The 52,089-nt window shown below is 72.1% G+C and carries 53 protein-coding genes and 1 tRNA gene; 29 read left to right on the forward strand and 25 right to left on the reverse strand.

Translation table 11 applies throughout. The features are described 5' to 3' along the window. Positions 1-619, reverse strand: a 619-nt coding sequence (locus ACKUB9_RS03845; RefSeq protein WP_410825757.1) for a DUF3772 domain-containing protein, incomplete at its 3' end; no start/stop codon positions are given. Positions 620-1,279: 660 nt separating this feature from the next. On the opposite strand from ACKUB9_RS03845, the gene ACKUB9_RS03850 reads away from it, so the two are divergent. Next, positions 1,280-1,828, forward strand: coding sequence for an HNH endonuclease (locus ACKUB9_RS03850; protein WP_407519466.1), 549 nt, complete (start codon positions 1,280-1,282; stop codon positions 1,826-1,828). A 3-nt stretch (positions 1,829-1,831) separates the two neighbouring features. Here the strand turns inward: ACKUB9_RS03850 and ACKUB9_RS03855 are convergent, their stop codons facing one another. From ACKUB9_RS03855 to ACKUB9_RS03890, 8 genes are all read right to left on the reverse strand, one after another. Next, positions 1,832-2,122, reverse strand: coding sequence for a hypothetical protein (locus ACKUB9_RS03855; protein ID WP_407519467.1), 291 nt, complete (start codon positions 2,120-2,122; stop codon positions 1,832-1,834). Positions 2,123-2,215: 93 nt separating this feature from the next. Further along, on the reverse strand, positions 2,216-2,983 hold the full coding sequence (locus ACKUB9_RS03860; RefSeq protein WP_407519468.1) for a glucose 1-dehydrogenase: 768 nt from the start codon (positions 2,981-2,983) through the stop codon (positions 2,216-2,218). Positions 2,984-3,045: 62 nt separating this feature from the next. Then, positions 3,046-3,948 (reverse strand): outer membrane protein, encoded by a 903-nt coding sequence (locus tag ACKUB9_RS03865; protein WP_407519469.1) that lies wholly within the window; start codon positions 3,946-3,948, stop codon positions 3,046-3,048. A 185-nt stretch (positions 3,949-4,133) separates the two neighbouring features. Beyond that, positions 4,134-4,973 carry an outer membrane protein gene (locus ACKUB9_RS03870; RefSeq protein WP_407519470.1) on the reverse strand — a complete coding sequence of 280 codons (840 nt, stop codon included), beginning with the start codon at positions 4,971-4,973 and terminating at the stop codon, positions 4,134-4,136. A gap of 215 nt (positions 4,974-5,188) precedes the next feature. Continuing rightward, positions 5,189-6,058, reverse strand: a complete 870-nt coding sequence (locus ACKUB9_RS03875) for an outer membrane protein (protein WP_407519471.1) — start codon at positions 6,056-6,058, stop codon at positions 5,189-5,191. Positions 6,059-6,232: 174 nt separating this feature from the next. Further along, positions 6,233-7,573, reverse strand: coding sequence for a phosphoglucosamine mutase (glmM, locus tag ACKUB9_RS03880; RefSeq protein WP_407519528.1), 1,341 nt, complete (start codon positions 7,571-7,573; stop codon positions 6,233-6,235). A 205-nt stretch (positions 7,574-7,778) separates the two neighbouring features. Continuing rightward, positions 7,779-8,099 carry a hypothetical protein gene (locus tag ACKUB9_RS03885; RefSeq protein WP_407519472.1) on the reverse strand — a complete coding sequence of 107 codons (321 nt, stop codon included), beginning with the start codon at positions 8,097-8,099 and terminating at the stop codon, positions 7,779-7,781. A gap of 161 nt (positions 8,100-8,260) precedes the next feature. After that, on the reverse strand, positions 8,261-8,500 hold the full coding sequence (locus tag ACKUB9_RS03890; protein WP_407519473.1) for a hypothetical protein: 240 nt from the start codon (positions 8,498-8,500) through the stop codon (positions 8,261-8,263). Positions 8,501-8,643: 143 nt separating this feature from the next. Here ACKUB9_RS03890 and ACKUB9_RS03895 point away from each other — a divergent pair, with 143 nt between their 5' ends. Both ACKUB9_RS03895 and eda read left to right on the forward strand, forming a co-directional pair. Next, on the forward strand, positions 8,644-9,579 hold the full coding sequence (locus tag ACKUB9_RS03895; protein WP_407519474.1) for a sugar kinase: 936 nt from the start codon (positions 8,644-8,646) through the stop codon (positions 9,577-9,579). After that, positions 9,576-10,226, forward strand: a complete 651-nt coding sequence (eda, locus tag ACKUB9_RS03900) for a bifunctional 4-hydroxy-2-oxoglutarate aldolase/2-dehydro-3-deoxy-phosphogluconate aldolase (RefSeq protein ID WP_407519475.1) — start codon at positions 9,576-9,578, stop codon at positions 10,224-10,226. Before ACKUB9_RS03895 ends, eda begins: the two co-directional genes overlap by 4 nt. 87 nt (positions 10,227-10,313) lie before the next feature. On the opposite strand, the gene ACKUB9_RS03905 is transcribed toward eda, so the two are convergent. Further along, on the reverse strand, positions 10,314-11,735 hold the full coding sequence (locus ACKUB9_RS03905; RefSeq protein WP_407519476.1) for an alpha,alpha-trehalose-phosphate synthase (UDP-forming): 1,422 nt from the start codon (positions 11,733-11,735) through the stop codon (positions 10,314-10,316). Between the two features lie 329 nt (positions 11,736-12,064). On the opposite strand from ACKUB9_RS03905, the gene ACKUB9_RS03910 reads away from it, so the two are divergent. The 6 genes from ACKUB9_RS03910 to ACKUB9_RS03935 all read left to right on the forward strand — a co-directional run bounded on the left by ACKUB9_RS03910 (position 12,065) and on the right by ACKUB9_RS03935 (position 16,161). Further along, complete coding sequence (locus tag ACKUB9_RS03910) at positions 12,065-12,589, forward strand: hypothetical protein (protein WP_407519477.1); 525 nt, start codon at positions 12,065-12,067, stop codon at positions 12,587-12,589. 10 nt (positions 12,590-12,599) lie between these two features. Then, positions 12,600-12,995, forward strand: coding sequence for a phage holin family protein (locus ACKUB9_RS03915; protein ID WP_407519478.1), 396 nt, complete (start codon positions 12,600-12,602; stop codon positions 12,993-12,995). Continuing rightward, positions 12,992-13,393: a DUF3618 domain-containing protein gene (locus tag ACKUB9_RS03920; protein ID WP_407519479.1), complete on the forward strand. Its 402-nt coding sequence runs from the start codon at positions 12,992-12,994 to the stop codon at positions 13,391-13,393. Before ACKUB9_RS03915 ends, ACKUB9_RS03920 begins: the two co-directional genes overlap by 4 nt. A gap of 56 nt (positions 13,394-13,449) precedes the next feature. Next, positions 13,450-14,292 carry a hypothetical protein gene (locus ACKUB9_RS03925; RefSeq protein WP_407519480.1) on the forward strand — a complete coding sequence of 281 codons (843 nt, stop codon included), beginning with the start codon at positions 13,450-13,452 and terminating at the stop codon, positions 14,290-14,292. 183 nt (positions 14,293-14,475) lie between these two features. Continuing rightward, positions 14,476-15,570 (forward strand): UV damage endonuclease UvsE, encoded by a 1,095-nt coding sequence (locus tag ACKUB9_RS03930; protein ID WP_407519481.1) that lies wholly within the window; start codon positions 14,476-14,478, stop codon positions 15,568-15,570. A gap of 42 nt (positions 15,571-15,612) precedes the next feature. Continuing rightward, positions 15,613-16,161: an RBBP9/YdeN family alpha/beta hydrolase gene (locus tag ACKUB9_RS03935; RefSeq protein ID WP_407519482.1), complete on the forward strand. Its 549-nt coding sequence runs from the start codon at positions 15,613-15,615 to the stop codon at positions 16,159-16,161. Here ACKUB9_RS03935 and ACKUB9_RS03940 read toward each other — a convergent pair whose 3' ends face one another. Both ACKUB9_RS03940 and ACKUB9_RS03945 read right to left on the reverse strand, forming a co-directional pair. Then, positions 16,162-17,676, reverse strand: coding sequence for a caspase family protein (locus ACKUB9_RS03940; protein ID WP_407519483.1), 1,515 nt, complete (start codon positions 17,674-17,676; stop codon positions 16,162-16,164). A 72-nt stretch (positions 17,677-17,748) separates the two neighbouring features. Next, positions 17,749-19,674, reverse strand: a complete 1,926-nt coding sequence (locus ACKUB9_RS03945; protein ID WP_407519484.1) for a sigma-54-dependent Fis family transcriptional regulator — start codon at positions 19,672-19,674, stop codon at positions 17,749-17,751. 266 nt (positions 19,675-19,940) lie between these two features. Between ACKUB9_RS03945 and adh the strand changes: the two genes are divergently transcribed. From adh to ACKUB9_RS03965, 4 genes are all read left to right on the forward strand, one after another. After that, positions 19,941-21,461 carry an aldehyde dehydrogenase gene (gene adh / locus ACKUB9_RS03950; RefSeq protein WP_407519485.1) on the forward strand — a complete coding sequence of 507 codons (1,521 nt, stop codon included), beginning with the start codon at positions 19,941-19,943 and terminating at the stop codon, positions 21,459-21,461. A gap of 102 nt (positions 21,462-21,563) precedes the next feature. Further along, the gene (locus ACKUB9_RS03955) at positions 21,564-21,929 is read left to right on the forward strand and encodes a DUF779 domain-containing protein (protein ID WP_407519486.1); all 366 of its coding nucleotides are present in this window, start codon (positions 21,564-21,566) and stop codon (positions 21,927-21,929) included. A gap of 71 nt (positions 21,930-22,000) precedes the next feature. Beyond that, the gene (locus tag ACKUB9_RS03960) at positions 22,001-22,264 is read left to right on the forward strand and encodes a type II toxin-antitoxin system ParD family antitoxin (protein ID WP_407519487.1); all 264 of its coding nucleotides are present in this window, start codon (positions 22,001-22,003) and stop codon (positions 22,262-22,264) included. Next, on the forward strand, positions 22,261-22,572 hold the full coding sequence (locus ACKUB9_RS03965; RefSeq protein ID WP_407519488.1) for a type II toxin-antitoxin system RelE/ParE family toxin: 312 nt from the start codon (positions 22,261-22,263) through the stop codon (positions 22,570-22,572). Before ACKUB9_RS03960 ends, ACKUB9_RS03965 begins: the two co-directional genes overlap by 4 nt. Positions 22,573-22,596: 24 nt before the next feature. On the opposite strand, the gene ACKUB9_RS03970 is transcribed toward ACKUB9_RS03965, so the two are convergent. Further along, complete coding sequence (locus ACKUB9_RS03970; protein ID WP_407519489.1) at positions 22,597-24,873, reverse strand: CDC48 family AAA ATPase; 2,277 nt, start codon at positions 24,871-24,873, stop codon at positions 22,597-22,599. Positions 24,874-25,027: 154 nt separating this feature from the next. After that, positions 25,028-25,924 (reverse strand): metallophosphoesterase family protein, encoded by an 897-nt coding sequence (locus ACKUB9_RS03975; protein ID WP_407519491.1) that lies wholly within the window; start codon positions 25,922-25,924, stop codon positions 25,028-25,030. A 600-nt stretch (positions 25,925-26,524) separates the two neighbouring features. Between ACKUB9_RS03975 and ACKUB9_RS03980 the strand changes: the two genes are divergently transcribed. Both ACKUB9_RS03980 and lpxK read left to right on the forward strand, forming a co-directional pair. Then, entirely contained in the window at positions 26,525-27,829 is a 1,305-nt protein-coding gene (locus tag ACKUB9_RS03980) for a 3-deoxy-D-manno-octulosonic acid transferase (RefSeq protein ID WP_407519492.1), read from the forward strand. Between the two features lie 2 nt (positions 27,830-27,831). Continuing rightward, positions 27,832-28,818, forward strand: coding sequence for a tetraacyldisaccharide 4'-kinase (gene lpxK / locus ACKUB9_RS03985; protein ID WP_407519493.1), 987 nt, complete (start codon positions 27,832-27,834; stop codon positions 28,816-28,818). Between the two features lie 281 nt (positions 28,819-29,099). Here lpxK and ACKUB9_RS03990 read toward each other — a convergent pair whose 3' ends face one another. Further along, a complete protein-coding gene (locus tag ACKUB9_RS03990; protein ID WP_407519494.1) occupies positions 29,100-29,318 on the reverse strand; it encodes a DUF2093 domain-containing protein in 219 nt (72 codons plus the stop codon). Positions 29,319-29,536: 218 nt separating this feature from the next. On the opposite strand from ACKUB9_RS03990, the gene ACKUB9_RS03995 reads away from it, so the two are divergent. Next, positions 29,537-30,265, forward strand: coding sequence for a class I SAM-dependent methyltransferase (locus tag ACKUB9_RS03995; RefSeq protein WP_407519495.1), 729 nt, complete (start codon positions 29,537-29,539; stop codon positions 30,263-30,265). A gap of 108 nt (positions 30,266-30,373) precedes the next feature. Here ACKUB9_RS03995 and ldtR read toward each other — a convergent pair whose 3' ends face one another. The 3 genes from ldtR to ACKUB9_RS04010 all read right to left on the reverse strand — a co-directional run bounded on the left by ldtR (position 30,374) and on the right by ACKUB9_RS04010 (position 32,585). Further along, complete coding sequence (ldtR, locus tag ACKUB9_RS04000; protein WP_407519496.1) at positions 30,374-30,889, reverse strand: transcriptional regulator LdtR; 516 nt, start codon at positions 30,887-30,889, stop codon at positions 30,374-30,376. Positions 30,890-31,057: 168 nt separating this feature from the next. Then, on the reverse strand, positions 31,058-31,525 hold the full coding sequence (locus tag ACKUB9_RS04005; protein WP_407519497.1) for a DUF6163 family protein: 468 nt from the start codon (positions 31,523-31,525) through the stop codon (positions 31,058-31,060). Between the two features lies 1 nt (position 31,526). Continuing rightward, positions 31,527-32,585 (reverse strand): enoyl-CoA hydratase/isomerase family protein, encoded by a 1,059-nt coding sequence (locus tag ACKUB9_RS04010; protein ID WP_407519498.1) that lies wholly within the window; start codon positions 32,583-32,585, stop codon positions 31,527-31,529. Positions 32,586-32,778: 193 nt separating this feature from the next. On the opposite strand from ACKUB9_RS04010, the gene hemB reads away from it, so the two are divergent. Together hemB and ACKUB9_RS04020 are read left to right on the forward strand one after the other, a co-directional pair. Next, a complete protein-coding gene (hemB, locus tag ACKUB9_RS04015) occupies positions 32,779-33,828 on the forward strand; it encodes a porphobilinogen synthase (protein WP_407519499.1) in 1,050 nt (349 codons plus the stop codon). A 91-nt stretch (positions 33,829-33,919) separates the two neighbouring features. Beyond that, a complete protein-coding gene (locus ACKUB9_RS04020) occupies positions 33,920-34,315 on the forward strand; it encodes a hypothetical protein (RefSeq protein ID WP_407519500.1) in 396 nt (131 codons plus the stop codon). Between the two features lie 197 nt (positions 34,316-34,512). Here ACKUB9_RS04020 and ACKUB9_RS04025 read toward each other — a convergent pair whose 3' ends face one another. After that, positions 34,513-34,839 (reverse strand): helix-turn-helix domain-containing protein, encoded by a 327-nt coding sequence (locus ACKUB9_RS04025; RefSeq protein ID WP_407519501.1) that lies wholly within the window; start codon positions 34,837-34,839, stop codon positions 34,513-34,515. Next, complete coding sequence (locus ACKUB9_RS04030) at positions 34,811-35,203, reverse strand: type II toxin-antitoxin system RelE/ParE family toxin (RefSeq protein WP_407519502.1); 393 nt, start codon at positions 35,201-35,203, stop codon at positions 34,811-34,813. The genes ACKUB9_RS04025 and ACKUB9_RS04030 overlap by 29 nt, the downstream gene beginning before the upstream one ends. A 493-nt stretch (positions 35,204-35,696) precedes the next feature. On the opposite strand from ACKUB9_RS04030, the gene ACKUB9_RS04035 reads away from it, so the two are divergent. The 3 genes from ACKUB9_RS04035 to ACKUB9_RS04045 all read left to right on the forward strand — a co-directional run bounded on the left by ACKUB9_RS04035 (position 35,697) and on the right by ACKUB9_RS04045 (position 38,420). Continuing rightward, positions 35,697-36,938, forward strand: a complete 1,242-nt coding sequence (locus tag ACKUB9_RS04035) for a threonine ammonia-lyase (protein ID WP_407519503.1) — start codon at positions 35,697-35,699, stop codon at positions 36,936-36,938. A gap of 71 nt (positions 36,939-37,009) precedes the next feature. After that, a complete protein-coding gene (locus tag ACKUB9_RS04040; RefSeq protein ID WP_407519504.1) occupies positions 37,010-37,546 on the forward strand; it encodes an RDD family protein in 537 nt (178 codons plus the stop codon). A gap of 127 nt (positions 37,547-37,673) precedes the next feature. Next, on the forward strand, positions 37,674-38,420 hold the full coding sequence (locus tag ACKUB9_RS04045; protein ID WP_407519505.1) for an arginyltransferase: 747 nt from the start codon (positions 37,674-37,676) through the stop codon (positions 38,418-38,420). 121 nt (positions 38,421-38,541) lie between these two features. Here the strand turns inward: ACKUB9_RS04045 and ACKUB9_RS04050 are convergent, their stop codons facing one another. Further along, entirely contained in the window at positions 38,542-38,934 is a 393-nt protein-coding gene (locus tag ACKUB9_RS04050; RefSeq protein WP_407519506.1) for a RidA family protein, read from the reverse strand. A gap of 11 nt (positions 38,935-38,945) precedes the next feature. Next, positions 38,946-40,130: an alanine racemase gene (locus tag ACKUB9_RS04055; RefSeq protein WP_407519507.1), complete on the reverse strand. Its 1,185-nt coding sequence runs from the start codon at positions 40,128-40,130 to the stop codon at positions 38,946-38,948. Positions 40,131-40,423: 293 nt separating this feature from the next. On the opposite strand from ACKUB9_RS04055, the gene purB reads away from it, so the two are divergent. Beyond that, positions 40,424-41,731 (forward strand): adenylosuccinate lyase, encoded by a 1,308-nt coding sequence (purB, locus tag ACKUB9_RS04060; protein ID WP_407519508.1) that lies wholly within the window; start codon positions 40,424-40,426, stop codon positions 41,729-41,731. 28 nt (positions 41,732-41,759) lie between these two features. Here purB and ACKUB9_RS04065 read toward each other — a convergent pair whose 3' ends face one another. Further along, on the reverse strand, positions 41,760-42,692 hold the full coding sequence (locus ACKUB9_RS04065; RefSeq protein ID WP_407519509.1) for a dihydrodipicolinate synthase family protein: 933 nt from the start codon (positions 42,690-42,692) through the stop codon (positions 41,760-41,762). Between the two features lie 154 nt (positions 42,693-42,846). Here ACKUB9_RS04065 and ACKUB9_RS04070 point away from each other — a divergent pair, with 154 nt between their 5' ends. From ACKUB9_RS04070 to ACKUB9_RS04085, 4 genes are all read left to right on the forward strand, one after another. Beyond that, positions 42,847-43,695 carry a D-amino-acid transaminase gene (locus ACKUB9_RS04070; RefSeq protein WP_407519510.1) on the forward strand — a complete coding sequence of 283 codons (849 nt, stop codon included), beginning with the start codon at positions 42,847-42,849 and terminating at the stop codon, positions 43,693-43,695. An 85-nt stretch (positions 43,696-43,780) separates the two neighbouring features. Beyond that, the gene (locus ACKUB9_RS04075; RefSeq protein ID WP_407519511.1) at positions 43,781-44,116 is read left to right on the forward strand and encodes a hypothetical protein; all 336 of its coding nucleotides are present in this window, start codon (positions 43,781-43,783) and stop codon (positions 44,114-44,116) included. A gap of 186 nt (positions 44,117-44,302) precedes the next feature. Further along, positions 44,303-45,595 carry an adenylosuccinate synthase gene (locus tag ACKUB9_RS04080; protein WP_407519512.1) on the forward strand — a complete coding sequence of 431 codons (1,293 nt, stop codon included), beginning with the start codon at positions 44,303-44,305 and terminating at the stop codon, positions 45,593-45,595. Between the two features lie 67 nt (positions 45,596-45,662). Continuing rightward, the gene (locus tag ACKUB9_RS04085; RefSeq protein WP_407519513.1) at positions 45,663-46,913 is read left to right on the forward strand and encodes a histidine kinase; all 1,251 of its coding nucleotides are present in this window, start codon (positions 45,663-45,665) and stop codon (positions 46,911-46,913) included. A gap of 89 nt (positions 46,914-47,002) precedes the next feature. Here ACKUB9_RS04085 and rpoH read toward each other — a convergent pair whose 3' ends face one another. Next, positions 47,003-47,893 carry an RNA polymerase sigma factor RpoH gene (rpoH, locus tag ACKUB9_RS04090; RefSeq protein WP_407519514.1) on the reverse strand — a complete coding sequence of 297 codons (891 nt, stop codon included), beginning with the start codon at positions 47,891-47,893 and terminating at the stop codon, positions 47,003-47,005. 247 nt (positions 47,894-48,140) lie between these two features. Next, the gene (locus ACKUB9_RS04095; protein ID WP_407519529.1) at positions 48,141-49,130 is read right to left on the reverse strand and encodes an RluA family pseudouridine synthase; all 990 of its coding nucleotides are present in this window, start codon (positions 49,128-49,130) and stop codon (positions 48,141-48,143) included. 95 nt (positions 49,131-49,225) lie between these two features. On the opposite strand from ACKUB9_RS04095, the gene ACKUB9_RS04100 reads away from it, so the two are divergent. The 3 genes from ACKUB9_RS04100 to ACKUB9_RS04110 form a co-directional block, all read left to right on the forward strand. Next, positions 49,226-49,301: transfer RNA gene (locus tag ACKUB9_RS04100), tRNA-Glu, on the forward strand. A gap of 107 nt (positions 49,302-49,408) precedes the next feature. Next, positions 49,409-51,271, forward strand: a complete 1,863-nt coding sequence (locus ACKUB9_RS04105; RefSeq protein ID WP_407519515.1) for a DUF6538 domain-containing protein — start codon at positions 49,409-49,411, stop codon at positions 51,269-51,271. A gap of 422 nt (positions 51,272-51,693) precedes the next feature. Next, the coding region (locus tag ACKUB9_RS04110) for a helix-turn-helix domain-containing protein (protein ID WP_410825760.1) at positions 51,694-52,089 on the forward strand (396 nt) is incomplete at its 3' end.

Here is a 52,089-nt window from a genome sequence, read left to right on the forward strand (position 1 = left end):
GGGTCGGGCTGACGAGCCCGTCGGTGCGCTCGAACAGCGCGCGCGTGAAGGCGGCGCGGCGGCGGTTGCTGATCTGGTCGGAGATCTGCTCGCTCTGCACGAGGAGCGAGCGGGCGAGCCGCATCGTGTCGTCGATCTCGGCGACGCCGCCCTCGCGCTGGGCGCGCTCCTGAGCCACGTCGGGCGCCTCGGCGCCTTCCTTGAGCTTGGGACCGAGCTGGTTCAGGCGCTCCTTGGCGGCCTCCAGCCGGGGCCCCAGGCTGTCGATCACCTGCCGCAGCCGCTCGGCCACCGGATCGATGCCCTCCCGCAGGAGCGCGAGGTCGTCCTTGCTCAGGGAATGGTTGGTCAGCGCCTGCTCGCGCTGGTCGAGATCGGCCTTCTCGGCGTCGAGCTGCGCGCGGATCTGCTTGATCTGCTCGGAGATCGGGGTCGGCGGGGGCTTGGGCGCCTCGGCCTTGGGGGCTTCCGGCTTGGCCGCCGCACTCCCCTGCCCTGCCGCGGCCGGCGCCTCCTTGTCCGCCTCCGGTTTGCCTGCCGGTCCCTGCGCGGACACGAGCCCTGGCGCCAGCACGGCGGCGGTCAGCAGGGCGGCGATCCATCGGCGCAACGGTGTCATCAGGCGTTCCTTCTGTCCCGGCGGGCGCGGCGGCCCGGGCGCATCGTCTCCGCGGTCTGGCCTCACGGCACGGACGAGGCCGGAGAGTTAGCGGCGAAAGGGCGGCGTGTCACACCGCTCGCGGGCGAAAACCGTGCTGAATCAGCGACTCGCGTCCCGGTTGCGCCCCGCACGAGGCACCGCGGCAGGGCCCCTGGCCGCACCGTCCCGCGGCGCCGGCGCGCCGTGCTGCGGCGCAGGCGCCGTGCTGTGGCGCCGGAATGCGGCGAAAGCGCGCCGGGCGCCGGCCGCGCGCCGACCGCCCTCTTCCCGGATCGCCTGTGGGCGCGACACACAGGCCGGACCGGCGTCCTTCACAACCCTGTCATGCTGCTACTAGAATGAGACCGCAATGGACTCGGCACTTCCGGTCTGCTGCGAGCAGGTGGCGTCGATCATCTCGGTCCAGCAGCACAGAGGCCCGGACACCTCCCGGGCACAGGCGATCCGCGGCAACCGCCCCGCTGGCGGCCGTGCCGGCCTTCCGCCGTGTCCCCTCACTCCCCCCGGACGGCTCGGGAGATAGGCGATGGTCTCCATCCCCTGTCTCCGCGAGCGGCGCGCGACCCGACCGGATGCCGGCGGGCCCCGCCACGGCCGGTCAGTAGCCAGGGCAGGATGATGCTGGACCTTCAAACCCTCGTTCTGAACGCCGATTACCGCCCGCTCTCCTACAACCCGCTCTCGCTGTGGTCGTGGAAGGACGCATTCACGGCCCTGTTCCTCGACCGCGTCACCCTGGTGGCGAGCTACGACGTGGAGGCGCGCTCGCCGAGCCGGTCGCTCAAGGTGCCGAGCGTGGTGGCGCTCAAGAGCTACGTGGCGATGGCGCGCAGCCCCGCCTTCACCCGCTACAACATCTACCTGCGCGACACGTTCAGCTGCCAGTATTGCGGCCAGCGGCTGCCGGCGAGCGGCCTCACCTTCGACCACGTGGTGCCGCGCTCGCGGGGCGGCCTGTCGAGCTGGGAGAACGTCGTGGCGGCCTGCAGCCCCTGCAACCTGCGCAAGGCCAACCGCACGCCGGAGGAGGCCGAGATGCCCCTCCTCACCGAGCCGCGCCGGCCGAGCCGCTACGAGCTGCACCGCCGCCAGCCCGAATTCGACCACCGCCAGTACCACCACACCTGGATGGACTACCTGTACTGGGACAGCGAGCTGGAGACCTGAGGCTCACTCCTCGGGGAAGAAGGGCGGCGGGATGTTGTAGATCGGCAGCCGCTCGTTGCGCGGCAGCCAGGCGTGATGGACCTCGCCGTCGGTCTCGCCGTAGGAGACCGGCTGGACGCGCGGCCGGGCGGCGACGCCGTATGCGGCCGGCCGCCTGCGCGAGACCCATGGAGCGGTCGCGCGTGGGTGAGCCGGCGCGTAGCCGTCCCCGGCGGGCCGGTGCATGCCGTCGGCGCGGGTGGGCGCGGTGAGCGCGAGGGTCATGAGACCGGCGGCGAGGGCGAGGCGGACCATGCGGGGAAACACTCCGGAACCGCCCGAGCCTCGCCCGGGCGCGGCCACCGGAGGGTTAACCCCGCCCGCCGATCCGATTCTATGGTTTCCGCCCTACTGCGCGGTGACGCCGCCATCGATGACGAACTCGGCCCCGGTGACGAAGCCCGCCTCGTCCGAGGCGAGATAGGCGGCCATCGCGGCGATCTCCTCCGCCCGCGCGTTGCGCCCGAGCGGCACCGACGCGCGCAGCCGCTCGTGCAGCGCCTCCGGGTCGCGCCCGCCCGCCGCGAGGTCGTGCAGCATGTCGGTCTCGGTGAAGCCCGGATGGATCGAGTTGCAGCGGATGCCGTAGCCCTGGCGCGCGCAGTGCAGCGCCACGGACTTGGTGAGCAGGCGCACCCCGCCCTTCGAGGCGTTGTAGGCCGCGAGGTTGTGCCCGCCGACGATGCCGGAGACCGACGAGAGGTTGATGATGGCGCCGCCGCGCCCGCCCGGCGGCTTCATGGCCCGCACCGCGTGGCGGCAGCCCAGGAAGGTGCCGTCGACGTTGACCGCCTGCACGCGGCGCCACTGCTCCAGGGTGACCGATTCGATCGTCGCCACGACCGCGATGCCGGCGCTGTTGACCACGATGTCGAGGTGGCCGTGGCGGGCGACGACCGCGTCCACCGCCTGCTGCCAGCCGGCATCGTCCGTGACGTCGAGGGGGCTGAACGCGAAGGCCGGGTGCTCGTCGGCGGCCCGCGCCCCGGTCCGCGCGTCGATATCGGCGAGGATGACCGCGGCGGCGCCCTCCTGCGCGAAGCGCCGCGCCGTCGCGAGGCCGATCCCGCGCGCGCCGCCCGTGACGAGGGCGATCCTGCCCGCCAGACGCTGCATCGCCTCTCCCCTCCCCGCTCGCCGCGCGACGATGGGGCGGTTCGGGCCGTGCCGCAAGCGCCTCAGAACTTGACCGCCGCGCCCCCGCGCACGGTGTTGATGTGCGACTTGTGGCCGTCGAAGTCGTCGAACATCACGTACTGGTACTCGCCGCGCAGCAGGATGTTGGCGGTGAGCGCGAATTCGAGGCCCGCGCCGGCCGCGAGGCCGCCGACGATGCGCTCCTTGGTCCGACCGAGGATCACCGGGTCGGCGAGCACGGCGCTCCCGGGATCGGCCTGATCGAACACCTTGTAGCCGGTGTTGCGGACGTAGGCCGGGGAGGCGCTGCCCAGGTTGCTGCGGTAGGTGGTGTGGTCGTACTCGCCGATCTGCACCCCGACCCGGTCGGCGACCTGCGCCCGGCCCACCGCGAAGCCGCCGGTGACGAACGGCATGAAGTTGCCGGCGTCGTAGCCGAAGCGGGCGCGGACCGTGGCGTAGTCCTCGATCTTGGTTGCCGCCGAACCGTTCAGCGCCGCCACCCGGTACATGCCGTCCGAGATGATGTTGCGCGCTATGACATCGGTCGTCCCCCCGGTGAGGCCGAGATAGGTGTAGTCGACCTCGCCGCCGAAGATGAACTCGTCGTACTGGATGTTCAGGCCCGCATAGGCGCCGAAGCTGCCGGTGTCGCGCCGCACGCTCTGCGGCCGCAGCAGCGTCGAGACGTTGAGCGCCGACTCGACCGCGGTCGCCCGCGTGTAGTTCGCGACCATCGGCTGGAAGACGTTGCCGAAACCGAGGCTCGCGCTCGACCAGCCGCCATGTGCGCCAAAATAGGCGCCGTCCCAGTTGCCGGCCGCCGCGACCGGCGCATCGTAGCTGCCGCCGCGCAGGGCCGAGAAGTCGAGATCCGCCGCCTGGACGGGAGTCACACTCCCAAGGCACAGCCCGGCCAGGATACCAAAGGTCGCGATACGCATGTGGGCCGTCCCAGGAGGAAACATCGGCGATGAGGGGAACTGTCGAGTCTCATCATCGCGCGGTAACCTTAAGATACTCTTGCGGCATCGACGGATCGTCGCGCCCAATACGGAAAGGCCCGGAGCGCTGGAGCGCTCCGGGCCTTGCAGGACGAACCGGGTGGAGGGGCGGCGCGGGCCGCGTCTCAGTAGGTCGGCGCGAGGGCCGGGCCGGCGGGCAGACCGCCGAGCGGGCCGCCGAAGGCCCAGCGCAGGCCGATCCGGAACTCGTTGGCGGCGATGTCCTTGATGCGGGTGTTGAACCCGTAGGCATCGAAGCCGGTGCGCGCCTTGCCGACGTCGAGGTAGCGGTAGCTCGCGTCGACGCTGACGCCGGCGCCGATCTCGTAGGAGAGGCCGGCCATCGCCGCCCAGGCGAAGGTCGTCGCGCTGTGGTTGCCGCGGGGATCGAAGCCCTGGGGGCCGATCGCGTAGATGGGCTGCGTGTCGCCGCAGAAGGCGGTGAGGCAGGTGGTGGCGGTCCACGACTGGTAGAAGCGCTTGTGCGCGAAGCCGATGCCGGCGCCGATATAGGGGGTGAGCCCCCACCACGTGCCGAGATCCGCGTAGACGTTGAACAGGCCGGTGACGACGTCGAGCTTGCCGGCCTCCTGGTTGTAGCCCTGCGTGAACAGCGTGCGCGAGCTGAAGTCGCGGAAGCGGCTGCGGCTGCGGGCGTCCACCGTGACATCGGCGCGCAGGAAGGAGTTGAAGCGGTAGCCGACGCCGCCGCCGTAGCCCTGGGTCGAGCTGAGCCGCAGGCCGACGATCGGCGCGCCGGGCGTGCCGGCCAGCGTGTCGTCCTTCGGGTTGCGGAAGTCGCTGGCCGTGAAGTCGCCGCGCAGGTACCAGCTGCCGCCGATGGCGACGGGCTCGGCGGGAGGCGGCGGCGGAGGGGGCGGGAGCAGGTCCGCGGCGAGGGCGGGCGCCGCGAACAGCCCGAGGCCCAGAAGCGCCATCGCGCTGGTTTCACGGAAGCGAGTCATGACACGTCCTCTTCCGCCACTTCGGTACGGCGGCCTGGCGGGCCTTCGGCCCCACGCATCCAGATTGGCAGCGAAAGGTTAGCGGGCGTTTAACCCTAACTCTTGACCACGTTGCGCCTGATGGGCGGGTGCGGCTTGACGAATCCGCACGCGACGAGGGCGGCGCGGAGCTCATCGGCTCCGCACCGCCCTCGCGTGGTCGTCCGGTGAGGCGATCAGTACTTGCGCACCAGCGGCGGCGGCGGGGGCTCGTAGGCGGCGACCGGCGTCACCACCGGTCCGCCGAGCATCCAGCGCATGCCGAGCTTGATGTCGTGCGACTCCAGCTCCTTGGCGCGGTAGATGGTCTTCAGCGAGGGGTTGCAGGTCGGCAGGCAGCCCACCACCCCGGTCTCGGCCTCGCCCATGTTGAGGTAGCGGTAGGCGAGTTCGAGCTTCAGGTTGGGCGTGACCGCGTAGGCGAGACCCGCATGGGCGGCCCAGGCGAAGTTGGTCTTGTCCTTGGAGCCGCCGTAGCCGAAGCCGCCCGAATAGGTGCCCAGGCCCTGGTCGGTCACGCCGCCGAACATGTGGTGCGCGAAGCCGACGCCGGCGCCGACGAACGGCGTCACCCCGTACCAGTTGCCGAGTTCGACGTAGCCGTTCGCCAGGGCGACCACGGACGAGAACTTGCCGGCCGTGAGATTGTAGCCGCCGCGCGTGCCGTAGGAATGATCCTCGGCGACGAAGCGCCATTCCGCCTTCGAGCGGTACTCGCCGGTGAGGTCGAAGCGCAGCCACGGATTGAACTGGTAGCCCACGCCGATGCCGACGAAGACTTGGTCGCCGACCTGATCCTGGATCGCGCTGTACTTGTAGGGAACCGGCGGGGTCGAGACGTCTTCGACCACCGTCTTGCGCAGGTCGAGGATGCCGACGCCGACATCGCCGCGCAGGTACCAGCCGCCGCCGACATCGACCGGCGGCGGGGGCATCGGCATGGGCGGAGGCGGCAGGAGATCGGCGGCGTGAGCGAGGCCCGGCATGCCCACGCTCGCCGCGAGCGTGAGAATGCGCGCCAGCGCGAGTGGCTTGCAGCGGCCCATGACGGATCCTTGCTTGGATGGCCGCTCACCTTGAGATGCGGCCGGACCTGGATGACGTCATGACTATCGAAGGGAGAGGTAAACCCTGGCTTAACGTTAAACTTTATCGTTACCGGCGGGCAGCCCCGGCTGATCGGCCGCACCGGATCCCGGTGCGGCCGCGTCTTGTTCCGATCAGGCGGCGGCCTTGCGCAGCGCCTCCACCACCTCGTCCACGACTTCGGTGACGAGGGTGCGGTCGTCGCCCTCCGCCATCACGCGGATCACCGGCTCGGTGCCGGAGGGGCGGATGACGAGCCGGCCGGCATTGCCCAGGCGCTGGCGCGCCCCCTCGATGGCGGTGACGACGGAATCCTGCCGCAGCGGCTCGCCCGAGGCGTAGCGCACGTTCTTGAGGATCTGCGGCAGCGGATCGAAGCAGTGGCAGACCTCGCTCACCGGGCGCTGCTGGCGCTTGACCACCGCGAGGAGCTGGAGCGCGGCGACCAGGCCGTCGCCGGTGGTGGCGTAGTCGGACATGATGATGTGGCCCGACTGCTCGCCGCCGAGGTTGTAGCCGTGCTCGCGCATGTGCTCCAGCACGTAGCGGTCGCCCACGGCGGTGCGGACCATGCCGAGACCGAGGCCCCCGAGGTAGCGCTCCAGGCCGAGGTTGGACATGATGGTGGCGACGATGCCGGCCTTGGTCAGGCGCTCGTCCTCCTTCCACGAGCGCGCCACCACGGCCATCAGCTGGTCGCCGTCGACGCGCTGGCCCTTCTCGTCCACCACCAGCACCCGGTCGGCGTCGCCGTCGAGGGCGATGCCGATGTCGGCGCGCAGTTCGCGCACCTTGCGCACCAGCGCGTCCGGCGCGGTCGAGCCCACATCCCGGTTGATGTTGAAGCCGTCCGGCTCGGTGCCGATGGCGATCACCTCGGCGCCGAGCTCCCACAGGGTCTCGGGGGCGACCCGGTAGGCGGCGCCGTTGGCGCAGTCCACCACCACCCGCAGGCCGTCGAGGGTGAGGTTGCGCGGCAGCGTGCGCTTGGCAAATTCGATGTAGCGGGCGTGCACGCTCTCGATGCGCTTGGCCCGGCCGAGATCGCCGGACCCCGCGAGGCGCTTCTGCAGGTCGGACTCGAGCAGCCGCTCGATCTCGTGCTCGACCTCGTCGCGCAGCTTGAACCCGTCCGGCCCAAAGAGCTTGATGCCGTTATCCTCGTAGGGGTTGTGCGAGGCCGAGATCATCACCCCGATATCCGCCCGCATGGATCGGGTCAGCATGGCGACGGCCGGGGTCGGCATCGGCCCGAGGAGCAGCACGTCCATGCCCACCGAGGTGAAGCCCGCGACGAGCGCGGTCTCGATCATGTAGCCCGACAGGCGCGTGTCCTTGCCGATCACCACCCGGTGGCGGTGGTCGCCGCGCTGGAAGACGAGGCCGGCGGCCTGTCCCACCTTGAGGGCGAGTTCCGGAGTGATGACGCCGTTCGCCCGGCCCCGGATGCCGTCGGTTCCGAAGTACCTGCGCACCATCCTCTCCCTCGTCGTCTCGTTGCGGACCGCCCCCGGCGGGTTCCGATCGTGGGGCGCAAGCACCATGCCCGGCCCGAATGAACAGCTTATGCGCGCGATCGCCCCGAATCGAGGCGGTTGCGTTCAGCCCCGGATCACGGCCGTCCCGGCACTGCCGGGCCGTCTCGGCGCAGCCGGATCTGTCTCGGCGCAGCCGAGACCGTCATGGCTTGGTCTCGGGCGCCCAGTTCACCTCCACCACCGTGAGCCCCTCCTGGCGGTTGAAGCGCAGGGCCGCCTCGCGCAGGGTGCGGAGCGCCGCCGCATCCCCGGCGCGCGGGCACTGGACGGGATCATGGGCGCGCTTCTCGGTGTCCAGCCGCCGGCCGAACGCCTCGCCCAGGCTCACCATCGCGTCGACGCTGGAGAAGGGCGTCGAGAGGTAGACGATTCCGGCCGGACCGCGGGCGAGGCAGTAGCGCCAGTCGGCCGCGGCCGGCGTGGCCGCGCCGAGGGCGAGGAGGGCGGCGAGACAGTATCGCATCGGGGGATCCCTGCGCGCCGCGGGCGGCGCTCGGCGGGTCCCCATTCGGCCTGCCAATGCGGCGCCAGGATGGCGCAGGCCAGGATGGCGCAGGCCAGGATGGCGCAGGCCAGGATGGCGCAGGCCAGGATGGCGCAGGCCAGGATGGCGGCGCGCCCGCCTCAGGGACGCTCGTCGGCGACGGGCTCGGCCTCCTCGATGCGCAGCGTCCAGACGAGATCCCCGGCCTCGTCCACGAGCCACGCGAGGTTGGCCTCGTCGGAAAAAAGCTCGTCGGCGCGGCCGAGCGCGATGGCCGAGGCCTGCCGCACCGTGGCGGCCTCGATCGGCACGTTGCGGAGCGGGCGGGCCACCATGCCGTGCCGATCGCGCGCCGCGACCCGAAGTCGAAACTGGGACATCTCGCTCACGCCTTCCGCCGGCCCCTGCCGGCAGCCCCTCAGGTTCATCCCATCGCGCGGGCCGGCGCAAGGGGCCGACGGGGCCGTTGACACCGCGGCCGGCGCGCTTACGGCTGGGCAGCGATCAACCGGGAGGGGCTTGCATGAGGGTCGCCTGCGTCGGCGAGTGCATGGTCGAGCTGAGCGAGCGCCCGGACGGGATGCTGAGCCGCGGCTTCGGCGGCGACACGCTCAACACCGCCCTCTACCTCGCCCGTCTCGGCGTCGCGGTCGACTACGTCACGGCGCTGGGCGACGATCCCTGGAGCGACGAGATGGCGGAGGCCTGGGCCCGCGAGGGCATCGGCCTGTCGCAGGTGCGCCGCCTGCCCGGCCGCATGCCGGGCCTCTACATCATCCGCACCGACGCGGCGGGCGAGCGCAGCTTCCACTACTGGCGCGACAGCGCGGCGGCCCGCGACCTCTTCGCCGGCCCGGGCGGGGCGGCGACGCGGGCGGCGCTGGAGGGCTACGACGTCGTCTACCTCTCCGGCATCAGCCTGTCGCTCTACGGGGAGGCGGGCCGCGCGGCGCTGGCCGAGACGCTCGGGCGCCTGCGCGCCCGCGGCGGGCGGGTCGCCTTCGACACCAACTACCGCCCGCGCGGCTGGCCGGACCGCGAGGCGGCGCGCACCGTCTTCCGGGCCGCGATGGCGCAGGCCGACCTGATCTTCGCTTCCGTGGAGGATCTCGACTGGCTCTACGGCGAGGCGGGCGAGGGGGAGGTGCTGCGCCACCGCGGCCGGGCCGAGATCGTGCTCAAGGACTCGAGCGCCCGGGCGCCCGTCGCGCGGGTGCTGGCGGGCGAGGCGGAGACGCGCGTGCCGGCCGAGCCCGTCGAACGGGTGGTCGACACCACGGCGGCCGGCGACAGCTTCGCGGCGGGCTACCTCGCGGCGCGCCTCGCGGGGCTCGATCCGGCCCCCGCGGCGGCGGCGGCCCACCGCCTCGCCGGGGCGGTGATCGGCCATCGCGGCGCCGTCATCCCGCCGGACGCGATGCCCGCCCTCCCCTTCCAGCCTCCCGGAGTCCCCGCATGACGAGCCCCGCCGACACCCGCCGCACGCGCCTCGACGCGCTGCTGGCCGCCTCCCCGGTGATCCCGGTCATCACCGTGCCGGAGCTCGCCCACGCGGTGCCGCTTGCCCGCGCGCTGGTGGCGGGCGGCATCCGCACCCTGGAGATCACCCTGCGCACCCCCGTGGCGCGCGACGCCGCGCGGGCGATCATCGCGGAGGTGCCGGAGGCGGTGGTGGGCATCGGCACGGTGCTGACGCCCGACGACCTGCAGGCCGCGCACGACCTCGGGGCGCGCTTCGCGCTCAGCCCCGGCGCGACGCCGGACCTGCTGCGGGCGGCGGCACAGAGCGACATGGTGTTCATGCCCGGCATCGCCACGCCCTCCGAGCTGATGCAGGTGCTGGCGGCGGGGTTCGGCGTCGCGAAGTTCTTCCCCGCGGTGCCGGCCGGCGGCATGGCGGCCCTCAAGGCCCTCGCCGGCCCCTTCCCGCAGGCCCGGTTCTGCCCGACCGGCGGCATCGGCGAGCAGGACGCCAAGGCGTGGCTGGCGCTGCCGAACGTGGTGGCGGTGGGCGGCTCCTGGCTCGCCCCCGAGGCCGAGATCCGCGAGGGCCGCTTCGATGCCATCACCGAGCGGGCGCGCCGCACGCTGAGTGCCATCCGCTGAGGGGGTCACGCTCGGCGGCGACGCGGGGACGGGATGGGCGGGACGGCTTCCGGCCGCTCCGCCGCGCGGGCCTCGCCTGAGCCGAGCCTACTGCGCGGCTTCCGCCGCGGTCGGGGGCTCGCGCTCGACAGTGCGGAAGGTTTCGAGATCGGAGAGATAGGTGCGCGCCCACCAGTCCACGTCCTCGCGCGCCATGCGCTCGTACATCGGCTTCCAGCGCTCCAGGCGCTCGGCCTTGGGCATGTAGAGCGCGGCGCGGATCGCCTCGGCCACCTCGAATCGGTCGTAGGGGTTGACGAGCAGCGCCTCCGGCAGCTGGCGGGCGGCGCCCGCGAACTTCGACAGGACGAGGACGCCCGGGTCGTCCTCGCTCTGCGCCGCCACGTACTCCTTGGCGACGAGGTTCATGCCGTCGCGCATCGGCGTGACGAGGCCGACCCGGGCCGCCCGATAGAGGCCCGCCAGCACCGCGCGGGGATAGGCCTTGGTGACGTACTGGATCGGCGTCCAGGACGGCTCGCCGAGGGAGCCGTTGATGTTGCCGAGCACCTCGTTCACGTCGCGGCTGAGCTGCTCGTATTCCGGCACCTCGGTGCGGGATTTCGGGGCGATCTGCAGGAAGACGACGTTGCCGCGCTGGTCGGGGTTGGAGGCGAAGAAGCGCTCCACCGCCTCCATGCGCTCGGGCACGCCTTTGGAGTAGTCGAGCCGGTCGACGCCGATCAGGAGCTTGCGGGTGCGCAGGCCAGCCACCGTGTCGCGGACCGTGCGGTTCATGCCCGCCCGGTCGGCGGCCTGCCGGAAGCCCTCGACGTCGATGCCGATCGGGAAGCTGCGGATGCGGGTGCGCCGCCCGTCCACCATCAGCGAGCCGCCGCCGAGCGGGATCGCCCGCAGCTCGTCGACGAGGTTGCGCGACAGGTTGTGGACGTCGCTCTCGCTTTGGAGGCCGATGAGGTCGTAGTCGGCGACCGCCCGCAGCAGCTCGGTCGAGGCCGGCAGCGTGTTGAACACCTCGCCCGACGGCCAGGGGATGTGGTGGAAGTAGCCGATCGGGTTCGCGACCCCGAGCCCCCGCAGTTCCGAGGCGAGCGGGATCAGGTGGTAATCGTGCACCCAGATCAGGTCGCCGGGCTCGATCAGGCTCGCCAGGGCCTGGGCGAAGATGCGGTTGACCCGCTGGTAACCGGCGTAGTCGGCGCGCGAATAGGCGGCGAGGCCGAGCCGGTAATGCATGATCGGCCACAGCGCCCGGTTGGCGAACCCGCTGTAGTACTCGCGGTGATCCTGGGGCGAGAGGTCCATCACCGCGTAGCGCACCCGGCCGCGGTCGGCGATCGTGGGCGTGCCCGAGGGCGCTTCCGTGATCTTCCCGCTCCAGCCGAACCACAACCCGCGATAGGCGTTGAAGGCCTCCTTCAGCGCGACCGCGAGGCCGCCCGCCGCGACCGCCTTGGATCCCGCTTCCGGGATGGCGACGCGGTTCGAGACGATGATCAGGCGTGACACGGCTCTCAACCACTCCCGAGAACGGGGCTGGGCTTTGCGCCCTTCGCGCCCGGCACCAGCGTAGAACGCGCGGCAAGCAAGCGCGATCCGCAGGCGCGGGTCAACCCTCGCGAAGCGCATCGGTTGCAGTTCGCGGAGCGGCGGCGCTGCCAAACTCCACAGCTTTCGCGGGGCGCCTCGGGCGGGGGCGGCAACGGCCGTGCACGCGCCGCCGGAACGCCGTGCACGCACGGCCGGAACTCTGTGTCGTGGCTGCGGTTACCCGCACAATCGCTGCCGTCCGGCCCTCCGGGCGGCCAGCGCGGATGATCATTCAAGGAGTCCTGGTGATGAGCGCGGGTTTCGAGAACGGGCGGCACCGGACCGAGGACGCTGGCGCCTCCGCGGGCCGGCCCGCAGACTGGTCGGAGCTGGGGCAGGACGTCCGCCAGATCGGCGACGTCGCGCTGGAGCGCGGCTACGGCCTCGTCGAGGCGGCGCGCGAGCAGGTCAACGGCTATGTCGGCCGGCGCAAGGACGATGCGGCGCAGTCGGTCGCGGATTTCGCCAAGGCGCTGCGCGATTCGGGCAACGGGCTGGAGCACCAGCCGAACGTGAAGGCCTTTTTCGACAGCGCGGCGGAGGGCCTCGACCAGCTCGCCGGGTCGATCCGCGAGCGCAGCTTCGAGGAATTCTACGCCGACATCGAGGCCGTGGCCCGGCGCCGGCCGGCGGCGGTGGCGGTGGCCACCTTCGTGACCGGCTTCCTGGCGGCGCGGTTCATCAAGTCCTCGGCCCATCCGTCCCATGCCGTCCCGCGGCGCGACGCGCCGCTGGGCGAGCGTCGGCCGGGCGGCACCCGCTACCCTGCCTGAGGAGGCTGCCATGGCTGATCCTTCCAACGGCAGCATCCAGGGGCTGCTCGCCGAGGCGTTGCGGGAGACCACGGACCTCGCCCGCAAGGAGATCGCGCTCTTCCGCACCGAGATGTCGAACAACCTGCGGACGCTGTTTCTCGGGCTCGGCATGATGGTGGGCGCGGCGGTGTTCGCGGTGGTGGCGCTCCTCGTGCTGGTCGATGCCCTGGTGAAGTGGGTGGCGACGCTCGTGGGTTCGGAGGCGCTGGCCGCGCTGATCGTCGGCGGCGTCTTCCTGCTCGTGGCGGTCGGCCTCGCGCTCGCCGGCCGCAGCGCGATGTCGGCCTCCACCCTGGCGCCGACGCGCACCACGCGCCAGGTGCGCCAGGACGCGCGGGTTCTGTCGGAAAGGGTTTCGGGATGACCCAGTCGATCTCCGACCTCGAACAGGACATCGAGCAGACCCGCGCGCGGCTCGACCAGACCATCGACCGCATCCAGGACCGGCTGACGCCCGCCAGCATCCTCGACGAGATGCTGGGCACGGTGCGCCAGTCGCCGATGAACGGCCTCTACGACGGCGCGCTGGCGGCCGTGCGGCGCAACCCGGTGCCGGTCATGCTGATCGCCGCGGGCGTCGGCTGGCTGCTCCACCGGGTGTCCGAGGATGCACGCCGCCGCCGGCACGTGGAGGAGACCGCGCGTAGCGCCGCCGCGGTGCCGGCGCGCAACGACGGCGCCGCCCGGATCTACGATCCCGACCGCGCCAGCGACCGCCCGAGCCCGAACGGGATCGCGCGGCCGGAAGCCGCTCAGATCTGACGGGGAGCGGGCTGCCCCGCCCCCGGGCGGCCCCTGATCATCGAGGAAGCAGCATCATGGCCGATCACACCATCAAACCCGCCACCCCAGACGCCCCCTCGGCGCATGTCCCGGGCACGGGTCCGGAGCGCAACCTGCATCAGGATCACGGCACCGCCCGCGAGACGCTCGAAGCGGCGAAGACCATCGCCTCGCAGAGCGCCAGCGACGCCAGCGAGGACGCCAAGGCCACGGCCTCCGGCTTCGCCGCCAAGGCCAGCGAGACGATCGGGCAGACCGCCGAGCAGCTGCGCCGAACTGCCGACGAGACCGCCGACCGGCTCAAGCGCACCGCCACCGACGCGATCTCGCAGGCCCACGAACGGGCGAGCGAGACCTCGCGGACCTTCCAGAACCGCGGCTCCGAGACCATCGACCGGGCGCGGGACTGGGCGAACGACGCGGTGGAGACCGGGGCGCGCCGCTACGCGGATCTGCGCGACCGCGGCGGGCATCACCTCTCGCGCGGGCAGAGCGCGGTGGAGCGCTTCGTCGGCGAGAACCCGGTGCTCGTCGGCGTGGTGGGCCTCGCCGCCGGCATGCTGATCGGCGCGCTGCTGCCGCGCACCCGCCGCGAGGATCAGGCGGTGGGCGCCTGGGCGGACGACCTGCGCGACCAAGGCATGCGCTACGCCCGCGACGCGACGGAGCGCGGGCGCCAGTTCGTCGAGACCGCGCTCGACCAGGCGCAGGACGCCGCGAGCGCGGCCGCCAACGCCGCCGCCGAGGAGCTGAAGCAGCCGCGCGAGGGCCAGGCGCCCGGGCCAGCGTCCGGCCAGGGAGGCCAGGCGCCCGGCCAGACCTCCGGACAGGCCCCCGGCCAGACCTCGCGCCCGGGCGGCACCATCCAGACGCATTGAGCCGCGCCGGCACGGCCTCCCTCGGCGGCCGCCGGTTCGGCGGCGCGCACGAGGGAGGAGCCGGTGCCGACCACCCCGGGTCAGCCCGACCGGTTTCGAGCCCGCCCCGCGTCACCGGCGGGGCGGGCTCGTTCCGTTCCGGGCGCGGCCGAACCCCGAGGCCCGTCCCGGCGTTGTCGGCCCATGCTCTCCGCCCTCCCCTCCGCAAGCCCCCGCGCCACGCCCCGCCTCGGCTTCTGCTGCAAGTTCATCCCGGACGAGGCGCCCGACGCGCACAAGACCCTGAAGGCGGCCCGGGATGCGGCGCTGGCGATGAACGTCACCAGCGTGACCATCGCCTATCTGCGCCGACTCGACCCGGGTGCAGCTCGCGAAAAACTCGCCGCGGTCGTGACCCACAACCTCACGGCCCTGCGGCGCCAGATCGAGTGGGTGGCCGGGCGTCCGCCCCTGGAGCGGCTGCTGCGCCTCGCGAGCTCGATCCTGCCCGGCTACACCCACCCGGAGGTGCGCGACTTCTACGCCGAGCCGGACCTGCGCCGCGCCATCGAGGCGGGGCTCGCCGGGGTCGGCGAGGCGGCGCGGGCGGGCGGCGTGCGGCTCAGCATGCATCCGGGGCCGTTCTGCATCCTGGCGAGCCGCAACCCGGCCGCCCTTGCCAACGGCATCGCCGAGCTCGACTACCACGCCGAGGTGATGGCGATGATGGGCTACGGCTCCGGCTGGCACCCGGACGGCGCCCACGTGAACATCCATGTCGGCGCCCGCGATCCGGGGGTGCCGGCCTTCCGCGAGACGCTGCCGCGGGTGAGCGAGGCGGCGCGCAACCTCGTCACGGTGGAGAACGACGAGAGCTCGTTCGGCCTCGACGACGTGCTGCAGCTCGGCGACCGCGTGCCGGTGGTCCTCGACCTGCACCACCACTGGATCCACAGCCGGGGCCAGTACTTGGAGCCCGACGATCCGCGCATCGCCCGGATCGTCGCGTCCTGGCGCGGCGTGCGCCCGGTGAGCCACATCAGCGTGTCGCGCGAAGACTTCCTGCCCGGCCACGACCCCGACCGGCTGCCGGACTTCGCGGCGCTCCTCGCATCGGGCCTGAAGGGACGCGACCTTGCGGCCCATTCCGACCTGATGTGGAACCGGGCGATCAACGACCTCGTCGGACGCCACCTCGCCTGGAGCGACTTCGAGATCGAGGCGAAGCACAAGAACCTCGCCTCGGTGGCCCTCGCCCGGCACATCGCCGGCCCCGCCGCGGTGCTCGCCGCCGAGTAGCCCGTATCGACGCCCTGCCCCGCCCGCGCTACGCTCCGGGCGATGCGAACCGCCGATTGCGACATCCTCCTCGTGCCGGGCTACGGCAATTCCGGGCCCGACCACTGGCAGAGCCGCTGGCAGGAGCGGCTCTCCACCGCCCGGCGCGTCGCCATGCCCGACTGGGACCACCCGGAGCCCGAGCCGTGGCGGAATGCGGTCATCGCAGCGGTGCAGGCGGCGGCGCGGCCGGTGATCCTCGTCGCCCACAGCCTGGGCGTCGTCTCGGCCGTGCAGGCCGCCCCCTACCTGCCGCCGGGCGCGGTGCACGGTGCATTTCTCGTCGCGCTGCCGGATGTCGAGCGGCCGGACCAGCCGGGCCTCCTGCGCGCCTTCGCGCCGATCCCCCACGATCGCCTGCCCTTCCCGGCCGTGCTGGTGGCGAGCCGCAGCGACTCCTACACGGCCTACGCCCGCGCCGAGGCCTTCGCGGCGGCCTGGGGCGCGGAGTTGGTCGATGCAGGCGAATCCGGCCACCTCAACAGCGAGAGCGGGCACGGCCCGTGGCCGGAAGGGCTGATGCGCTTCGCCGGCTTCCTGCGGCCGCTCTGATCAGCGCCGAAACACCTTCACGGGCGAGACCGAGCCGTCGCGGTAGATGATCTGGGCCGAGGCCGAGCGCGTGCCGGCCGGCACCTTGAGGTAGGGCAGCATGGTGCTGGGGATCGAGAACGGGTTTGCCTCGTCGCAGGGCGGCAGGGGTACGGTGCGGTCCGGGTCCGGCCGGTCGAGGCCGATGCGCAGCTCGCGGATGGCGCAGCGGTAGGAGACCAGCGCCGTGTAGTAGAGCAGCACCCCGTTGAAGTCCCGAAACGACAGCCAGCTGCCCGACACCATCTCGATGGTGCGGCGCTGGTCGCGCAGCAGCGCCTCGCGCGGGTCGAAGGCGATCGGGAACGGGCCGACCACGACGCCCGCCGCATCGACGTAGCGCAGGTGCAGGGTTCCGGGCTTGGCATCGGCGTCGAGCGGGATCGAGGGGCTCGGCATCCGCCGGCCCGTGCGCTGGTCGATGACGTCGAGGAGGCCGGTGTCCTGGAAGGCGCCCGTCTCGCCCAGGCGCCACGCGAGCGCGACGGCCGGCTCGGGCAGCGACACCGTGGCGTGCCAGCCCGCATTGCTGCGCGAAAAACTGACCAGCGGCGCGTTGACGGGAGCGTTGCCGCCGGGCGCGGCCGGCCCCGGGGCCACGGGCTCGCGCACGGGCGGCAGCGCCGCGACCTGCGGAGGCCGGGACGGGACGGCCGGCGGGGGGCCAAGGCCCAGAGCCGCCTCGGCCGCCGGCTTCACGCTGCCGTCCCCGACGAAAAAGAAGTCGTCGCCGGGCAGCGAGCCGTACACGAACGGTTCCTGGCGCCGCCCGGTGGCGGCGAGCACGTCGTCGCGCACGAGGCGGAAGACCTTGTTGATCTCCAGCCCCGGCATCGCCATGCGGCGGGTCAGCGCCTGCACGAAGGGGCTGTTCTCGCCCTCGCCGTCGAGGGCGGTCTGGCCGTGCTTGGCCGCGAAGGCGACCAGGGTGCCGCCCTCCGGCTCGATGCGGGCGAGGCCGCGCCCGACCGAGCGGGTCGGGCTGGTGCGGCGCATCGCGTCGAGGAAGGGGTTGTCCCGGCAGGCATCCAGGACGACCAGGCGCAGCTTGCGGGCCGGTTCGAGGGCCTGGAGCACGCGGTCGAGGGGCACCGCCTCGTCCGCGATGTCGCGGTCGCTGCGCAGGCGCGCATCCACCGGCACGAGGTAGTTGGCGCCGCCCACCTCGACGCCGTGGCCGGCGAAGTAGACGAGCGCCCAGTCGGCCCGCTCGGCGGCCTCCGAGAAGGCGTTGAGCGCCGCGATCAGGTCGGCCCTGCCGGCGTCGCGCACCATCGTGACGGTGCGAAAGCCGGCTCCGCGCAGGGCCTCCGCCACCCGGGCGGCATCCCGGGCCGGGTTGGCGAGGCGCGGCGCCGCCGCGTAGGTGGCGTTGCCGATCACCAGCGCGACCCGGGTCTCCGCCCGCGCCATGCCGCCTACCGCGACGAGCATCAGCGCCAATAGGGCGATCCGCGCGAGTTGCCGGCCCATCATCCCGCCTCCCCGGTCAGGCTTGCGGGCGAGGTGTACGACGCGCGGCCGGGCCGGAAAAGCCCCGTGGGGGCCTCACGAGAGGCAGCGCCGGTAGAGCGTGCTGCGGCTGATGCCGAGCCGGCGCGCGGCCTCCGAGACGTTGCCGCCGGACGCGTCGAGCGCAGCCCGCATCGCTTCGCGCGCGATGCCGTCGAGCCGGCCGGTGGGCGGCGGTGCCGCCGCAGGGGTGGCCGCCGCAGGCGCGACCGCCGGAGCGGCCGCGCGGGGGATCTTGCGCGCCACACCCTCGGGCAGCGCGTCGAGGTCCACGGTCTCGCATGGATCGGCGAGGGCGAGGAGCGCGCGCAGCGTGCCGACGAGCTGGCGGAAATTGCCGGGCCAGTCCGCGGCGGCGAGCGCCGCCTCGCAGGCCGGCGCGAGCGCGATCCCGCGCGCCGCGCCGCCGAGCTGCGCCCAGAGGGCGCGCACCACGGCCTCACGGTCCCCGCGCTCTCGCAGCGGCGGCAGCGCCACCCGGTAGGGCGCGATGCGGTAGTAGAGGTCGGCCCGGAAGGCGCCCTCCTGTACGAGACGGGCGAGGTCGCGGTGCGTGGCGCAGATCAGGGCGAAGTCCACCGGCACCAGGCGCCCGCCGCCCACCGGCTGCACCTCGCGCTCCTGCAGCACCCGCAGCAGGCGCGATTGCAGGCCGAGCGGCATGTCGCCGATCTCGTCGAGGAACAGGAGCCCGCCGTCGGCCTGCCGCAGGAGGCCGCGGGCGCCGTGCCGGGCCGCCCCCGTGAAGGCGCCGGGCTCGTAGCCGAACAGTTCGGCCTCGATCAGGCTCTCGGGCAGGGCCGCGCAGTTCACCGCCACGAAGGGCGCCCCCGCGCGGGCGCAGCGGGCGTGGGCCGCGCGCGAAAACACCTCCTTGCCGGTGCCGGTCTCGCCCTCGACCACCACTGGGATGCCCGCATCGACGAGCCGCACCGCGCGGGCGAGCAGGCGCTCGGTGGCGGCGTCGAGCACGGGGGCGTCCGGCGCGGCCGGGATTGCGGCGGGCCGCGCGGCGGCGCGGCGGGTGCCGGACGGAGAGGTCCGGCCGGCCTCCTCGTGGAGCCGCGCGTGCAGGGAGCGGCCCTCGCCGTCGCGCAGCCGGATCGCGCCGGGCTGGCGGCGGTCCACCTCAGGAAACAGCCGCGCGAAGTCCGTGCGGTCGAGGGCGTCCCAGTCGAGGCCAAGCAGGCCCAGGGCGGCGCGGTTGGCGCCGACGAGGCGCCCCCCCTCGAAGACCAGCACGCCCTCGCGCGGCGTGCCGAGCAGCGCCGGATCGGCGTGGAGCCGCAGCACCTCGCGGCCGGGGCCGACCGCCTCGAACAGCCGATGCTCGATGGCGTCGACCGCCAGCCGGATCATGCCGAGGGCGTGGGTCTGCAGCCTCGCGGCCGGGCCCGAGAGATCGAGGGCGCCGAGCGTCTCGCCGCGCAGGCCCAGGATCGGCATGGCCGCACAGCTCAGGATCCGGTGCGGCTCGAAATAATGCTCGGGCCCCCGCACCTCCACCGCGCGGCGCTCGATCAGCGCCGTGCCGATGGCGTTGGTGCCGGTCGCGGCCTCGTTCCAGGGCACGCCGGGGCGCAGCGCCACCTGGGCGGCCTTGCCGGCGAAGGCGGGATTGCCGAGGGTGTCGAGGACGAGCCCGTCCGCATCGGTGAGGATGACGAGGCTGCCGGTGGCCTGCGCGTCGGCGTGGAGCGCCTCGATCTCGGGGCGGCAGCGGCGGCGCAGGGCGTCGTTGCGCTCCCAGGCCTCGCGCAATTCCCGCTGGCTCAGGGGCTCGACCCGCGGCCTTGCGCCGAAATCCAGGCCGAGATCGGCGCAGCGCTGCCAGGAGCGCAGGATCGGCGCCGGCACCGCCTCCATGCCCTGGGCCGAGACGCCTTCCGCCGAGAGCGATTGCGCGAAGACGCGCTGGCGCGCGGCGAGCAGCGTCCGGGGCGTCGCCACGTGGCTGTGCATGCCCGGCCTCCCGTCTGTCGCATGATGCGACACCTGTCGCAGATGTCGCAGGATCAGTCGAGGGGAAACCGCCGTGCCACGGCGAAACCTTGGTCGAAGACTGCCGAGCGTCGCAATTCCTTCATCCCAGAACGACGTTTCTTCAATCCCTTACCGCATCGCACCATCGGATGACCGAGGCCTGGACCGTGTCCTGGCACGGCCGCTGCTGATGAAAGGGTGGCTCGCCGGAACCAAGCCTTGGCGAGATCTCTGGGAGGGATGCGATGAACAAGCCTGAATTCCTGCGCGGCAGCACGACCTCGCCGTTCTCGGCCCGCTACGACAACTTCATCGGCGGCCGCTGGGAGGCGCCCGTCGCCGGCCGCTACTTCGAGAACACCTCGCCGCTCACCGGCCGGGTCATCTGCGAGGTCGCCCGCTCCGACGCCCAGGACGTCGAGAAGGCGCTGGATGCCGCGCACGCCGCCAAGGAGGCCTGGGGCCGCACCGCCCCCGCCGAGCGCGCCCGCCTCCTCAACCGCATTGCCGACCGCATGGAGGAGAACCTCGACCTCCTGGCGCTGGCCGAGACCTGGGACAACGGCAAGCCGATCCGCGAGACCACGCACGCGGACATCCCGCTCGCCATCGACCATTTCCGCTACTTCGCCGGCTGCATCCGCGCCCAGGAAGGCTCCATCGCCGAGATCGACCACGACACGGTGGCCTATCACTTCCACGAGCCGCTCGGCGTCGTGGGCCAGATCATCCCGTGGAACTTCCCGATCTTGATGGCGGTCTGGAAGCTGGCGCCCGCGCTCGCGGCCGGCAACTGCGTGGTGCTGAAGCCGGCCGAGCAGACCCCGGCCTCCGTGCTGCTGCTCGCCGAGCTCGTCGGCGACCTGCTGCCGCCGGGCGTGCTCAACATCGTCAACGGCTTCGGCCTGGAGGCCGGCAAGCCGCTCGCCGCCTCGCCCCGCATCGCCAAGATCGCCTTCACGGGCGAGACCACGACGGGGCGGCTGATCATGCAGTATGCCAGCCAGAACCTGATCCCGGTCACGCTCGAACTCGGCGGCAAGTCGCCCAACATCTTCTTCCGGGACGTGATGGCCGAAGACGACGCCTTCCTCGACAAGGCGCTGGAGGGCTTCACGATGTTCGCCCTCAACCAGGGCGAGGTCTGCACCTGCCCCAGCCGCGCGCTGGTGCACGAGTCGATCTACGACCGCTTCATGGAGAAGGCGGTGGCGCGCGTGCAGGCGATCAAGCAGGGCTCGCCGCTGGAGGCCAGCACGATGATCGGCGCGCAGGCGTCGAGCGAGCAGCTGGACAAGATCCTGTCCTACATCGACATCGGCCGGCAGGAGGGCGCCGAGGTGCTGACGGGCGGCGAGCGCCACGTGCTCGACGGCGAGTTCGCGGGCGGCTTCTACGTCAAGCCGACGGTCTTCCGCGGCCACAACCGCATGCGGATCTTCCAGGAAGAGATCTTCGGGCCGGTCCTGTCGGTGACGACGTTCAGGGACGACGAGGAGGCGCTCGCGATCGCCAACGACACGCTCTACGGCCTCGGCGCCGGCGTGTGGAGCCGCGACGGGACGCGCGCCTACCGGTTCGGCCGCGCCATCCAGGCCGGGCGGGTGTGGACCAACTGCTACCACGCCTACCCGGCCCACGCGGCCTTCGGCGGCTACAAGCAGTCGGGCATCGGGCGCGAGACCCACAAGATGATGCTCGACCACTACCAGCAGACCAAGAACCTGCTGGTCAGCTACTCGCCCAAGGCGCTGGGCTTCTTCTGACCCGATCGCCCGCCCGCCGGCCTCCCAGGACCGGCGGGCGGCGCGAGCGCACCCGGCCCCACGGCCGCGGCGGTGCCGTCGTCTCCTCCCCGGAGTGCCCCGATGTCCGACCTGCCCCCGCGCGTGCTCGCTACCGAAGCGTCCCTCGCGCTCATCGACACCCTGCGGGCCGCGCACGGCCCGATCCTGTTCCATCAATCCGGCGGCTGCTGCGACGGCTCCTCGCCGATGTGCTATCCGGTCGGCGAGTTCCTGATCGGCGACAGCGACATCCATCTCGGCCGGATCGGCGGCGCGGACTTCTACATCAGCCGCTCGCAGTTCGAATACTGGAAGCACACCCAGCTGATCATCGACGTGGTGCCCGGCCGGGGCGGCATGTTCTCGCTGGAGAACGGCCGCGACGTGCGCTTCCATGTCCGCTCGCGGCTATTTACGGACGAGGAGAGCCGGGCGTTGAATGGGTGAAGCGGGACGGCACTCGAAGGCCGTTGATAACAGTTATCGGATCAGGTCATACTGGGATCGGAGGACGGACCATGCCCAGCAGCGCCGATCTCGGCCATCGTCTTGAAAGCTACGTGAAGAGCCTCGTTCGCACGGGCCGGTACGGGTCGCGCAGCGAGGTGCTGCGCGAAGGTGTCCGGCTGGTCGAGGAGCGCGAGAAGAAGCTCGCTGCCCTGGATGCCGCTCTCGCCCGCGGCCTCGCCGATGCTGAGGCGGGCCGCGTCAAGCCGGCCGCCGAGGTGGGCGCACGACTGATCGCCAAGTACGAGCGTTTCGCCGACGATCGCGATGCATGATCGTCGTCCTCACCGCCGAGGCCGAGGCCGACCTTGAGAGCATCGGCGACTACATCGCGCGCGGTGATCCGCGCCGTGCAGCGAGCTTCGTCGCCGAGCTGATCGAGCGATGCGAGCGGCTGGCACAGACGCCGAAAGGTTTCCCGCTCGTGCCGGGCTACGAGAATACCGGCATCCGTCGCCGCCCATACCGGGAATACCTGATCTTCTATCGTGTCGGCGTCGGTCGCATCGACGTTCTTCATGTCCTCAATGGCGCGCAGGATTACACGTCGATCCTGTTTCCGGCCTCGCCCCCGGACGCGTAGCGCACCGGAGGCGGGCCGGGCCGCCTACGGCACCGCCGGCCGGCTCGGCACGAAGCCGATCGGCTGGCGCTGCGGACCCTCCTGCTTGAGGGTGCGCAGCATCGTCTCGTAATCCTGCTCCATCTCGGGGGTCACCGAGGGCCGGGTCTCCTGGAAGGCGGCGTCGAAATGCGCCTGCGTGACCTCCCGGGCCTCCAGGTCGGCGCGCAGCGCCATCAGGCCGGCGCGGCGGGTGAGGTCTTCGAGGTCGGCGCCCGTGAAGCGCACCGTGCGCCCCGCCAGATCGTCGAGGTCGACGTCGGGGCCGAGCGGCATGTCGCGGGTGTGGATGCCCAGGATGTGGCGGCGCCCGGCGGCGTTGGGCACCGGCACGTAGACGAGTTCGTCGAAGCGCCCCGGGCGCAGCAGCGCCGGGTCGACGAGGTTCGGCCGGTTGGTGGCCGCGATCACCACCACGCCCTGCAGCTCTTCGAGCCCGTCCATCTCGGCCAGGATGGTGTTGACCACGCGCTCCGTCACGGCGGGTTCGCCGAGCCCGCCGCCGCGCACGGGCGCCAGCGAGTCGATCTCGTCGATGAAGATCACGGTCGGGGCGACCTGGCGGGCGCGGGCGAACAGGCGCGAGACCTGCTGCTCGGACTCGCCGTACCATTTCGAGAGCAGGTCGGAGGATTTCGTGGCCACGAAGTTCGCCTGCGCCTCGCGCGCCACCGCCTTGGCGAGCAGCGTCTTGCCGGTGCCGGGCGGGCCGAACAGCAGGAAGCCCTTGGCCGGGCGGATGCCGATGCGCCGAAAGGCCTCCGGGTTGCGGAGCGGGAGTTCGACGCCCTCGCGCAGCTTGGTCTGCACGTCGCCGAGGCCGCCCACGTCGTCCCAGCCGACATTGGGCACTTGGATCATGATCTCGCGCAGGGCCGAGGGCTGCACGCGCTTCAGCGCGTTGACGAAATCCTCGCGGCAGACCTGCAGGGTCTCCAGCACCTCGGGCGGGATGCCCTCCTTGAGGTTGATCCGCGGCAGCACCCGGCGGAGCGCGTCCATCGCCGCCTCGCGGGCGAGCGCCGAGAGGTCGGCGCCGACGAAGCCGTAGGTGGTGCGCGCGATCTCGTCGAGGTCGACATTGTCGCCGAGCGGCATGCCGCGGGTGTGGATGGTCAGCACCTCGCGCCGCCCCGGCTCGTCGGGCACGCCGATGACGATCTCGCGGTCGAAGCGGCCGGGCCGGCGCAGGGCCTCGTCGATGGCGTCGCGCCGGTTGGTGGCGCCGATCACCACGATGTTCTGGCGCGGCTCCAGCCCGTCCATCAGGGTGAGGAGCTGGGCCACGATGCGCCGCTCCACCTCGCCGCGGGCCTCCTCGCGCTTGGGCGCGATGGAGTCGATCTCGTCGATGAACACGATGGCGGGGGCGTTGCGCTGCGCCTCCGAGAAGATCTGGCGCAGGCGCTGCTCGGATTCGCCGTACTGGCTGCCCATGATCTCGGGGCCGGCGATGTGGAAGAACTGCGCCTCGGTCTCGTTGGCGACCGCGCGGGCGAGCAGCGTCTTGCCGGTGCCGGGCGGCCCGTAGAGCAGCACGCCCTTGGGCGGATCGATGCCGAGGCGCTGGAAGAGCTCGGGGTGGCGCAGCGGCAGCTCCACCATCTCGCGCACCTGATCGACGGTGGAGCCGAGACCGCCGATGTCGTCGTAGGTGACGTCGGCGCGCCGGACCTCCTTGGGCTCTTCGTAGAGCGGGCGCAGCTCGACCTCGGTCTCGGCGGTGATCTGCACGATGCCGCGGGCGGGCTGGGTCGAGACCACGACGAGGCGGATCTCCTGCAGGCCGTAGGCCGGCAGGTTGAACATCGAGCGCAGCTCCTCCGGCACCTGATCGCGCCCGGTGCGCGACTGCACGGAGGTGGAGATCACGTCGCCCGCGACGAGGGGACGGCGGAAGAAGGTCCGGCGCAGCGCCTCGCCCGAGCCCTGCAGGCGCAGGTTCTTCTGGGCCGGCGCCAGGACGACGCGCTGGGCCGGGCGCACCTCGGCGCGCTTGATCTCGACGTAGTCGCCCGAGCCGACGCCCGCGTTGACGCGCTGGAGGCCGTCGAGGCGGATGATGCTCAGGCCCTCGTCCTCCGCCCCGAGCGCGATGGCGAGCGCCGTGGTGTGGCGCTTGCCGACGATCTCGATCGCCTCGCCCTCCTGGATCCTCAGCGTGTGGAGGAGGGCCGCCCCGATCCGGGCGACGCCGCGCCCGACATCCTGCGCCCGCGCGTTCGCCACCTGGGCCCTCACGCCGCCCGCTTCATCCGCCATGTCACTGCTCCGCTGGTCCCCGGCGGATCGCCGCGCCGCGCATCCGGCACAGCCGTGTCCGGCCGGGCGCATCGGCGCCCCGCTCGCCCGGAGAACGTCCGCTGGCCCGTTTCGTTGCCGCGGCGGCCTGCAGACGCGGCAGCCGGGGAGAGCGTCAGCCGCGCAGCAGCAGGGTGCCGAGTTCGCCCATGCGCCCCTCGGGCGTCAGCCCCCGCAGGAGCGCCGTGACGGCGTAGCCGGTCTCGGTGCGCTCGAAGCCGTAGAGGTGCCAGCCCGCGCAATGCGCGAGCGTGCCGCCGCGCGCGGAGGCGGAGGGCGCGCCGATCACCGGCACGCGCCGCCCGTCGGGCCCGATCACGAAGGCGACCGAGCCGACGTGGTTGTGGCCGTGCAGCACGAGGTCGGCGCCGACGCGCCGGATCATCGCCTCGAAGGCGCCCGCATCCGTGAGGTTGCGCCCGGGCTGCGCGCCGCCGAGATGGGGCGGGTGGTGGATCATCACCACGCGGCAGGGCCGCTCCGGCTCGCGCGCGAGGCTGCCGAGCAGCGCCTCCGCGGCGACGAGCTGCCGCCCGCCGATCCGGCCGCTCGCCACGAAGGGCGCGGTCGGGATCGCCGAGGAGAGGCCCACGAGGGCGAGCGGCCCGCGCCGGCGCAGGTAGGGGAAGACCTGGGCGCGCCCGGCATCGTCGCGCGTCCATGGGCCGACCGCGTCGAGGAGCCCGTCCAGGGAGCCGCGCACGTAGGCGTCGTGGTTGCCCGGCACGAAGCTCACCGCCTCGGGCGAGCCGAGGGCCTCCAGGAAGATCCGCGCCGTGCCCCACTCGCTCGGCAGGCCGATGTTGCACAGGTCGCCCGTGCAGGCGATGTGGTCGGGCTCGGCCGCCAACAGGTCGGCGACCAGCCCCTCCAGCACCTCCATGTCGTGCCGCAGGCGCCGGCCGCGGTTCCAGTTCATCCAGCCGGTCGCGCGCTTGCTCAGGAGCTGGCGCAGGCGGGGGCGGGAGATCGGTCCGACATGCGGATCGGTCAGGTGGGCGAGACGGTACATCGCGGCGGGACGCGCGGAAGCTCCGGTGGAGCGGGTCGGTGTGTCCTCTCCCACGCGCCCGCCGCGCCGCCAAGGCGAAAATCGCCTCGGGGCCTGCCGCGCCGCGGGTCCGGGAGCGCGGGGCCAGCGGGGCTGCCGCCGTATCGCGAAAAACCCCGGACATTCTCCTGCCGCAGGGGCGGCGGATCCTCGCCGAAATCGGCCGCGATACGCGGCGCCGGACCCGTCGCCGGCCCGGTGCTTCGGCCCGGCCGCGGCGGGGGCCTCGCGCGGGAAGATTCGGACATCACCGTCATGTCGACCTCGAAGTGGACCGATCCGGAGTCAGGGGCGGAGGGGACGAGCGGCCGGCGCGCGATCACGCCATCGTGCGCGGGCGCCGAGCCCGAGACGGCGCGTCCGGCCGGCCGCGCCGGTTGCGCACCCGCCGCAAGCGCCGCTAGACGGCTGCCAACGACCGGCGCGGACCGGCCCGCCCTCGCATCGGTCCGCTCCCCTCTCCCGCGTTCCCCTGCGTCGAGACCCATCCATTTCCTCGCGCCGGACCCGCCGCATGAGCCAAGCCTCCCGCACCGGTCGCCCCGTCCGGCCCGCCTCCGCATGAACCGCCGCGCCGTCCCTCCCCTGCTCCGGGCCTACCATTACGGCCTGATCGCCCTCGAACCGGCGCTCGCGGGCCTGCTCGCGTGGCGCCGCCGCAAGGGCAAGGAGGACCCGCTGCGCCTGCCCGAACGGGTCGGGCGGCCGGGCCGGCCGCGGCCGGCGGGTCCCCTGGTCTGGGCGCACGGCGCCAGCATCGGCGAGGCCCTGTCGCTGATCGGCCTCGTCGAGCGGCTGACGCAGCGCGGCTTCACGGTGCTGGTGACCTCGGGCACCCGTACCTCGGCGGAGTTGCTCGCCGCGCGCTTGCCCAAGGGCGCCCTGCATCAGTTCGCGCCGCTCGATGCGCCCCGCTACGTCGAGCGCTTCCTCGACCACTGGCGGCCCGACCTCGCGCTCGTCGCTGAATCCGAACTCTGGCCCAACACCATCCTGGCCCTCGACCGGCGCGGCGTGCCGCTGATCCTGGTGAACGGCCGGATGTCGGAGCGCTCCGCCAAGGGCTGGGCGCGCACGCCGGATCTCGCCCGGGCGGTGCTGTCGCGCATCGCCGTCTGCCTCGTGCAGACCCGGGAGGAGGCCGACCGCTTCCGGAGCCTGGGCGCGCCGCGGGTGATGGTGGGCGGCAACCTGAAGTTCGACGCCGCGCCCCCGCCGGCCGACCCGCAGGCGCTCGCGCAGCTCGCCGGCCTCGTGGCGGGACGCCCGGTCTGGCTCGCCGCCTCTACGCATCCGGGCGAGGAGGAGATGGTGGCGGCCGTGCACCGGGCGCTCGCCCCGCGCCTGCCCTCGCTCCTCACCATCGCGGTCCCCCGCCACCCCCGGCGCGGCGCGGCCTTCGCCGCGGCCGCGCAGGGCGCGGGCCTGCACGCGGCCTTGCGCAGCCAGGGCGGCCTGCCGGACCGGCGCACCGACCTCTACGTCGCCGACACCGTGGGGGAACTCGGGCTGTTCTACCGCCTGAGCCCCGTCGCGGTGATGGGGGGGTCCTTCGTGGAGCACGGCGGCCAGAACCCGATCGAGGCGGCGCGGCTCGACTGCGCCATCCTGCACGGACCGCACGTCTGGAACTTCGCGCAGGCCTACGCGGTGCTCGACGCGGCCGGCGGCGCGCGCGCGCTCACCGATGCGGCGGGCCTCGCCGAGGCGGTGGGCGGCCTTCTCGGCGAGCCCGAGCGCCTGCACGCGATGGCGATCGCGGGACGCGGCGCGGTCGCGGCCTGCGAAGGCGCGCTGGAGCGCACGCTGGCCGCTCTCGAACCCTTCATCTGCCAGATGAAGATCGCCGGCCGCTTCCACGCCTGACCATGCGTCCCCCCGCGTTCTGGTGGCGGGAGGCGCCCACCCTGCCGGCGCGGCTGCTGGCGCCGCTCGGCCGCCTCTACGGGGGCCACGTCGCCCGGCGCATGGCGCGTTCGGGCGCGCCCGGTCCGGTGCCGGTGATCTGCGTCGGCAACGCCGCGCTGGGCGGGGCGGGCAAGACGCCGACCGCGCTCGCGCTGGCGGATCTCCTGCGCTCCCTCGGGCACCGGCCCGCCTTCCTGTCGCGCGGCTACGGCGGCCGTCTCGACGGCGTGCAGGTCGACCCCGCGCGGCACGGGGCCGCCGAGGTCGGGGACGAGCCCCTGCTGCTCGCGCGCGTCGCCCCGACCGTGGTCGCCCGCGACCGTCCGGCCGGTGCGGCGCTCTGCGCCGGCCTCGGCGCCGACGTGATCGTGATGGATGACGGGCTGCAGAACCCGTCCCTGCGCAAGGATCTCGCGCTGGCGGTGTTCGATGCAGGCGTCGGGATCGGCAACGGCCTCGCCTGTCCCGCAGGCCCCCTGCGGGCGCCGCTCCGCGCGCACTGGCCGCTGATCGACGCCGTGGTGATCGTGGGCACGGGCGCCCCGGGCGAGCGGATCGCCCGGGAGGCCGAGGTCCGGGGCATCCTCGCGGTGCGCGCCGCCCTGCGGCCCGACCCGCAGGCGGCGACGGCGCTCGCCGGGCGCCCGGTGCTCGCCTTCGCGGGGATCGGGCGCCCGGACAAGTTCTTCGCCAGCCTGCGGGCGGCCGGGGCGGAGGTGCGGGCGACCCGGGCGTTTCCGGATCACCACCGCTACCGACCGCAGGACCTCGCCGCCCTGACGCGCGAGGCGGCGCGGGCGGGCCTCACGCTCGTCACCACCGAGAAGGACCGGGTGAAGCTGCCGCCGGACGCGGCGGTGGCGACCCTGCCGGTGCGGCTCGTGATCGCCGAGGACGGCGCGTTGCGGGCACGGCTCGCCGCGGTCACGCGCCGATCACAGACCTAGCGCGGGCAGCATCCCCTCTCCCGTGCGGGAGAGGGGCAGGGGTGAGGGTCCCGGGAGGGTGCAGCAAGAAGGCGGAACGGTATCGGCGCCAGCACTGAGGCTGGTTGCTGAACCTGAAGCGTTGCGCTCCCCTCACTAACCCTCAGCGCTTCACTGCGGCACCCTCCCGGGACCCTCATGCGGGATCTTCGATCCCCATGCCCTTCTCCCGCACGGGAGAAGGGTTCCCCGCGCTGCCCGCGCTTCAAACAAGCACCGCCGCGCCATTCCGGGAGGCCGGATTACGGCCGGCCGATCTCCCGCAGGCGCTGCAGCGCGGCCTCCGGGGTCGCGTAGGGCTCCTGGCGGGCGACGCTCCAGTAGCGCAGTTCGTCGAGCGGGATCTCGGCCCCGGTCACGGCACAGCGCACGAAGCGGCCGGGCCGCACGACACGCAGGTTGCTGTCGCCGTACTCGACGACCGCCTCGCCCGTCCCACCGCGCTCGAACCGTCCCAGCATCTCGGTCCCCGTCTCGCCCTGAACGGGAGCGGTGTACGTCCGCCGGGCGCGTCTGTCGACGGGATCGCGGCGGAGCGGCCGGCCCGGAGGCATGCCGGGCCGAAGGCACCCGCCCGATCCCCGGCCCGGCCGCGCCGCGCCGGGCCTTGTCTTTTGCGCGACGAGCGAAGAAGGTGCGCCGCGATGTCGACCCCTGCACCGACCTGACCGGACACAGTATGCGCAACATCAGCCGAAAGATCGGCCGCCTGATCGGCGGCGGCCAACCGAAATTTGCTCGGCAGGACTACAAGCAAACCTGGAATTCGATCTCCGGAACCGAAGACGCCGCCAAGATGGCGGTCGGCGGCCACACGGACGAGACGCTCTACAAGGATACGGGTCTCGCGACCAAGCGCATGCTGGAGGAGACGGTCGGGGTCCGCCCCGACGACGTGATCCTGGAGATCGGCGCCGGGGTCGGCCGCGTGGGGGCCGTGCTCGCACCGGTGTGCCGCAAGTGGATCGGGGCCGATGTCTCGGCCGGCATGGTCCGGCACATGCGTCACCGGCTGGCCGCCTTTCCGAACGCGGAGCCCGTCGAGATCAGCGGCTTCGATCTCGCGCCGGTCCCCGACGCCTCGGTTGACATGGTCTATTGCACGATCGTGTTCATGCACCTGGAGGAGTGGGACCGCTACAACTACGTCCGCGAGGCCTACCGGGTGCTCAAGCCGGGCGGCCGCCTCTATGTCGACAACGTCAACCAGCTCACCGACGCGGGCTGGGAGGTCTTCGAGGCGCATCGCGCGATCCCGCCGCAGAAGCGCCCGCCCTACATCAGCAAGACCTCGACCCCGCAGGAACTGATCAACTATCTCACGCGCGCGGGCTTCGACGGCATCCGGAACTTCGACCGGGAGCGCTACGTGGTGGTGTACGGCACCAAGCCGCAGCGGCATTCCTGATCGAGGATCGGGTGGCACGCCGGCACGAGCCGGGCGGATGCGAAGCGACGGCGGCAGCGGAGCGCGTGAGGCTCCGCTGCCGCCGTCGTTCCTGGGGGCCGATCGCCGTCAGAGCCGGTAGCGGATCTGATCCGTCCAGAACCGCTCCAGGCGGGCGAGCGCCAGGTTGAGGCGGCCGAAATCGTCCTCCGAGATGCCGCCGATCGGCTGGATCGTCTTGGCGTGCTTGTCGTAGAGGCCGCGGACGATCTCGTGGACCTCGCGGCCCTTGTCGGTGAGGCTGATGCGCACCGAGCGCCGGTCGGTCTTCGAGCGGGCGTGGTGCAGGTAGCCGGCCTCGACCAGCTTCTTGACGTTGTAGGACACGTTCGAGCCGAGATAGTAGCCGCGGGTGCGCAGCTCGCTCGCGGTCAGCTCCTTGTCGCCGATGTTGTAGAGCAGGAGCGCCTGGACGCTGTTGACGTCCTCGCGGCCGCGGCGCTCGAACTCGTCCTTGATCACGTCGAGGAGCCGGCGGTGCAGGCGCTCGACGAGGTGGAGGGCCTCCAAGTAGTGGGGACGGACCGACGCCTCGGCCTCGGGAGCCCGGGCCTGGTCGGCGACCTTCAACGCTTGGTTCTTCATGGCTGCCTCGCTGTACTGGGTGCGTTGGCGGTGTGTCCCGCTCCGCTTATGCAGCCAACCTAGGTCGACCCCGTGAATTTGGGTTTAAACGACAGGCTAAATTCTCGATTTACCGATGTAGGTAAATTGAAGATAAATCGCCCGATTCACTCCGCGCGGCGCCCGGCCTCAGCGTATCTCGCGCGAGGCGAGCCAGGACACGATAAAGTAAAGCGTAACGATGACTGAATCGAAGGCGAGGTTGGCGAGGCTCATCGGCAGGAGGAGCGGCGTCAGCAGGGCCAGCACGAAGGCGGAGGTGGCGGCGAGCAGCCAGACCACGCCGCCCCAGGCGCTCGCGAGCCACAGGCCCACCGCCGCCAGGAGGTCGATCACCCCGAAGTAGATGATGACGGCCTGCCGGCCGATCGGCGCTCCCTCGAAGGGCGGCGCGTCGGGCCGCGCGTCGAGGATCTCCGCCCAGGCGCTGAGGCCCTTGATCATCCAGATCACCGCGACGATGCGCATGAACCAGACCAGCACCACGTCCCAGCGGGTGCGGGCGGAGGGCTGGGAGCGCTCGATGCGGTCGCTGCCGTCCTCGGCCAGCGTGATCCGGCGCGGCGCCTGGCCCTTCACCTTGGCAAGGCCGCGCATGTCAGGTGAACCGGGGTTCGTCGGGCAGGGCGGCGAAGTAGGCCGCGACCACCTCAGGCGTCACCGCGTCGAGGCTCGCCGGGTTCCAGCGCGGTTCTCCGTCCTTGTCGATGATGACGGCCCGCACGCCCTCGAAGAAATCGTGCCCCTGGAGGACGCGCGTCACGATGCGGTACTCGGTGCGCATGGCCTCCGGGAAGCTGAGGGCGCCGCCCCGCCGCATCTGCTCGCAGGCGATCGCGAGGCTGGTGGGCGAGCGCGTGCGGATCGTGGCGGCGGTCCGGGCGGCGAAGTCCGAGCCCTCGGCGGCGGCCGCGTCGAGCCGCGCCAGCACCTCGGCCACGCCGCCGGTCCCGAAGCAGGCCGCGATGAGCGCCCGCTCGGCGGCCACCGGGCCGGGGGCGGGCGCCTCCGCGGGCGCGTGGCGCGCCAGCACCTCCTCCGGCGCCCCCCCGGCGGCGAGCGCCTCGGCGATGGCCTCGAAGGACGCGGCCGGGGCGGCATGCGTGGCGAGGCCCACCGCGAGGGCATCCCCGCGCCCGACCCGCTCGCCGGTGAGCGCGAGGTAGACCCCCACGGCGTCGGGGAGCCGCGGCAGCGCGTAGGTCGCCCCGATGTCGGGGAAGAAGCCGATGGCCACCTCCGGCATCGCGAAGGCGTAGCGCTCGCCCGCCACCCGGTGCGAGCCGTGCAGCGACAGGCCGACCCCGCCGCCCATCACGATCCCGTCGATGAGCGAGACGATCGGCTTGTGGTAGCGGTGGATGAGCGCGTTGAGGGCGTATTCCGCACGCCAGAACGCATCGACCACGTCGCCGCGGCCGCCCCGCGCGTCGTCGTGGAGGCGGCGGATGTCGCCGCCCGCGCTGAAGGCGCGGCCCGCCCCGCGCAGCACGATGCAGGACACGCCCGGCTCCTGCGCCCAGGCGTCCAGCGCCTGCCGCAGCCGGCGCACCATGCCGAGCGTCAGCGCGTTGAGGGCCTGCGGGCGGTTGAGGGTGACGAGACCGGCCGCGCCGCGCCGCTCGCACAGGATCTCGTCATCCGCCTCGTCCGCCATGCCATCCTCCGGAGATGCCCCGGGCGGTAAACCAGCCGCGCGGCGGTGCGTCAACGCGAGCGGCGCGCCCGCCGCCGGACTGCCATGTGGAGGGTGCGAGCCCGGGCGGGTTCTGGCCCCGCCGAGACTGTGCTAGCCGTACATTAGAAGAATGCCAGCGGCCCGCGCCCGCCCGGGAGGCCTGAGAAGTCCGATGTCGCAGATCCAGCCCCTCGCCCGCCCCCTCGCCCGCGATGCCGCGCGCAGCGACGCCCCCGGCCTCGCCCTGGCCCAGCGCCCGCGGCGCAACCGCAAGGCCGAGTGGTCGCGCCGCCTCGTGCGCGAGGCGACCCTGACCGTCGACGACCTGATCTGGCCGCTCTTCCTCATCGAGGGCGAGGGGCGGCGCGAGCCGGTGGCCTCCATGCCGGGCGTCGAGCGCCTGAGCGTGGACGAGGCGGTGCGCGTGGCCGAGCGGGCGGCGGACTTGCGGATCCCCGCGATCTCGTTCTTTCCCTACGTCGATCCCGCTTTGCGCGACGAGACCGGCTCGGAGGCGCTCAACCGCAACAACCTCGTGTGCCGGGCGGTGCGGGCCGTGAAGGCGGCGGTGCCGGAGATCGGCGTCATCACCGACGTGGCGCTCGACCCCTACACCAGCCACGGCCATGACGGGCTCCTGCGCGACAGCGTCATCGTCAACGACGAGACCGTGGCGCTGCTCGTGGAGCAGAGCCTGATCCAGGCCGAGGCCGGCACCGACGTGATCGCCCCCTCCGACATGATGGACGGGCGGGTCGGCGCGATCCGGGCCGGGCTCGACAAGGCGGGCTTCCGCGACGTGCAGATCATGACCTACGCGGCCAAGTACGCCAGCGCCTTCTACGGCCCGTTCCGCGACGCGATCGGCACCAGCGCGATCCTCAAGGGCGACAAGCGCACCTATCAGATGGACCCCGGCAACAGCGAGGAGGCCCTGCGCGAGGTGGCGCTCGACCTCGACGAGGGCGCCGATTCCGTCATGGTCAAGCCGGGCCTGCCCTATCTCGACATCATCCGGCGCGTGAAGGACGGGTTCGGGGTGCCGACCTTCGCCTACCAGGTCTCGGGCGAGTACGCGATGATCGCGGCGGCGGCCCAGAACGGCTGGCTCGACGGCGAGCGCGCCATGATGGAGAGCCTGCTCGCCTTCAAGCGCGCCGGGGCGGACGGGGTGTTCACCTACTTCGCGCCGCGCGTCGCGGAGCGGCTGCGGGCCGGGTGACCCGGTGCTCGGAACGGATCGTCCGAACACCGTGTCCCGATCCGCGCGGTGGAGCCGAGGCTCCGCCCACCCGAGCGAAGCCGGTTCCCGCATGGTGACGCACCGCGTCGGACGCCGCACGGCGCCCGCGCTCGCGGCCGTCGCGCTCGCCCTGCTGGCGGCCTGCGCCACCGCCGTGGATTCCGAGCGGGCGCGGGTCTGCCGCCGGGTGCTGCCGACCCTGGTCGAGACGGGCGGGATCCTGCGGGTGCTGCGCACCGGCCCGGGGGACCTGCCCCGCAGCGTGCGGGTGGACTACGTGGAGGAGCGGCCCGGCCGCTCCCCGCGCACCCGACGGGCGGAGTGCCGTTTTTCCGAGATGAGCCGCACCGACCTCGCGGGCGTGGTGAGCGACGGCGTGCCGGTGGGCGGCGCCTCGCTCTACCTCCTCAAGCGCTACTATCTCGACACGCCCGACGCCGCGGTCGCCGAGCCCGGGGCGGGCTGAGTGTTTCGCGCCGCCGCGCAACGTCGTTCGACGTGTCGAAGCGCCGTGAGCGTGGACCGGCCAGATTCCGCAGCACGCTGCACCGACGATCAGACCGGCCGCATCGATCCGAGGCGGAAGCCGGCCTCGGCACACAGCCATGTCCCGGCAGGTCCCGTTAAGCTGGATTGATGGACCGCTTCGATCCTGCGGTCCGCCTACAGAATGGCCTTGATGCCCTTGCGCTTGGCGAGCGCGAGCAGCTTGAGTGATGGGCCGCTCGGCTTCTTCTCCCCACGCTCCCATTGGCTCACGAGCGAGGTCGTGACGTTCAGAGTCAGCGCGAAGATCGCTTGGCTCATCTGCGCCGCCTCGCGGATCCCTTTGATGCGATCGGGTTGCAGGTCATCCACGGGCGTCAGACAGGCCGCATCGAACTGGCGCATGGTCGCCTTGTCGACCGCACCGACCTTGTGGAGGCCCTGCATCGCCAGATGGGCCGATCGCAGCGCATCGCTACGGTAATTTTTCCTGAGTTTCGTCATCTTCGATCTCGATCCATTCCTTCGCGGCGACCAGCCTCTCGATCTCATCCTCGCCCAGATTGGCGAAGTGCTTGGCCAATTCCCGGAAGACCTCAAGCGCTTCGGGGCTCAAGTTACCCTGCGCGTTCTTCGGGAACATGTGCACGAACACGGTGATGTCGCCGGCCTTGAACACCACGATGGCGCGGAACCCGCCGGAGCGCCCTTCGTTGGGACGCTCAACCCGTTGCTTGATGAGGAACTTCCCGAGAGTGGCATCGATCTGGCCGGACTCGGCTCGTGACGCACTGTCACGAAGGACCTCGTCAGGTATCTTGCTGCGGCGCGAAATGCGAGCGAAAATCTTGGTCTTGAACGCCCTCATGCTCGGGCATTTCCTTTATTACCGAGAAAGCAAAATACATTGAAATAACGCCACAATAACATCATGCCGGAACGGCGTGCAGCGAACCGCCCGCCGCCCCTCAAGGCCGGAACAAACCCCGGTCCGCCTCATAACTATAGCACTCGGTGCTATAGTGCAAGGGGCCGCGGCCGATCTGGTCGGGGCGCCTCGCGCAGCCCTCAGCACAGGGGCCGCACCACCTCCCGCGTGGACGGCGCGTCGGCGAAGGCGCGACCGACCGGGCTTTCGAAGAAGAGCAGGGCAGCCGCGCTGCTGTACCGAAGGTCGTCGCCGGCCGCCATCGACGCGGTCGCGCCGGCCGGGCGCTCACGGGCTTGACCCGGCCGCGCGGCGAGCCCCGTCACCCTCGGCCCACCACGCGCTTTTTCTTGTGCGGGCGTGAGCGGTGCGGTTCATGCTGGGGCGGCGAAGAACCCCGCCGCCGGCGGGCCGAACCCGGGAGGCGCCGCGCGTGAGCCAGCCCTATGCCATCGCCCCCGACGACGTCGCCCGGGCGGCCGAGACCATCCGGGGTCACGTGCTGCGCACGCCGCTCGTGCCCGCCCCGCGCCTGTCGCAGCTCACCGGCGCCCGGGTGCTGGTCAAGCACGAGAACATGCAGGCGACCGGCGCCTTCAAGGAGCGCGGGGCGGTCAACCGCCTGAGCGCCCTCGCGCCGGACGAGCGCCGCCGCGGCGTCGTGGCGATGTCGGCCGGCAACCACGCCCAGGCGGTGGCCTATCACGCCAGCCGCATGGGCATCCCCGCCACCATCGTGATGCCGGCGACCACCCCGCTGGTGAAGGTCGAGAACACCCGCGCGCACGGCGCCACCGTGCTGCTGCAGGGCGAGACGCTCGCGGAGGCGGCGGAGCTGGCGGGCCGCCTCGTGGCCGAGCGCGGCCTCGTCCTCGTCCACCCCTACGACGACCCGGCGGTGATGGCCGGCCAGGGCACCGTCGCGCTGGAGATGCTGGCGGACGCCCCGGACCTCGACTGCCTCGTGGTGCCGATCGGGGGCGGCGGCCTGATGGCGGGGATTGCGGTCGCCGCCATGGTCCGCCCGGACCTCGACCTCGTCGGCGTCGAGGCGGCGCTCTACCCCTCCTTCCTCAATGCCATCGACGGGACGTCCCGCCCGGTCGGCGGCCCGACGCTGGCCGAGGGCATCGCGGTCAAGACCGTGGGGCGCCTGACCTTGCCGATCATCCGCGACCGGGTGCGCGAGATCGTCCTCGTGGACGAGCCGCAGATCGAGCGGGCGGTGCACGATTACGCGACGCTCCAGCGCAGCCTCGCGGAGGGCGCGGGCGCCGCCGGCCTCGCCGCCCTGATGGCCCGGCCGGATCTTTTCGCCGGCCGCACGGTCGGCCTCGTCCTGTGCGGCGGCAACATCGACGCGCGGCTCCTCGCCTCCGTGATGGTGCGCGAGCTGGAGCGGGAGGATTGCATCGTCTCCTTCCGGATGACGGCGAGCGACCGGCCCGGCGTGCTCGGGCGGGTCGCCGGACGGCTCGGCGATCTCGGCGCCAACATCCTGGAGGTCTCGCACGGGCGCCTGCACCTCGACGTGCCGGCGAAGAGCGTGTCGATCGACGTCACCATCGAGACCCGCGGCCCCGCCCACACCGCCGAGATCCTCGACACCCTGAACCGCGAGGGCCTGAACCCGCGCCGCATCGGCCCCCACGGCGGCTCCATCACCGGAAGCTGACCGGAGGCCCTTGAGCGGGGCCGCAGGCAGTCCCACCTATCCTCCATCACGCGGCCGATGGAGCGCGGGCGATGGCGAATTCGTGGCAGGGCAACACCGGGCCGGGCCAGGGCTGGCAGGGTCAGACTTGGCAAGGTCAGACTTGGCAGGGCTCTCCGGGGCCGATGCCGGGCTACGGCCCGCCGGCCGTGGTGGCCTACGCGTCGCTGACCCGGCGCTTCTTCGCCTACCTCCTCGACATCGTCTTCATCTTCGGCTTCACCTGCCTGCTCTGGATGGCGATCGCGCTGATCGGCGTCATCACCTTCGGGCTGGGCTGGGCGCTGTTCGCGATCCTGCCGGCGAGCGGCATCCTGTACGCGGCGATCACGCTCGGCGGCGAGAAACAGAGCACGCTCGGCATGCGCATGCTGGGCCTGCGCGGCGTCCAGGCCGAGACCGGCGGGCCGGTGGACTGGATCACCGCGGGCGTGCACGCGCTCCTGTTCTACGTCGCGGTCTCGACCTTCCTGCTCTGGCTGGTGGATGTCGGCATCGGCCTCCTGCGCCAGGACCGGCGCACGGGCCACGACCTCATCGTCGGGCTCGCGATCGTGGAGGCGCCCTGACCGGACTAAGCCGGAAGAGCGGGCGCGTGCCCGTGCCGATCCGGCGCCGCCCTGTTGAGCCGCCAAGCCGCGGTGCTATGCTGATCCGCGCGGTGCTCCGAGGCCGCGCCTGCGAGCGACCCGAAGCGTGACCAGCCACCCGCGCGACGCCCCCCAATTCTACCTGACGGCGCCCTCGCCCTGCCCCTACCTGCCGGGGCAGCAGGAGCGGAAGGTCTTCACCCACCTCGTCGGCCGCCGCGCCCGCGACCTCAACGAGATCCTGACCCAGGGCGGCTTCCGCCGCTCGCAGACCATCGCCTACCGGCCGGCCTGCGAGACCTGCCGCGCCTGCATCTCGGTGCGCGTCGTCGTCAACGACTTCGTGCCGAGCCCGAGCCAGCGCCGGGTGACGCGGCGCAACCGCGACCTCGTGGGCCAGCCGCAGCCGAACCGCCCGGCCTCCGAGCAGTACGCCCTCTTCCGCCGCTACCTCGACGCCCGCCACGGCGACGGCGGCATGGTGGACATGACCGTGCTCGACTACGCCATGATGGTGGAGGACAGCCACGTCGAGACCCACCTCGTGGTCTACCGCAAGCGCGGCCCCGACACCGCCATCAACGGCCGCGGGGTGGGCGCACCCGTCGCGGTCTGCCTCACCGACGTCCTCTCGGACGGGCTCTCGATGGTCTACTCGTTCTACGAGCCGGCCGAGGCCGACCGCTCGCTCGGCACCTACATGATCCTCGATCACATCGAGCGCGCGCGGCTCCTGGGCCTGCCCTACCTCTACCTCGGCTACTGGGTCGAGGGCTCCCGCAAGATGGACTACAAGGCCAAGTTCGCCCCCCAGGAGCGGCTGATGCCGCAGGGCTGGGCGCGGGTGGAGTGAGGGGGCGGGACCGCCTCCCTATCGCGCCGAGCCCACGACCGCCGCGAACCGTCACACCCCCGTCCTGAAGACAGCCGGCCCACCATCGAGGCCGCGCGGTCGGGTCCGGGACGCGCCGGGGCTACGCGCCCCGCGCCGCGATCGCCTCGACCTCCACGAGGGAGCCGTGGTGGAGTTCCGGGACGGGCACGACGGTACGGGCCGGCTTCGCCTCGCCGAACACCTCGGCGTAGATCCGGTTGAAGGCGGGCCAGTGCTCCACCCCGACGATGTAGACCGTCACGCGCAGCACCCGCTCCGGCCCGCAGCCGGCCTCGGCCAGAATGGCCAGCAGGTTGGCCAGGGCCTGACGAACCTGCACCTCGAACGGCTGATCGGCCGTGGGCGTGCCGTCGCGGCGCGGCGCGAGCTGGCCGGAGACGAAGACGAGGTCGCGCCACGCGGTCGCCTGCGAGTAGTGGCCGACCGGCGCCGGAACCGCGGCGGTGGCGATGCGCTCGATGGGATCCGTCACGGCGTGCTCTCCTACCAACCGTTGATGCGGGGCCAGACCGCCCCGACGCGTCCCTGCGCGTCGAGGACGTGATAGCGGTCGTGCTGCGCGCCGGTCGCGCAGGCGTGGTTGGGCAGGATGCGCAGGCGCGAGCCGATCGGCAGGTCCGGCAGCGCGGCCTCGGCGCCGCGCCGCAGCGCGACGATGCCGTGCTCCTGGTTGGCGTCGGCGACGATGAGGTCCCGGTACGGCCGGCCCGCCAGATCGCAGACCACGCCGTAGCCCTGATCCACGGCCTGCCGCGCCGTGCCGCGATCCCGCGACAGCGCCATCCAGCCGGCATCCGTGATGATCCAGCCCTTCGCCGGCTGATGCCCGATCACCGTGGCGAGCACGGACAGGGCGATGTCCTCCACCGCCACCGAGCCGACCCCCGCCTGGAAGAGATCGCCGAACATGAACACCCCGGCGCGCACCTCGGTGATTCCGGCAAGGTCGCGGGCGTACCGGGCGGTCGGGGTCGAGCCGACGCTCACCACCGGGCAGGACAGGCCCGCCGCCCGCAAGGCCTCCGCCGCCATGATGGCCGCGCGGCACTCCGCTTCGGCCGCCGCCGTGAGGGCGGTGGGGTCGTGCTGGATGGCGTAGCTGTCGCCCGCGTGGAGCAGGACGCCGCGCAATGTGGCATGGCCGGCGGTCAGCCGCTGGCCGATCGCCACGAGCGTCGCCGTGTCGGTCGGCGCGACGCCGGAGCGGTGGCCGTCCGCGTCCACCTCGATCAGGACCGGCACGGAATCCCCGCTGCTGCGCGCGTGCGCCGCCACGGCGTCGGCCTGCGCCACGCTGTCGAGGATGACGGCCAGATCGGCACCGCGCGCCCGGATGGCCGCGACGCGGTCGAGCTTCGCCGGGGCGATGCCCACGCCGTAGATCATGTCGCGCACGCCGCCCTCGGCGAAGGACTCCGCCTCGCGCAGGGTCGAGACCATGGCGGGACCCTCCGGGGTCGTCATGGCGATGCGGGCGACGTCGAGGGACTTCGCGGTCTTGAGGTGCGGCCGGAAGGCGACCCCGAGGCGCGTCAGGTGCGCGCGCATCCCCGCGACGTTGGCCCGCAGCCGCGCCTCGTCGAGGAGCAGGCAGGGGGTCTCCAGGGCGTCGAGCGCCGTGCCCGCCGCCAGCGGCCGTGGTTCGGGGCCGGGATGGGTCGTGGGCATGATGATCCTCCGTCGCCCTGTGGAGCCGGACACTGACCACACGGCGCCCCACAACGCCATCAACGTCTGGTGTCTGCTGCATGAAGACCGGGCGTTCTGCGGGCCATCGAGGCTGGCGCGTCGCCCGCCGGGGACGCGCCGCTCCTTGCCTTCCCGGCCGTCCTCCAATAGCCATCGCGGCACCATCCAGCGACCGTCCCCGGCTGGTCTGCCTGTTCACCGTCTGCGCACGGTTTCGCCAACGCTCTCAGGACGTTGGGCAACACCGGCGACCCGCATCACGGAGCGAGTACATGATCCCCCGCTACAGCCGGCCCGAGATGACGGCGATCTGGTCGCCGGAGACCCGCTTCCGGATCTGGTTCGAGATCGAGGCGCACGCCACCACGGCGCTCGCCGAGATCGGGGTGGTGCCGCGGGAGGCGGCCGAGCGGGTCTGGGAGAAGGGGCGCGACGCGGTGTTCGACGTCGCCCGCATCGACGAGATCGAGCGCGTCACCAAGCACGACGTGATCGCCTTCCTCACTCACCTCGCCGAGATCGTCGGGCCGGAGGCGCGCTTCGTCCACCAGGGCATGACCTCGTCGGACGTGCTCGACACCTGCTTCAACGTGCAGCTCGTGCGCGCCACCGACCTCTTGGTCGCGGACGTGGATGCGCTGCTCGCCGCGCTGAAGCGCCGGGCCTTCGAGCACAAGCTCACCCCCACCATCGGCCGCTCGCACGGCATCCACGCCGAGCCGGTCACCTTCGGGCTCAAGCTCGCCCAGGCCCATGCCGAGTTCGCCCGCGCCAGGGAGCGGCTGCTCGCCGCCCGGGAAGAGGTCGCGACCTGCGCCATCTCGGGGGCGGTCGGCACCTTCGCCAACATCGATCCGCGCGTGGAGGAATACGTCGCGCGGCAGATGGGGCTGACGCCGGAGCCCGTCTCGACGCAAGTCATCCCGCGCGACCGCCACGCCATGTACTTCGCGACGCTCGGCGTCGTGGCCTCCTCGATCGAGCGGCTGGCGACCGAGGTGCGCCACCTGCAGCGCACCGAGGTGCTGGAGGCGGAAGAGTATTTTTCCGAGGGGCAGAAGGGCTCCTCGGCCATGCCGCACAAGCGCAACCCGGTGCTCACCGAGAATCTCACCGGCCTCGCCCGCATGGTGCGCGCCTACGCGCTGCCCGCGATGGAGAACGTGGCGCTCTGGCACGAGCGGGACATTTCCCACTCCTCGGTCGAGCGCATGATCGGACCGGACGCCACCGTCACCCTCGACTTCGCGCTCGCCCGCCTCACCGGGGTCGTCGACAAGCTGCTCGTCTATCCCGAGAGCATGCAGCGCAACCTCGACCGGCTCGGCGGCCTCGTCCACTCGCAGCGCGTCCTGCTGGCCCTGACCCAGGCCGGCGTCTCGCGCGAGGACGCCTACCGGCTGGTGCAGCGCAACGCCATGCCGGTCTGGCGCGGCGAGGGCGAGTTCCTGACCCTGCTCAAGGCCGACCCGGAGGTCACCGCGGCGCTCTCGCCCGAGGCCATCGAGGCCTGCTTCGACCTCGGCTACCACTACAAGCACGTGGACACGATCTTCCGCCGGGTCTTCGGGGAGGCGTGAGGACCGTCGCGCGGAGAGCGGCCTGCGCCTAGCCGGCGAGCACCGCCCGCGCATCGTGCCGGGCGAGCCGCCCGAGCAGGAAGTCCACCTCCGCGCGGGCCGCGGGCGTCAGCCCGCCCGCGGGGCGGCGCTGGGCGTCCGAGGCGATGAGGCCGCGGCGCATCAGCACGTACTTGCGCACAGCGAGCCCGATGCCGGGCTGCTGCTCGTAGCGCAGGAGCGGCAGGTGCGCGTCGAAGATGTCGTGCGCCCGGTCGCGCTCGCCGGCCGCGGTGAGGCGCACCACGTCCACCAGCATCTCCGGGAAGGCGTAGCCCGTCATGGCGCCGTCCGCGCCGCGCTCGCACTCGAAGTCGAGGAAGAGGCCGCCGTTGCCGCACAGGATCGAGATCGGCCGCATCGACCCGTCGCGCTGGAAGCCGCGCAGGGCCGAGATCTTTTCCAGCCCCGGCCAGTCCTCGTGCTTGAGCATGACGCAGGACGGGTTGTCCGACACGATCCGCCGGATGACGCCGGGCGTCATCACCACCGTGAAGCTCAAGGGATAATCCTGGATCACGAAGGGCACGTCGCGGCCGATCGCCTCCACGGCCTGGGCGTAGTAGCCGACGATCTGGTCGTCGGTGCGCAGGCTGGAGGGCGGCGCGATCATCACGCCCGCCGCGCCCGCATCCATCGCGGTCCTGGCGAGCCCGGCCATCGCGGCGAAGCCCGGGGCCGAGACGCCGACGATCACCGGCAGCCGCGTGCGCCGGATGAAGCGGGACGCGACCGCGGCCGATTCGGCTCCGTCGAGCTTGGGCGCCTCGCCCATCACCCCGAGGACCGTCAGGCCGGTCGCGCCGATCTCCCCGTAGACGTCGGTGATGCGGTCGATCGAGGCCTCGTCGATGCGGCCGTCCGGGAGGAAGGGGGTCGGGGCGATGGGATAGACGCCGCTGGCGTCGGGGGAGAGCCGCATGGCCGGGTCCTGCGCTGGAGATTTTCGCGACACTAGTAGGCGGGGTCGCGGCCGCGCAACCGCGCGCCTCGCACGGCCCGCCGGCGCGAAACGCGCTTGCGGCGGGCCGAGAAGCGATGCTTGAAAGGGCGAAACAGCCCCCGAGGACCCCCGCATGGCCCGCATCGTCTACGTCAACGGCCGCTTCCTGCCCTACGAGGACGCGTCGATCCCGATCATGGACCGGGGCTTCCTGTTCGCGGACGGGATCTACGAGGTCAGCGCGGTGCTCGGGGGCAAGCTCGTCGACAACGACGCGCATCTGGCGCGGCTCGACCGCTCGCTCGGCGAGATCGGCATCCGCAACCCGCACGACGCGGCCGCCTGGACGCAGCTGCAGGAGGAGCTGATCGCCCGCAACGGGCTCACCGAGGGGGGCGTCTACATGCAGGTGACGCGCGGCGTCGCCGAGCGCGACTTCGCCTTCCCGCCCGCGGACGTGGCGCCGACCATCGTGATGTTCACGCAGGCCAAGACCATCGCGGCCAATCCCCTGGCCGACCGGGGGGCCAAGGTGGTGAGCGTCGAGGACCTGCGCTGGAAGCGGCGGGACATCAAGTCGGTGGCGCTGCTCGCCCAGGTGCTCGCCAAGCAGCACGCCGCCGAGGCCGGCGCCGCCGAGGCCTGGATGCACGAGGACGGCTTCGTGACCGAGGGCGGCTCGTCCACCGCCTTCATCATCACGGAGGACGGGCGCATCGTCACCCGTCCGCTCTCCACCGCCATCCTGCCGGGCATCACCCGGCGCGCCGTGATGCGGCTGGCCGAGGAGGCCGGGCTGACGATCGAGGAGCGGCCCTTCAGCCTGGAGGAGGCGTTCGGGGCCGCCGAGGCCTTCTTCACCAGCGCCTCGGCCTTCGTGATGCCGGTGATCGAGATCGACGGGCGCCGGATCGGCGGCGGCCAGCCGGGTCCCCTCACCCGGCGCCTGCGCGGCCTCTACCTGGAGATGGCGGCGGCCTGACCGGCCGTCATCTTGGCGGTTAGCGGAGCCGGAACCGGATCCGCGGCGGGCCGGTTTCCCCTCCAACGACCGAGAGGAGAAACACATGGCCAAGCTGATGCGCGGCGCCGGGCTGGCGCTGGCGGCGCTCCTGAGCACCGCCGCCCTCGCCCAGTCGCCCGACGCGCCGCTGAAGGGGCGCGACTCCGACCCCGTCCTGCCGCCGCCGAACGAGCGCATCCCCGAGCGCGTGCGGCCGAACGACACCGACACGACCGGCTCGACGCTGAGCGACCGGCTCGAGAAATCGGACGGCGTGCTGCGCCCGCCGTCGAACGGCACGCCCGACATGACCGTGAAGCCGCCGGAGCCGAACCCGAACTCGACCCGGGTCATCCGGCCCGGCGACCTCCCCGGCACCGGCAACACCGAAGCCAAGTGATCGTGGGCCAAGTGATCCCGGCTGGGGCGGAATCCCCGGCGCGATGCCGGCCGCTTCCTTGATTTCCCGCCCCGGATCGCCCAAGACCCTCGCATCAAGACCCGCTCATCGCGACAGCCCCGCGCCGCTGGCCGGGGCTGTCCGTGCGCGTGATCGGGACAGAGTTGGCAAGACAGGTTGGACGGAATGGCGAACGTCGTCGTCGTGGGCGCCCAGTGGGGCGACGAGGGCAAGGGCAAGATCGTCGACTGGCTCGCCGAGCAGGCCGATGTCGTGGTGCGCTTCCAGGGCGGCCACAATGCCGGCCACACGCTGGTGATCGACGGGACCACCTACAAGCTCTCGCTGCTGCCCTCGGGGGTGGTGCGCGGCGGCACGCTGTCGGTGATCGGCAACGGGGTCGTGGTCGATCCCTGGCACCTCGTGGACGAGATCGCGCGGCTCAAGACCCAGGGCGTGTCGATCACCCCCGACTCGCTGCGCATCGCCGACAACGCCACCCTGATCCTGCCGCTCCACCGCGAGCTCGACCATTTTCGCGAGAACGCCAACGCGGCCCTGAAGATCGGCACGACCAAGCGCGGCATCGGCCCGGCCTACGAGGACAAGGTCGGGCGGCGGGCGATCCGGGTGGTCGACCTCGCCGATGCCGACCTGCTCGGCGCCAAGATCGAGCGGCTGCTCGCCCACCACAACGCCCTGCGCCGGGGCCTCGGCATCGAGGAGGTCGACGCGGCCGCGCTCAAGAGCGAGCTGCTCGCCATCGCGCCGCAGATCCTGCCCTTCGCCGACACCGTCTGGGCGCTCCTCGACGAGGCGCGGCGGGCCGGCCAGCGCATCCTGTTCGAGGGCGCGCAGGGCGCGCTCCTCGACGTCGACCACGGCACCTATCCGTACGTCACCTCCTCGAACATTGTCGCCGCGCAGGCCGCCACCGGCTCGGGCCTCGGCCCCTCGGCGATCGGCTACGTGCTCGGCATCGTGAAGGCCTACACCACCCGGGTGGGCGAGGGCCCCTTCCCCACCGAACTCACCGACGCGATCGGCGAGAAGATCGGCGAGCGCGGGCGCGAGTTCGGCGTGGTCACGGGCCGCAAGCGCCGCTGCGGCTGGTTCGACGCCGCCCTGGTGCGCCAGACCGTGCGGACCTCCGGCATCGACGGGATCGCGCTCACCAAGCTCGACATCCTCGACGGCTTCGAGACCATCAAGATCTGCACCGGCTACCGCCTCGACGGGCAGGTGATCGACCACCTGCCGGCGAGCCAGGCGGACCAGGCCCGGGTGGAGCCGGTCTACGAGACCATCGACGGCTGGTTCGAGACCACGGCGGGCGCCCGCTCCTGGGCCGAGCTGCCCGCGCAGGCGATCAAGTACGTGCGCCGCATCGAGGAGCTGATCGGCACCACGGTGGCGCTGCTCTCGACCTCGCCCGAGCGCGACGACACCATCCTGGTCCACAATCCCTTCGAAGACTGAGCCCGGACGCGGCTCCGCCCCACCTGCTTGACGCAGCGTGCGGGCCGCGACATGGCAGGCGCGGACCATGGCCGATTATTATCCCCTGCTCGCCCGCGCCCTCGACGCCCTGCCCGACCGCTCGCCGGACATGCGCAGGGCGGTCTACGAGCGCGCCCGGACCGCGCTGACCGCGCAGCTGCGCACCCTCGACCCGCCGCTCTCCGAGGAGGACATCGCGGCGGAGTGCCGCTCGCTCGATGCCGCGATCGCCCGGCTTGAGAACGAGCAGGGCGGCGAGGCGCCGACGCCCGCACCGGCCCCCGAGCCCGAACCCGCACCGGCCCTCCCGGAGCCCGAACCGGCGCTCCCGCCGGCCCCGGCCGCCGACGCGCTGCCCGAACCCGGGCCGCCGATCGCCCTCAAGGTGCCGGAGCCCGAGCGCCCGAAGCCGCCTCCGCCGGCCGAACCGGCGACGCCCGAGGCCGGCGCCGACGACAACCCGGCCGGCCGCCAGCGCCCGCGCATCGAGGTGGTGCAGCCGAAGGGCGACCGCTCGCGCCTGCTGCGCAACGGCGTCGTGGCCCTGGTGCTCGCCCTGGTGATCGGCACCATCGCCTTCACGGCGTGGTCCCTGCGCGACACCCCGGAGACGCTGCAGTCGCGCCTCGGCGAGCCCGCGGCCGAGCGCCCGCCCGAGAACCAGGATTCGAAGTTCGCCGACCGCGTCGGCGGCGGCGAGCGGGCGCCCGCCGCACCGGCCGCCGCCGCTCCCGCGGCGCGGGGCGGCGGCCCCGAGATCGCGGTGGCGCAGCGCGCCACGCTGTTCGAGGAGACCGGCGCCCAGGGCAGCCAGCCCCGGGCGATCCCCGCGCAGGTGGTCTGGCGCCTCGACGCGGTCAATGCCGGCCAGGGCCAGCCGCTCCAGACCGTGGTGCGGGCGGAGGTGGAGGCGCTGGAGGCCGGCCTGTCGCTGAGCCTCGTGATCCGTCGCAACACCGACGCGGCCCTGCCGGCCTCGCACGTGATCGAACTCACCTTCACGCCCACCGATCCGGCGCGGGCGGTGCGCGACGTCGGCCTGCTCCAGTTCAAGGACGACGAGAGCGGGCGCGGCTCGCCCGTCTCCGGGCTGCCGGTGCCGGTCCGCGAAAATCTCTTCCTGATCGGGTTGTCGAACCTGAAGGGCGATGTCGAGCGCAACACCGACCTGCTGCTGCGGCGCAACTGGATCGACCTGCCGCTGCGCTACGCCTCGAACACCCGGGCGATCCTGACCTTCGAGAAGGGCTCCGCAGGCGAGCGGGTGATGCGCGAGGCCTTCGCGCAGTGGAAGTGAGCCCCGCGCGACGGCGCGGGGGACCCGGCCTCAGCGGGGGGCGTGCCGCTCCGCCGCCGCGGACCCGCATCGGGTCCGGCCCGTGAGGCTCAGGCCGGGACGCCCGCGCGGGCGGTCTCGCGGGTCGCGAGGTTGCGCTTGACCGCGTCCTGGACCTTCTCGAAGGCGCGCACCTCGATCTGGCGCACGCGCTCGCGCGAGACCCCGAACTCGCTCGACAGATCCTCCAGGGTGATCGGATCCTCGGCGAGGCGCCGCGCCTCGAAGATGCGCCGCTCGCGCGGGTTGAGGACGTCGAGGGCGTCCCGCAGGGCGGCGAGGCGGTTCTGTCCCTCCTCCTCGCGGGCGAGCACGGTCTCCTGGGTCGGGCTGTCGTCCACGAGCCAGTCCTGCCACTCGCCCTCGCCCTCCTCGCGCAGGGGGGCGTTGAGCGAGGCGTCGCCGCTGAGGCGGCGGTTCATGTCGATCACGTCCTGCTCGGGCACGCCCAGGCGGGTGGCGATCTGCTTGACCTGATCGGGCTTGAGGTCGCCCTCGTCGAGGGCCGAGATGCGGCCCTTCGCCTTGCGCAGGTTGAAGAAGAGCTTCTTCTGGTTGGCGGTGGTGCCCATCTTCACGAGCGACCACGAGCGCAGGATGTATTCTTGAATCGCCGCCTTGATCCACCACATGGCGTAGGTGGCGAGGCGGAAGCCCTTGTCGGGGTCGAAGCGTTTGACGGCCTGCATCAGGCCGACATTGCCTTCGGACACCACCTCGCCGATCGGCAGGCCGTAGCCGCGATAGCCCATGGCGATCTTGGCCACGAGCCGCAGGTGGGACGTGACGAGCTTGTGGGCGGCGTCGCGATCGCCATGCTCGCGCCAGCTCTTGGCGAGCATGTACTCCTCCGTCGGCTCCAGCATCGGAAACCGGCGGATCTCGTCGAGATAGCGGGACAGACCCCCTTCGTTGGCGAGCACGGGCAGTGCAGCAGCCATTCAAACCTCCTGGAAGCTCCCCGGTCCGGGCGAGCGTGAACGGCCTCCGAGCGGCCGGCCGTCCGATCTGCCTGTATAGCAGAGGGCGGGGTCGGCGGGTAGGGACGCGGCGGCGGTGGCGTCCGTCGCCCTTCAACGCACGACCCGTCGCTTGGTGCATCCGTTGCCATTCGCACATCGGCCGGTATTCGTGGCCGCCACCGGAGACACGATGTCGCGAGGCGCCGCGGATCGCGGCGGATCCGGCTCAGGGCGCGAGCACCGCCATGAGGCGCGCGAGGTCCGGCGGGGGCGGGCTCTCGAAGCGCAGGAAGGCGTTCGTGCGGGGATGCAGGAAGCCCAGCACCGCCGCGTGGAGCGCCTGCCGCCCGAGGGCGGCCAGCGCCTCGCGCGCCTCGGGCGCGAGGCGCGCCGCCTTGGTGCGGAAGGCGCCGCCGTAGGTCGCGTCGCCCAAGAGCGGATGCCCGCGATGGGAGAGATGCACCCGGATCTGGTGCGTGCGGCCGGTCTCCAGGCGGCAGCGCAGGAGCCCGACCGGCTCGCCGCCGCCCAGCACCGCCTCGGTGCGGTAATGCGTCACCGCCCGCCGGCCCTTCTCGGGACGGACCACCGCGATCTTCTCGCGGTTGCGCTCCGAGCGCGCGAGCGCCGCCTCGATGGTGCCGGCCCGCGGGTCCGGCACGCCCCAGACCAGGGCGAGATAGGCCCGTTCGAGCCGCCCGGTGACGCCGTGATCGGCGAATTGCAGCGTCAGCCCCATATGGGCCGCATCGTTCTTGGCCACGACGAGCAGCCCGCTCGTGTCCTTGTCGAGGCGGTGCACGATGCCGGGCCGGCGCACCCCGCCGATCCCCGAGAGGCTCGCGCCGCAATGGGCGATGAGCGCGTTGACGAGCGTGCCGCTGTGATGGCCCGGCGCCGGATGCACCACGAGCCCGGGCGGCTTGTCGATGACGATGAGGTCGTCGTCCTCGTAGATCACCGCGAGGCGGCGCTCCTCCGGCTGCGGCACGGCGGGGAGGGCCGGCGGCACGGTGACCGCCACCCGGGCGCCGCCCGCGACCTTCAGGGACGGATCGCGGATCTCGGCCCCGTCGAGCGTCACGCCGCCCTCGCGGATCAGGGCCTGGAGGCGGCTGCGCGACAGATCGGGCCACGTGCGCGCGAGCGCCCGGTCGAGCCGCTCGGCGCCCTCCGCGGCCGGGAGTTCCGCCCGCCGCACCTCCCCGTCTGCCACCACCAGTCCCCTTCGCGAAAAGCCACGGATCGCCGCCGAATGAGGCTTGTGCACCCCGGCCGCCGTCGCTATACCCCCGCCCATCGCTGAGGCAAGCTCCCATCGTCTAGCGGTCTAGGACGTCGCCCTCTCACGGCGAAAACAGGGGTTCGAGTCCCCTTGGGAGCGCCATCTGCCTGCTAAGGCGCTGAGATCTCAGAAGCTGTTGGCTTTTCAAGTGCTTGCTCCCGAGCGCGTGCTACACTCGCGTGCTACAGGAACCAGGTACGATGGGCCGAATGAAGTACGTCCAGCGCCGCGCCAATCGCTTCGAGTTCCGCTTCCCTCTGCCCGACGATCTGACCGGCAAGCCGGTCCCAGCCCCCTGGCCGGAGGCGCTCAGCCCCCTCGTCAACGCGCAAGCAGGCCGGTTCAAGACCGAGCTGATCCGCTCCCTTCAGACGAACGACGGCAGGACAGCCGAGCGCCGGGCGCTCGCCCATATCGCCGAGGCTCATGCGCTCGTGGACCGGGCCCGAGCCTTCCTCCGAGATGGTCCACCTGCCAGCATCAGTCCCGACCAGATCGCCGCTCTCGTTCGCGAGCACGAGATCGAGCTGCTGCACCACGACGAGGCGTTCCGCGCCGTCGGCATGGGGGTCGAGCTGGCTCGACCGGGTGCTCGCGTCCATCACGACGGGCTCGGGATGACGAACGACGACCTGAGCCTCTACCGCTACCTGATCGATCATCTCGACCGTGACGTGCGCGCGCAAACGGCCAAGATGCGCCCCAGCGACGTCATCGGCCTGGCGGTCAACCGTGCCGTGGCGAAGCGGGGCCTTGTTCTCCATCCGGATGATCCCGCTTGGCGACAGCTGGAGCTCGGGTTCGTGAAGGCCCAGCGCAGTGCGTTCGAGAGCATCAAATCGAGATTGGAGGGCGAGGACGTTCCCGCACCTGAACCAGTGGTCGAGGCTGGAGGTGAGACGATCACCGGGGCTTTGAAGCGCTGGGCCGAGGGTGGAGGACGAGGGGCACGAAAGCCCCGAGCTGGGTCAGCTACCGAGGCCGAGCGGGCCGTCCAGCGGTTCGTCGAACTCCACGGCGACCTGCCGATCACGGCGATCACCAAGGCCCACGGTCGAGCCTACCGGGACGCACTGGCCAAGCTGCCCAAGGCACTGCCGAACCGCTTCAGTCGGCTCAAGCTTCCCGAGCTCCTAAAGCGGGACCTCGGCAAGTTCCCGAAGCGGAATGCCCAAACGGTGAACAAGACCTTGGCCTTGCTGGGCGGAGTCATGGCACGAGCCGAGCGGGATGGCTTCTTCGAGAGTCTGCCTGCCTGGTCGAACCCCTTCCATGTCGGGTTCGAGATCGCCCCGTCGGAGCGGGAGCCATACGAGCCCTTCAGCACTGAGGAGTTGCAGCGGCTGCTCGCGTCGCCGGTGTTCGCCCAGAACGCGCGGCCGCAAGGCGGGCGTGGGGAGGCGGCATTCTGGTTTCCCTTGATCGCGCTGTTCAGCGGGGCTCGGCGCACCGAAATCGCTCAGCTTAAGGTCGGCGACGTGCGCCAAGGCGACGGCGGGATCTGGTACTTCGACTTCACGAGCGAGGGCGAGGATCAGAGCCTCAAGACCGCCTCCTCTGCGCGCTCCGTGCCGATCCACCGGGAGTTGATCCGGCTCCGCCTGCTCGACCTTGTAACCGCTCGGGTCAGCACGCAGCCGTCGGGTTCTCCACTGTGGCCCGGGTTTGAGCCGCCCATCGACCCGAAAGCAAAAGCTTGGACGAAGTGGTTCGGCCGGTACCTGGGCGCGCACGTCGTCGATCACCCGGCAAAAACTTTCCATTCATTTCGCCACACCTTCAAGCGGGCTTGCCGCGAGGCGGGTTTGAGTGAGGAGTTACACCACGCACTCACCGGTCACGCGGGCGGCGGGGTCGGACGGCGCTATGGCCGGGAGCGCCGGGCTGACGGCACACTCGACCGCGGCATCTCCCTGCAGCGACTGCACCGTGAGATCAACAAGGTCACGTACCCTGATCTGGTGCTGCCGAACCCGACCTTTGATAATGACAAAGAGCCAAGGCGTGCTCGCTGTAGTCAAACCAAAAGCTGTGAGCGGGCACTTCCGACCAGAAATCAATCGCGCCGATAGTCTACGCCTTCGCCCGGATTGGAGCCGCCACGGCAATACGGATCGGGGATATGTACGTTCAGACCCGGCGGGATGATGTCGATGCCTGCGCTGCAGACCAGCGCGTCCAGGCGTCCGAACCGCTCGATTGCTAAGGCGACCAGGGCGCGGGAAGTGTCGGGCAGGCTAAGGTCGTCTGCATACGATGCCACGCGCTCAACGCCAGCTTGGTCGGCGAGAATTCACGCTGCGGCGCCCGCCTCCGCGGGATCAAAGCCGTTGATGACCAATCACGCACCGTGACCGAGAAAGTGCTGCGCGATGGCCAGACTGATCCCGCGGCTGCTGCCGGTGATGATTGCCATTGCAGTGGAGTGGCCCCCAATTCGGCCGGACGCGGGGCGCAACCGTGAGGGCTTAGGCGAAAGCCTAGGCGTGCGCCTATGTCGAACGACACGCAGCGGATCGAGATCATCACCGGGCGCGAGCCCCGCCGACGCACGATGCAGCGCCTCCTGGCCGTCGCCAACGCGCTGGAGGGCATGAGCCGGGCCGAGGCGGCGCGGGCGGCCGGGATGGAGCGCCAGGCCCTGCGCGACGCGGTGATCCGGTTCAATGCCGAGGGGCTGGCCGGACTGGTGGATCGTCCGCACGGCCACAGGCGGGAGATCCTCAGCGAGGGCGAGCAGGCGGTGCTGGTGCACCGGATCCTGGTCGGGCCGGATCCCGAGCGAGGGGAGCCGTCGAGCTGGACGCTGCCGGACCTCTGCCGCTTCATCGAGGAGCGGTTCGACAAGACCATGTGCCCGCAATCCATGTCGCGGGTCGTGCGTCGGCTC

The sequence above is a fragment of the Methylobacterium oryzisoli genome, from assembly GCF_046557895.1.
Classification (GTDB): Bacteria; Pseudomonadota; Alphaproteobacteria; order Rhizobiales; family Beijerinckiaceae; genus Methylobacterium; species Methylobacterium oryzisoli.

Excerpts from the sequence above, each read along its gene's own strand:
- ACKUB9_RS03850 (WP_407519466.1), top strand. The coding sequence starts at position 1,280 with ATGCTGGACCTTCAAACCCTCGTTCTGAACGCCGATTACCGCCCGCTC.
- ACKUB9_RS03855 (WP_407519467.1), bottom strand. The coding sequence starts at position 2,122 with ATGGTCCGCCTCGCCCTCGCCGCCGGTCTCATGACCCTCGCGCTCACC.
- ACKUB9_RS03860 (WP_407519468.1), bottom strand. The coding sequence starts at position 2,983 with ATGCAGCGTCTGGCGGGCAGGATCGCCCTCGTCACGGGCGGCGCGCGC.
- ACKUB9_RS03865 (WP_407519469.1), bottom strand. The coding sequence starts at position 3,948 with ATGCGTATCGCGACCTTTGGTATCCTGGCCGGGCTGTGCCTTGGGAGT.
- ACKUB9_RS03870 (WP_407519470.1), bottom strand. The coding sequence starts at position 4,973 with ATGACTCGCTTCCGTGAAACCAGCGCGATGGCGCTTCTGGGCCTCGGG.
- ACKUB9_RS03875 (WP_407519471.1), bottom strand. The coding sequence starts at position 6,058 with ATGGGCCGCTGCAAGCCACTCGCGCTGGCGCGCATTCTCACGCTCGCG.
- ACKUB9_RS03885 (WP_407519472.1), bottom strand. The coding sequence starts at position 8,099 with ATGCGATACTGTCTCGCCGCCCTCCTCGCCCTCGGCGCGGCCACGCCG.
- ACKUB9_RS03890 (WP_407519473.1), bottom strand. The coding sequence starts at position 8,500 with ATGTCCCAGTTTCGACTTCGGGTCGCGGCGCGCGATCGGCACGGCATG.
- ACKUB9_RS03895 (WP_407519474.1), top strand. The coding sequence starts at position 8,644 with ATGAGGGTCGCCTGCGTCGGCGAGTGCATGGTCGAGCTGAGCGAGCGC.
- eda (WP_407519475.1), top strand. The coding sequence starts at position 9,576 with ATGACGAGCCCCGCCGACACCCGCCGCACGCGCCTCGACGCGCTGCTG.
- ACKUB9_RS03910 (WP_407519477.1), top strand. The coding sequence starts at position 12,065 with ATGAGCGCGGGTTTCGAGAACGGGCGGCACCGGACCGAGGACGCTGGC.
- ACKUB9_RS03915 (WP_407519478.1), top strand. The coding sequence starts at position 12,600 with ATGGCTGATCCTTCCAACGGCAGCATCCAGGGGCTGCTCGCCGAGGCG.
- ACKUB9_RS03920 (WP_407519479.1), top strand. The coding sequence starts at position 12,992 with ATGACCCAGTCGATCTCCGACCTCGAACAGGACATCGAGCAGACCCGC.
- ACKUB9_RS03925 (WP_407519480.1), top strand. The coding sequence starts at position 13,450 with ATGGCCGATCACACCATCAAACCCGCCACCCCAGACGCCCCCTCGGCG.
- ACKUB9_RS03930 (WP_407519481.1), top strand. The coding sequence starts at position 14,476 with ATGCTCTCCGCCCTCCCCTCCGCAAGCCCCCGCGCCACGCCCCGCCTC.
- ACKUB9_RS03935 (WP_407519482.1), top strand. The coding sequence starts at position 15,613 with ATGCGAACCGCCGATTGCGACATCCTCCTCGTGCCGGGCTACGGCAAT.
- ACKUB9_RS03940 (WP_407519483.1), bottom strand. The coding sequence starts at position 17,676 with ATGATGGGCCGGCAACTCGCGCGGATCGCCCTATTGGCGCTGATGCTC.
- ACKUB9_RS03945 (WP_407519484.1), bottom strand. The coding sequence starts at position 19,674 with ATGCACAGCCACGTGGCGACGCCCCGGACGCTGCTCGCCGCGCGCCAG.
- adh (WP_407519485.1), top strand. The coding sequence starts at position 19,941 with ATGAACAAGCCTGAATTCCTGCGCGGCAGCACGACCTCGCCGTTCTCG.
- ACKUB9_RS03955 (WP_407519486.1), top strand. The coding sequence starts at position 21,564 with ATGTCCGACCTGCCCCCGCGCGTGCTCGCTACCGAAGCGTCCCTCGCG.
- ACKUB9_RS03960 (WP_407519487.1), top strand. The coding sequence starts at position 22,001 with ATGCCCAGCAGCGCCGATCTCGGCCATCGTCTTGAAAGCTACGTGAAG.
- ACKUB9_RS03965 (WP_407519488.1), top strand. The coding sequence starts at position 22,261 with ATGATCGTCGTCCTCACCGCCGAGGCCGAGGCCGACCTTGAGAGCATC.
- ACKUB9_RS03970 (WP_407519489.1), bottom strand. The coding sequence starts at position 24,873 with ATGGCGGATGAAGCGGGCGGCGTGAGGGCCCAGGTGGCGAACGCGCGG.
- ACKUB9_RS03975 (WP_407519491.1), bottom strand. The coding sequence starts at position 25,924 with ATGTACCGTCTCGCCCACCTGACCGATCCGCATGTCGGACCGATCTCC.
- ACKUB9_RS03980 (WP_407519492.1), top strand. The coding sequence starts at position 26,525 with ATGAACCGCCGCGCCGTCCCTCCCCTGCTCCGGGCCTACCATTACGGC.
- lpxK (WP_407519493.1), top strand. The coding sequence starts at position 27,832 with ATGCGTCCCCCCGCGTTCTGGTGGCGGGAGGCGCCCACCCTGCCGGCG.
- ACKUB9_RS03990 (WP_407519494.1), bottom strand. The coding sequence starts at position 29,318 with ATGCTGGGACGGTTCGAGCGCGGTGGGACGGGCGAGGCGGTCGTCGAG.
- ACKUB9_RS03995 (WP_407519495.1), top strand. The coding sequence starts at position 29,537 with ATGCGCAACATCAGCCGAAAGATCGGCCGCCTGATCGGCGGCGGCCAA.
- ldtR (WP_407519496.1), bottom strand. The coding sequence starts at position 30,889 with ATGAAGAACCAAGCGTTGAAGGTCGCCGACCAGGCCCGGGCTCCCGAG.
- ACKUB9_RS04005 (WP_407519497.1), bottom strand. The coding sequence starts at position 31,525 with ATGCGCGGCCTTGCCAAGGTGAAGGGCCAGGCGCCGCGCCGGATCACG.
- ACKUB9_RS04010 (WP_407519498.1), bottom strand. The coding sequence starts at position 32,585 with ATGGCGGACGAGGCGGATGACGAGATCCTGTGCGAGCGGCGCGGCGCG.
- hemB (WP_407519499.1), top strand. The coding sequence starts at position 32,779 with ATGTCGCAGATCCAGCCCCTCGCCCGCCCCCTCGCCCGCGATGCCGCG.
- ACKUB9_RS04020 (WP_407519500.1), top strand. The coding sequence starts at position 33,920 with ATGGTGACGCACCGCGTCGGACGCCGCACGGCGCCCGCGCTCGCGGCC.
- ACKUB9_RS04025 (WP_407519501.1), bottom strand. The coding sequence starts at position 34,839 with ATGACGAAACTCAGGAAAAATTACCGTAGCGATGCGCTGCGATCGGCC.
- ACKUB9_RS04030 (WP_407519502.1), bottom strand. The coding sequence starts at position 35,203 with ATGAGGGCGTTCAAGACCAAGATTTTCGCTCGCATTTCGCGCCGCAGC.
- ACKUB9_RS04040 (WP_407519504.1), top strand. The coding sequence starts at position 37,010 with ATGGCGAATTCGTGGCAGGGCAACACCGGGCCGGGCCAGGGCTGGCAG.
- ACKUB9_RS04055 (WP_407519507.1), bottom strand. The coding sequence starts at position 40,130 with ATGCCCACGACCCATCCCGGCCCCGAACCACGGCCGCTGGCGGCGGGC.
- purB (WP_407519508.1), top strand. The coding sequence starts at position 40,424 with ATGATCCCCCGCTACAGCCGGCCCGAGATGACGGCGATCTGGTCGCCG.
- ACKUB9_RS04065 (WP_407519509.1), bottom strand. The coding sequence starts at position 42,692 with ATGCGGCTCTCCCCCGACGCCAGCGGCGTCTATCCCATCGCCCCGACC.
- ACKUB9_RS04070 (WP_407519510.1), top strand. The coding sequence starts at position 42,847 with ATGGCCCGCATCGTCTACGTCAACGGCCGCTTCCTGCCCTACGAGGAC.
- ACKUB9_RS04075 (WP_407519511.1), top strand. The coding sequence starts at position 43,781 with ATGGCCAAGCTGATGCGCGGCGCCGGGCTGGCGCTGGCGGCGCTCCTG.
- ACKUB9_RS04080 (WP_407519512.1), top strand. The coding sequence starts at position 44,303 with ATGGCGAACGTCGTCGTCGTGGGCGCCCAGTGGGGCGACGAGGGCAAG.
- ACKUB9_RS04085 (WP_407519513.1), top strand. The coding sequence starts at position 45,663 with ATGGCCGATTATTATCCCCTGCTCGCCCGCGCCCTCGACGCCCTGCCC.
- rpoH (WP_407519514.1), bottom strand. The coding sequence starts at position 47,893 with ATGGCTGCTGCACTGCCCGTGCTCGCCAACGAAGGGGGTCTGTCCCGC.
- ACKUB9_RS04105 (WP_407519515.1), top strand. The coding sequence starts at position 49,409 with ATGAAGTACGTCCAGCGCCGCGCCAATCGCTTCGAGTTCCGCTTCCCT.